At 66.9% G+C, this 57,671-nt stretch carries 45 protein-coding genes and 2 pseudogenes (1 of these 47 running past the window's edge); 24 read left to right on the top strand and 23 right to left on the bottom strand.

Annotation, left to right across the window (positions count from 1 at the left end; translation table 11 throughout):
• Positions 1-37, top strand: the final stretch of a protein-coding gene (locus tag FJU31_RS12670; RefSeq protein ID WP_150455064.1) for an acyltransferase family protein. The gene continues 2,036 nt to the left of window position 1, outside the view; 37 of the gene's 2,073 nt are visible here — the last part of the coding sequence; its start codon lies beyond the left edge, outside the window; its stop codon occupies positions 35-37.
• 14 nt (positions 38-51) lie between these two features.
• Here the strand turns inward: FJU31_RS12670 and FJU31_RS12665 are convergent, their stop codons facing one another.
• The 4 genes from FJU31_RS12665 to FJU31_RS12650 all read right to left on the bottom strand — a co-directional run bounded on the left by FJU31_RS12665 (position 52) and on the right by FJU31_RS12650 (position 6,031).
• Positions 52-1,239 carry an MFS transporter gene (locus FJU31_RS12665; RefSeq protein ID WP_150455063.1) on the bottom strand — a complete coding sequence of 396 codons (1,188 nt, stop codon included), beginning with the start codon at positions 1,237-1,239 and terminating at the stop codon, positions 52-54.
• Positions 1,240-1,318: 79 nt separating this feature from the next.
• A complete protein-coding gene (gene metH, locus FJU31_RS12660; protein WP_150455062.1) occupies positions 1,319-4,003 on the bottom strand; it encodes a methionine synthase in 2,685 nt (894 codons plus the stop codon).
• Positions 4,000-5,094: a homocysteine S-methyltransferase family protein gene (locus FJU31_RS12655; protein ID WP_150455061.1), complete on the bottom strand. Its 1,095-nt coding sequence runs from the start codon at positions 5,092-5,094 to the stop codon at positions 4,000-4,002. Before FJU31_RS12655 ends, metH begins: the two co-directional genes overlap by 4 nt.
• Before the next feature lie 7 nt (positions 5,095-5,101).
• Complete coding sequence (locus FJU31_RS12650; protein ID WP_108769275.1) at positions 5,102-6,031, bottom strand: ArsR/SmtB family transcription factor; 930 nt, start codon at positions 6,029-6,031, stop codon at positions 5,102-5,104.
• Between the two features lie 163 nt (positions 6,032-6,194).
• On the opposite strand from FJU31_RS12650, the gene FJU31_RS12645 reads away from it, so the two are divergent.
• Both FJU31_RS12645 and FJU31_RS12640 read left to right on the top strand, forming a co-directional pair.
• Positions 6,195-7,343, top strand: a complete 1,149-nt coding sequence (locus tag FJU31_RS12645) for an acyl-CoA dehydrogenase family protein (RefSeq protein ID WP_150455060.1) — start codon at positions 6,195-6,197, stop codon at positions 7,341-7,343.
• A gap of 171 nt (positions 7,344-7,514) precedes the next feature.
• Entirely contained in the window at positions 7,515-7,802 is a 288-nt protein-coding gene (locus FJU31_RS12640; protein ID WP_150455059.1) for a hypothetical protein, read from the top strand.
• Positions 7,803-7,941: 139 nt separating this feature from the next.
• On the opposite strand, the gene FJU31_RS12635 is transcribed toward FJU31_RS12640, so the two are convergent.
• From FJU31_RS12635 to FJU31_RS12625, 3 genes are read right to left on the bottom strand one after another with little or no spacing between them, the layout of a single operon-like run.
• Positions 7,942-11,112, bottom strand: a complete 3,171-nt coding sequence (locus tag FJU31_RS12635) for a multidrug efflux RND transporter permease subunit (protein ID WP_150455058.1) — start codon at positions 11,110-11,112, stop codon at positions 7,942-7,944.
• Between the two features lie 15 nt (positions 11,113-11,127).
• Positions 11,128-12,390 carry an efflux RND transporter periplasmic adaptor subunit gene (locus FJU31_RS12630; RefSeq protein WP_150455057.1) on the bottom strand — a complete coding sequence of 421 codons (1,263 nt, stop codon included), beginning with the start codon at positions 12,388-12,390 and terminating at the stop codon, positions 11,128-11,130.
• The gene (locus FJU31_RS12625; protein WP_150455056.1) at positions 12,390-13,046 is read right to left on the bottom strand and encodes a TetR/AcrR family transcriptional regulator; all 657 of its coding nucleotides are present in this window, start codon (positions 13,044-13,046) and stop codon (positions 12,390-12,392) included. Before FJU31_RS12625 ends, FJU31_RS12630 begins: the two co-directional genes overlap by 1 nt.
• A gap of 275 nt (positions 13,047-13,321) precedes the next feature.
• Between FJU31_RS12625 and FJU31_RS12620 the strand changes: the two genes are divergently transcribed.
• The 3 genes from FJU31_RS12620 (at position 13,322) to FJU31_RS12610 (ending at position 20,270) form a co-directional block, all read left to right on the top strand.
• On the top strand, positions 13,322-18,298 hold the full coding sequence (locus FJU31_RS12620; protein WP_150455055.1) for an NAD-glutamate dehydrogenase: 4,977 nt from the start codon (positions 13,322-13,324) through the stop codon (positions 18,296-18,298).
• Between the two features lie 205 nt (positions 18,299-18,503).
• A complete protein-coding gene (locus FJU31_RS12615; protein WP_150455054.1) occupies positions 18,504-19,277 on the top strand; it encodes an NAD kinase in 774 nt (257 codons plus the stop codon).
• Between the two features lie 48 nt (positions 19,278-19,325).
• Positions 19,326-20,270, top strand: coding sequence for a 5'-nucleotidase (locus tag FJU31_RS12610; RefSeq protein ID WP_150455053.1), 945 nt, complete (start codon positions 19,326-19,328; stop codon positions 20,268-20,270).
• A 454-nt stretch (positions 20,271-20,724) separates the two neighbouring features.
• On the opposite strand, the gene FJU31_RS12605 is transcribed toward FJU31_RS12610, so the two are convergent.
• From FJU31_RS12605 to asnS, 12 genes are all read right to left on the bottom strand, one after another.
• Complete coding sequence (locus FJU31_RS12605) at positions 20,725-21,276, bottom strand: DUF2939 domain-containing protein (protein WP_150455052.1); 552 nt, start codon at positions 21,274-21,276, stop codon at positions 20,725-20,727.
• Positions 21,277-21,318: 42 nt separating this feature from the next.
• Positions 21,319-22,311: an aldo/keto reductase gene (locus tag FJU31_RS12600; RefSeq protein WP_150455051.1), complete on the bottom strand. Its 993-nt coding sequence runs from the start codon at positions 22,309-22,311 to the stop codon at positions 21,319-21,321.
• Positions 22,311-22,997 carry a DUF2461 domain-containing protein gene (locus FJU31_RS12595; RefSeq protein WP_150455050.1) on the bottom strand — a complete coding sequence of 229 codons (687 nt, stop codon included), beginning with the start codon at positions 22,995-22,997 and terminating at the stop codon, positions 22,311-22,313. Before FJU31_RS12595 ends, FJU31_RS12600 begins: the two co-directional genes overlap by 1 nt.
• A complete protein-coding gene (sbcB, locus tag FJU31_RS12590; RefSeq protein WP_150455049.1) occupies positions 22,994-24,433 on the bottom strand; it encodes an exodeoxyribonuclease I in 1,440 nt (479 codons plus the stop codon). The genes FJU31_RS12595 and sbcB overlap by 4 nt, the downstream gene beginning before the upstream one ends.
• The gene (locus FJU31_RS12585; protein ID WP_150455048.1) at positions 24,433-25,800 is read right to left on the bottom strand and encodes an FAD-dependent oxidoreductase; all 1,368 of its coding nucleotides are present in this window, start codon (positions 25,798-25,800) and stop codon (positions 24,433-24,435) included. Before FJU31_RS12585 ends, sbcB begins: the two co-directional genes overlap by 1 nt.
• Positions 25,801-25,831: 31 nt before the next feature.
• Positions 25,832-27,106 carry a kynureninase gene (gene kynU / locus FJU31_RS12580; protein WP_150455047.1) on the bottom strand — a complete coding sequence of 425 codons (1,275 nt, stop codon included), beginning with the start codon at positions 27,104-27,106 and terminating at the stop codon, positions 25,832-25,834.
• 423 nt (positions 27,107-27,529) lie between these two features.
• Positions 27,530-28,051, bottom strand: coding sequence for a 3-hydroxyanthranilate 3,4-dioxygenase (locus tag FJU31_RS12575; RefSeq protein ID WP_108758446.1), 522 nt, complete (start codon positions 28,049-28,051; stop codon positions 27,530-27,532).
• A gap of 19 nt (positions 28,052-28,070) precedes the next feature.
• Positions 28,071-28,733 (bottom strand): carbonate dehydratase, encoded by a 663-nt coding sequence (gene can, locus FJU31_RS12570; RefSeq protein ID WP_150455046.1) that lies wholly within the window; start codon positions 28,731-28,733, stop codon positions 28,071-28,073.
• Between the two features lie 71 nt (positions 28,734-28,804).
• Positions 28,805-29,443 (bottom strand): FMN-binding negative transcriptional regulator, encoded by a 639-nt coding sequence (locus FJU31_RS12565; protein ID WP_150455045.1) that lies wholly within the window; start codon positions 29,441-29,443, stop codon positions 28,805-28,807.
• Positions 29,444-29,452: 9 nt separating this feature from the next.
• Complete coding sequence (locus tag FJU31_RS12560) at positions 29,453-29,767, bottom strand: hypothetical protein (RefSeq protein WP_108769257.1); 315 nt, start codon at positions 29,765-29,767, stop codon at positions 29,453-29,455.
• A gap of 7 nt (positions 29,768-29,774) precedes the next feature.
• Positions 29,775-30,074, bottom strand: a complete 300-nt coding sequence (locus FJU31_RS12555) for a hypothetical protein (RefSeq protein ID WP_108769256.1) — start codon at positions 30,072-30,074, stop codon at positions 29,775-29,777.
• 34 nt (positions 30,075-30,108) lie between these two features.
• Positions 30,109-31,503 (bottom strand): asparagine--tRNA ligase, encoded by a 1,395-nt coding sequence (gene asnS, locus FJU31_RS12550; protein WP_150455044.1) that lies wholly within the window; start codon positions 31,501-31,503, stop codon positions 30,109-30,111.
• Between the two features lie 129 nt (positions 31,504-31,632).
• Here asnS and FJU31_RS12545 point away from each other — a divergent pair, with 129 nt between their 5' ends.
• The 6 genes from FJU31_RS12545 to zipA all read left to right on the top strand — a co-directional run bounded on the left by FJU31_RS12545 (position 31,633) and on the right by zipA (position 37,941).
• Positions 31,633-31,971 (top strand): HesB/IscA family protein, encoded by a 339-nt coding sequence (locus FJU31_RS12545; protein ID WP_150455043.1) that lies wholly within the window; start codon positions 31,633-31,635, stop codon positions 31,969-31,971.
• A gap of 198 nt (positions 31,972-32,169) precedes the next feature.
• The gene (rpsF, locus tag FJU31_RS12540; RefSeq protein WP_049445625.1) at positions 32,170-32,607 is read left to right on the top strand and encodes a 30S ribosomal protein S6; all 438 of its coding nucleotides are present in this window, start codon (positions 32,170-32,172) and stop codon (positions 32,605-32,607) included.
• An 11-nt stretch (positions 32,608-32,618) separates the two neighbouring features.
• A complete protein-coding gene (rpsR, locus tag FJU31_RS12535; protein ID WP_002804494.1) occupies positions 32,619-32,849 on the top strand; it encodes a 30S ribosomal protein S18 in 231 nt (76 codons plus the stop codon).
• A gap of 105 nt (positions 32,850-32,954) precedes the next feature.
• Positions 32,955-33,407, top strand: coding sequence for a 50S ribosomal protein L9 (gene rplI / locus FJU31_RS12530; protein ID WP_079222386.1), 453 nt, complete (start codon positions 32,955-32,957; stop codon positions 33,405-33,407).
• 246 nt (positions 33,408-33,653) lie between these two features.
• The gene (gene smc / locus FJU31_RS12525) at positions 33,654-37,157 is read left to right on the top strand and encodes a chromosome segregation protein SMC (protein WP_150455042.1); all 3,504 of its coding nucleotides are present in this window, start codon (positions 33,654-33,656) and stop codon (positions 37,155-37,157) included.
• A gap of 46 nt (positions 37,158-37,203) precedes the next feature.
• The gene (gene zipA / locus FJU31_RS12520; protein ID WP_150455041.1) at positions 37,204-37,941 is read left to right on the top strand and encodes a cell division protein ZipA; all 738 of its coding nucleotides are present in this window, start codon (positions 37,204-37,206) and stop codon (positions 37,939-37,941) included.
• 88 nt (positions 37,942-38,029) lie between these two features.
• Here the strand turns inward: zipA and FJU31_RS19650 are convergent.
• Positions 38,030-38,465, bottom strand: a pseudogene (locus FJU31_RS19650) (REP-associated tyrosine transposase).
• A gap of 101 nt (positions 38,466-38,566) precedes the next feature.
• Positions 38,567-39,682, bottom strand: a complete 1,116-nt coding sequence (locus FJU31_RS12510) for a pyridoxal phosphate-dependent aminotransferase (protein WP_150455040.1) — start codon at positions 39,680-39,682, stop codon at positions 38,567-38,569.
• A 238-nt stretch (positions 39,683-39,920) separates the two neighbouring features.
• Between FJU31_RS12510 and ligA the strand changes: the two genes are divergently transcribed.
• The 10 genes and pseudogenes from ligA to FJU31_RS19300 all read left to right on the top strand — a co-directional run bounded on the left by ligA (position 39,921) and on the right by FJU31_RS19300 (position 53,214).
• Positions 39,921-42,386 (top strand): NAD-dependent DNA ligase LigA, encoded by a 2,466-nt coding sequence (ligA, locus tag FJU31_RS12505; protein WP_150455039.1) that lies wholly within the window; start codon positions 39,921-39,923, stop codon positions 42,384-42,386.
• Between the two features lie 52 nt (positions 42,387-42,438).
• On the top strand, positions 42,439-42,924 hold the full coding sequence (locus FJU31_RS12500) for a GNAT family N-acetyltransferase (RefSeq protein WP_150455038.1): 486 nt from the start codon (positions 42,439-42,441) through the stop codon (positions 42,922-42,924).
• Positions 42,921-43,877: an EF-P lysine aminoacylase EpmA gene (epmA, locus tag FJU31_RS12495; protein WP_150455037.1), complete on the top strand. Its 957-nt coding sequence runs from the start codon at positions 42,921-42,923 to the stop codon at positions 43,875-43,877. The genes FJU31_RS12500 and epmA overlap by 4 nt, the downstream gene beginning before the upstream one ends.
• Positions 43,878-44,009: 132 nt before the next feature.
• Positions 44,010-44,750 carry a DUF3011 domain-containing protein gene (locus FJU31_RS12490; RefSeq protein ID WP_150455036.1) on the top strand — a complete coding sequence of 247 codons (741 nt, stop codon included), beginning with the start codon at positions 44,010-44,012 and terminating at the stop codon, positions 44,748-44,750.
• 47 nt (positions 44,751-44,797) lie between these two features.
• Positions 44,798-45,862: an S-methyl-5-thioribose-1-phosphate isomerase gene (mtnA, locus tag FJU31_RS12485; protein ID WP_150455035.1), complete on the top strand. Its 1,065-nt coding sequence runs from the start codon at positions 44,798-44,800 to the stop codon at positions 45,860-45,862.
• Positions 45,863-46,124: 262 nt separating this feature from the next.
• Positions 46,125-48,839, top strand: a complete 2,715-nt coding sequence (gene gyrA / locus FJU31_RS12480) for a DNA gyrase subunit A (RefSeq protein ID WP_150455034.1) — start codon at positions 46,125-46,127, stop codon at positions 48,837-48,839.
• Positions 48,840-49,054: 215 nt separating this feature from the next.
• Positions 49,055-51,595, top strand: coding sequence for a membrane-bound PQQ-dependent dehydrogenase, glucose/quinate/shikimate family (locus FJU31_RS12475; protein WP_150455033.1), 2,541 nt, complete (start codon positions 49,055-49,057; stop codon positions 51,593-51,595).
• Between the two features lie 293 nt (positions 51,596-51,888).
• Positions 51,889-52,356 (top strand): REP-associated tyrosine transposase, encoded by a 468-nt coding sequence (locus FJU31_RS12470; protein WP_150455082.1) that lies wholly within the window; start codon positions 51,889-51,891, stop codon positions 52,354-52,356.
• A 146-nt stretch (positions 52,357-52,502) separates the two neighbouring features.
• Positions 52,503-52,610: pseudogene (locus FJU31_RS19645) on the top strand (REP-associated tyrosine transposase); the annotation flags it as partial.
• 433 nt (positions 52,611-53,043) lie between these two features.
• The gene (locus tag FJU31_RS19300; protein WP_188115497.1) at positions 53,044-53,214 is read left to right on the top strand and encodes a hypothetical protein; all 171 of its coding nucleotides are present in this window, start codon (positions 53,044-53,046) and stop codon (positions 53,212-53,214) included.
• 126 nt (positions 53,215-53,340) lie between these two features.
• Here FJU31_RS19300 and FJU31_RS12465 read toward each other — a convergent pair whose 3' ends face one another.
• Positions 53,341-53,733: a DUF3037 domain-containing protein gene (locus FJU31_RS12465; RefSeq protein ID WP_150455032.1), complete on the bottom strand. Its 393-nt coding sequence runs from the start codon at positions 53,731-53,733 to the stop codon at positions 53,341-53,343.
• Positions 53,711-54,487 (bottom strand): HipA family kinase, encoded by a 777-nt coding sequence (locus FJU31_RS12460; RefSeq protein WP_150455031.1) that lies wholly within the window; start codon positions 54,485-54,487, stop codon positions 53,711-53,713. Before FJU31_RS12460 ends, FJU31_RS12465 begins: the two co-directional genes overlap by 23 nt.
• A gap of 153 nt (positions 54,488-54,640) precedes the next feature.
• Between FJU31_RS12460 and FJU31_RS12455 the strand changes: the two genes are divergently transcribed.
• Positions 54,641-54,970, top strand: coding sequence for a hypothetical protein (locus FJU31_RS12455; RefSeq protein ID WP_150455030.1), 330 nt, complete (start codon positions 54,641-54,643; stop codon positions 54,968-54,970).
• 132 nt (positions 54,971-55,102) lie between these two features.
• A complete protein-coding gene (locus FJU31_RS12450; RefSeq protein ID WP_150455029.1) occupies positions 55,103-57,565 on the top strand; it encodes a S9 family peptidase in 2,463 nt (820 codons plus the stop codon).
• Positions 57,566-57,671: the final 106 nt, after the last annotated feature.

Genomic DNA, 57,671 nt, shown 5'->3' with positions numbered 1-57,671 from the left:
GCTGCCGTCACTGCAGAAAGTCCTGCGCCAGCCCTGAAACGGGCATGGGGTTCACTCCGCGCGGGCGACGCGGCGTCGCGCGCGGATCAACGGCAGGCTCAGCGCGAAGAAGCACAACAGGGCGCCGATCAGGGCGAAGCCGCTGCCGGCCAGGAACGCGGTGCGGCCGTTGTCGATGGTCCACAGCTGGCCGGCGATGAGGGCACCCAGCACGCCGCCGACACCGGACGAGAAGCCGTACAGCAGGCCCTGGCCATGGCCGTTGAGGCGGCCGGGGAAGTAAGTTGCCAGCATCTGCATGGCCGCGGCGAAGAACGCGGCGAAGCCCAGCGCGTGTGCGGTCTGCGCCACCAGCATCACCGGCAGGTTTTCCGGGAACAGCGCGGTGACCGCCCAGCGCAGGCAGGAACTGACCAGCGCGATCAGCAGCATCCAGCTGGCGTCGTAGCGGCGGAAGAAGCGGCCGATGGTGAAGAACACGCCCACCTCGAACACCACGCCGATGGTCCACAGCAGGCCGAGGGTGGAAGTGCGGTAGCCGTGGTGGTCCATGTAGACCGAGAAGAACGTGTAGTACGGCCCGAATGACAGTTGTTCCATGAAGGCGGCCAGGAAGAACGCCAGCACCGGCGGGCGGCGCACGATCTGCCAGAAGCCGCTGGCATCGCCCTCGGCCTTGCCGATATCGCGCGCGTACTGGTTGTTGAAGGCCGAGACCACCAGCAGGGCGAACAGCGGCAGCATCATCGATGGCAGCAGCCCGGCGCGGTTGCCGCTGCCATCGCCTTCGATCAGCCAGCCGAACAGCGTGACGATGGCGATGAAGCCCAGCGAACCCCAGACACGGATCAGCCCATAGCGGTGGCTGTCGCTGCCCAGGTGGGTGAGGGTGATCGACTCGAACTGCGGCATCACCGCGTTGTAGAAGAAGCAGAACACCACCATCGCCGGGTACATCCACGGCTGCGGCAGCGGCAGCAGGAACACGGCGAAACTGAGCAGCGTCAGCACGCAGCCGAGCCGCAGCAGGCGGATCGGGCGCGGCGAGGCGGCGGCCAGCGTGGTCCAGGTGCTGGGCGCGATCACGCGGGTGGCGTACCACAGGCCCATCATCACGCTGATGGCGGTGACGCTCATCCCGCGCGCGGTCAGGAACAGGCTCCAGTACGGCGTGAAGGCGCCCAGCGCCGCGTAATAGAACAGGTAGAAGCTGGACAGGCGGGCAGCGGGAACGGTCATCGCGGGAATCATGCACGATAGCGCCGGGCCATGCCCGGCGGAGGTTGAGATACGCCGGGCGTGGCCCGGCGCCACCGCCTCATTCGGGGTCGTAGTCGAGGTTGGAGGCCAGCCAGCGCTCGGCCTGGGCGCGGTCGACGCCCTTGCGGCGCGCGTAGTCGCTCACCTGTTCGCGGCTGAGGCGGCCGACCACGAAGTACTGGCTCTGCGGGTGGCTGAAGTAGTAGCCCGACACCGCAGCGGTAGGCAGCATCGCGAAGCTCTCGGTGAGCTCCATGCTGGCGTTCGCTTCGGCCTGCAGCAGATCGAACAGGCGGCGTTTCTCGCTGTGCTCGGGGCAGGCCGGGTAGCCCGGGGCCGGGCGGATGCCGCGGTACTGCTCGTCGATCAGTGCCTCGTTGTCCAGCGTCTCGGCGTGGTCGTAACCCCAGAATTCCGTGCGTACGCGCTGGTGCAGGCGCTCGGCCAGTGCTTCGGCGAAACGATCGGCCAAGGCCTTCAGCAGGATCGCGTTATAGTCGTCATGGTCGGCCTCGAAGCGCGCGACGTGGGCGTCGATGCCGATGCCGGCGGTCACCGCGAAGGCGCCGATCCAGTCCTGTTGGCCACTGTCGGCCGGGGCGATGAAGTCGGCCAGGCAGAAGTCGGGGCGCTCGGCCGGCTTGTCCACCTGCTGGCGGAGGAAGTGCAGGGTCGTCTCGCCGTCCGGGTGCTGCACGCGCACGTCGTCGCCGACGCTGTTGGCCGGCCACAGGCCGAACACGGCCTTGGCCTGCAGCCACTTCTCGCCGACGATGCGGTCGAGCATCGCGCGGGCGTCGCGGTACAGCTCGCTGGCCTGGCTGCCGACGATCTCATCGGTGAGGATCGCCGGGTACTTGCCGGCCAGTTCCCAGGCCTGGAAGAACGGCGTCCAGTCGATGTAGTCGACCAGTTCAGCCAGCGGGTAATCATCGAACACGTGCAGGCCTGGCTGCTTCGGCGCCGGCGGGGTGTAGTTCGCCCACTCGCCCTGGAACTTCTGCCCGCGTGCGTGTTCCAGCGAGACCAGGCGCTTGGCATCGCCACGGTTGCGGTGGCGCGCGCGGATCTCGGCGTAGTCGGCTTCGTTGGCGGCGACGAAGGCCTCGCGCAGGTCGCGCGAGATCAATGACTGGGCCACGCCGACCGCGCGCGAGGCATCCTTCACCCACACCGTGGGCGCCTTGTAATGCGGGTCGATCTTCAGCGCGGTATGCGCGCGCGAGGTGGTCGCACCGCCGATCAGCAGCGGCAGGTCGAAACCCTGGCGCTCCATCTCGCGGGCGACGTGGCTCATTTCCTCCAGCGAGGGGGTGATCAGCCCGGACAGGCCGATCAGGTCCGCATTGTGTTCGCGCGCCGCATCGAGGATCTTCTGCGCCGGCACCATCACGCCGAGGTCGACCACCGCGAAGTTGTTACAGGCCAGGACCACGCCGACGATGTTCTTGCCGATGTCGTGCACATCGCCTTTCACCGTGGCCATGATGATCTTGCCGTTGCTGCGGGCGGTGTCGCCGCTGCGCGCCTTCTCGGCTTCAATGTAGGGCAGCAGGTAGGCCACGGCCTTCTTCATCACGCGCGCGGATTTCACCACCTGCGGCAGGAACATCTTGCCGGCACCGAACAGGTCGCCGACCACGTTCATGCCGTCCATCAGCGGCCCTTCGATCACGTCCAGCGGGCGGCTGGACGCCTGTCGGGCCAGCTCGGTGTCCTCTTCCACGAAGGCATCCAGGCCGTGCACCAGCGCATGCGCCAGGCGCTGCGCCACCGGCTTTTCGCGCCAGGCCAGGTCTTCGGTCCTGGCAGCGCCTTTCTTGCCCTTGTAGCGCTCGGCGATCTCCAGCAGGCGCTCGGTCGAATCGCTGCGGCGGTTGAGGATCACGTCCTCCACGCGCTCGCGCAGTTCCGGCTCCAGCTCGTCGTAGATCGGCATTGCGCCGGCGTTGACGATGCCCATGTCCATGCCGGCGGCGATGGCGTGGTACAGGAACACCGAATGGATGGCCTGGCGCACCGTTTCATTGCCGCGGAACGAGAACGAGACGTTGGAGACGCCGCCGGACACGTGGCAGTGCGGCAGGGTCTGCTTGATGATGCGGGTCGCTTCGATGAAATCGACCGCGTAGTTGTCGTGTTCTTCGATGCCGGTGGCGACGGCGAAGATGTTCGGATCGAAGATGATGTCCTGCGGCGGGAAGCCGATCTCATCGACCAGGATGCGGTAGGCGCGCGTGCATATCTCGACCTTGCGCGCGCAGGTATCCGCCTGGCCGGCCTCGTCGAAGGCCATCACCACGGCTGCCGCGCCATAGCGCAGCACCTTCCGCGCGTGTTCGCGGAACAGCGCCTCGCCTTCCTTCAGCGAGATCGAATTGACCACGCTCTTGCCCTGCAGGCACTTCAGGCCGGCCTCGATCACGCTCCACTTGGAGGAATCGACCATCACCGGGATGCGCGCGATGTCCGGCTCGGACATGATCAGGTTGAGGTAACGGGTCATCGCCGCTTCCGAATCGATCAGGCCCTCGTCCATGTTGACGTCGAGGATCTGCGCACCGCTGGCCACCTGCTGGCGCGCGACGTCCACCGCTTCCTCGTAGCGGCCTTCCTTGATGAGCTTGCGGAACTGCGCGCTGCCGGTGACGTTGGTGCGTTCACCGACGTTGACGAACAGCAGGTCCGGGGTGATGACCAGCGGTTCCAGGCCGGACAGGCGGGTATAGGGCGAAGTGCTCATGCGGCCTGCTGCTCCTGTGCGCCGGGCAGGGCGCGCGGCGGCAGGCCGGCCACGGCCTCGGCGATGGCGCGGATGTGGTCCGGCGTGGAGCCGCAGCAGCCACCCACCAGGTTCAGCAGGCCATCCTCGGCAAAGCCGCGCAGGGTGGCGGCCATTTCCCCGGGCGTCTCGTCGTACTCGCCGAAGGCATTGGGCAGGCCGGCATTGGGGTGCGCGCTGACATGGCAGTCGGCCACCTGGGACAGGGTTTCCACGTGCGGGCGCATGGCATCGGCGCCCAGCGCGCAGTTCAGGCCGATCGACAGCGGGCGCGCGTGGGCCAGCGAGGCATGGAAGGCATCGGCGGTCTGCCCCGACAGGGTGCGGCCGGAGGCGTCGGTGATGGTGCCGGAGATCATCACCGGCAGGCGCGCGCCGCGCGCATCGAAGGCCTCTTCCAGCGCATACAGCGCGGCCTTGGCGTTGAGCGTGTCGAAGATGGTCTCGACCATCAGGGTGTCGGCGCCACCATCGATCAGGCCTTCGATGGCTTCGCGGTAGGTGTCGCGCAACTCGTCGAAACTGGTGTTGCGGAAGCCGGGATCGTTCACGTCGGGGCTGATCGAGGCGGTGCGGCTGGTCGGCCCGATCACGCCGATGACGAAGCGCGGCTTGTCCGGCGTGGTCGCTTGGACGGCATCGCAGCAGGCACGGGCAACGGCGGCGCCGGCCTTGTTCAGCTCGTACACCAGGTGTTCGAGGTGGTAGTCGGCCTGGCTGACCGAGGTCGCGTTGAACGTGTTGGTTTCCACCAAGTCCGCGCCGGCCTGCAGGTAGGCGGTGTGGATGTCACCAATGACCTGCGGCCGGGTGAGGAGCAGCAGGTCGTTGTTGCCCTTCAGGTCGTAGCCTCCCGGCGCGGCATGGTCGCAACCGGGGCCATGGTCGTGGTCGTAGCCGCCGGCGAAACGCTGGCCGCGGTAATCGTCTTCCTGCAGGTCATGGCGCTGGATCATCGTGCCCATCGCACCGTCGATGATCAGGATGCGCTCGCGCAGTGCGGCAAGCAGGGCATGGGCACGTTCGGGATGCAGCCAGGGCAGGGCGGACACGGCGACCTCAGGGCTTGTTGGCGATCAGCGAGATGACTTCGAAATGCGGCGGGCGTTTTTCGCGGGTCACGGTTTCCAGGCTGGAGACCTGCAGGCCGGCCTTGTCGACGAACCTGCGCAGCTCCTTGTCGCTGAAGCCGAGGTTGACGTGGCCATAGGCTTCCACCGCGGCCTTGTGCTCGTGGCGGGCCAGGCTGCACAGCAGCAGGCGGCCGCCCGGGCGCAGCACGCGCGCAGATTCGGCCACGGCCTGCGCCGGCTTGCTGGCGTAGGTCAGGGCGTGCATCAGCACCACCAGGTCGAAGCTGCCGTCCTTGAAGGGCAGGGCGTGCATGTCGCCCTCGCGCACCTCCACGTTGGGCAGGCGGCGCAGGCGCTCGCTGGCGGCGGCCACCACGCGCGCGCTGGTGTCGATGCAGACGTAGCGGCTGGCGTGCGGTGCCACCAGTTCGGCCAGCACGCCGTCACCGGAGGCGATGTCGAGCACGTCGCCGGTTTCCAGCAGCGGCAGCGCGGTGCGCGCCAGGGCTTCCCAGGTGCGTCCCGGCGAGTAGTGGCGCTCCATGTCGCCGGCGACGCTGTCGGCCCAGTTCTGGTCGGCGGCGCGGCTGGCCATCACCGCAGCGACGCGTTCAGCATCCTGGCGCAGCAGCGGGTCATCGCTTCCGTTGCTCAAGGCATGCCACAATGCGCGCTGCGCCGGGTCCAGCTGGGCATCGTCGAAGCGGTAATAGGCCGACACGCCGGCACGGCGGTCGCGGACCAGGCCAGCTTCCTTCAGGCGCGCCAGGTGGGTCGACACCCGCGGCTGCGCCAACCGGGTGATCGCCGACAGCTCGGCCACGGTCAGCTCTTCCTGTTCCAGCAGCGCCAGCAGGCGCACGCGGGTGGCGTCGGCGAACACCTTCAGGCGGGTCGACCAGTCTTCCAGATCCATAAATATCTACCTATCGCGATATAGAGATATATTCGCCGACGGCAGCGGTTCCGGTCAAGCCGCAACACCCTCCAAGTCAGCCGCCGTTGCCCGGCCCCGGTACAATCGAGCCACTTGGTCGCGCTGTGCGTGGCCCCTATCATCATGTACCTGGGAGGGTGTTGTGGATTTCAGCTTTACTGAAGAGCAGTTGATGCTGCAGGACGTGGCGCGGCGCATCGCGCAGGAGAAGATCGCCCCGAGCGCGGAGCACCATGACCGCACCGGCGAATTCCCGCTTGAAAACATCCGGCTGCTGGGCGAAAACGGCCTGATGGGCATCGAAGTGCCGACCGAATACGGCGGCGCGGGCATGGACCCGGTGGCCTACGTGCTGGCGATGGTGGAAGTCGCCGCCGGTGACGCGGCGCACTCGACCATCATGTCGGTCAACAATTCGCTGTTCTGCAACGGCATCCTGACCCATGGCAGCGAGGCGCAGAAGCAGAAGTACGTGCGCGCGATCGCCGAAGGCGAGGCCATCGGTGCGTTCGCCCTGACCGAGCCGCAGTCCGGTTCGGATGCCACGGCCATGCGCTGCCGCGCGGTCAAGCAGGCCGACGGCACCTATGTCATCAACGGCAAGAAGAGCTGGATCACCTCCGGCCCGGTGGCCAGGTACATCGTGCTGTTCGCGATGAGCGAGCCGGACAAGGGCGCGCGCGGCATCACCGCCTTCCTGATCGACACCGACAACGCCGGCTTCGGCCGCGGCAAGACCGAGCCGAAGCTGGGCATTCGTGCCTCGGCCACCTGCGAGATCGAGTTCAACGACTACGTGGCCCAGGCCGACGACGTGCTTGGCCAGGAAGGCGAGGGCTTCAAGATCGCCATGGGCGTGCTTGACGCCGGCCGCATCGGCATCGCCTCGCAGGCCATCGGCATCGCCCGTGCCGCCTATGAAGCGACCCTGGAATACGTGAAAGACCGCAAGGCCTTCGGCGCCGCCATCGGCACCTTCCAAATGACCCAGGCGAAGATTGCCGACATGAAGTGCAAGCTGGATGCAGCGCTGCTGCTGACCCTGCGCGCGGCGTGGGTGAAGGGCGAAGGCAAGCGCTTCAGCAACGAAGCGGCCATTGCCAAGCTGACTGCCTCGGAAGCCGCGATGTGGATCACCCATCAGGCCGTGCAGATCCACGGTGGCATGGGCTATTCCAAGGAAATGCCGCTGGAGCGTTACTTCCGTGATGCCAAGATCACCGAGATCTACGAAGGCACCTCGGAAATCCAGCGCCTGGTGATTGCCCGCAACGAGACGGGCCTGCGCTGAGTTCAAGCGGACGCGCCGCCGCATGTGGATGCGCAGTGGCATTGGATCTCTGTAGAGCCGAGCCCATGCTCGGCTCCGGTACAAGAGCCGAGCATGGGCTCGGCTCTACAGAAAGCGATCGCGCGCAAAAGCCCCGCTACAATGCAGCCCCTCTTTGCACGGAGCTGCACGATGATCTATCGCGGTTGGGGATTCATGACGCTGGTGACACCGATCGCGGTGATCCTGCTGCTGGCGTACTTCTTCCCGCACGAAGGCCCGAAGGGCAACATCCCGCTGCAGCAGGTGCTGCTGGGTGGTGGAATCGGTGCCGGCGTGAACGTGCTGATGGGCCTGTGGCTGAACCGCACGCCGCGACAGAAGGGCGAAGCGGCGCCGCATCATTTCTTCTTCGTGCCGATGCAGTGGGTTGCGCTGGTGATCGTGGTGGTGTGCGCGGTGATCGCGCTGCTGCGCTGAGGAGTTTGAGCTTCCTGTAGAGCCGAGCCGATGCTCGGCTCGGTTAAAAGCAACCGAGCGTGGGCTCGGCTCTACAGAAACCTGCAACAAAAAAGGCCCCGAATCGCTCCGGGGCCTTTCATTTCAGCCTACCGCCGGATCAACGATCCGGACGGTGTGCGGCTTCCGCGTCGCGCTGGCGTTCCATGAACTCCTTGGAGGGTTCATCCAGCTTGTCGCCCAGCATGCGGCGTACGACCACGAAGAACACGGGGATCATCAGCAGGCCCAGCAGGGTGGCGAACAGCATGCCGCCGATCACGCCGGTACCGATGGCGTGGCGGGAGTTGGCGCCGGCGCCGGTGGAGATGGCCATCGGGATCACGCCCATGATGAACGCGAACGAGGTCATCAGGATCGGGCGGAAACGCAGGCGGGCCGCTTCGATGGTGGCATCGCGCAGGGTCTTGCCTGCGGCACGCTGTTCAACCGCGAACTCCACGATCAGGATCGCGTTCTTCGCGGCCAGACCGATCACCGTGATCATGCCGATCTTGAAGAAGATGTCGTTGGGCAGGCCACGCATCATCGACAGGCCGATGGCACCCAGCACGCCCAGCGGCACCACCAGCAGCACCGCCACCGGGATCGACCAGCTTTCATAAAGTGCGGCCAGGCAGAGGAACACCACTACCACCGACAGCACCAGCAGCAGCGTCGCGGCGTTGCCTGCCAGGATTTCCTGGTAGGACATGCCCGACCAGTCATAGCCGTAGCCGGCCGGCAGGTCGTTGGTGACGATGTCTTCCATCGCCGTCATCGCTTCACCCGAGCTCTTGCCCGGTGCCTGCGAGCCGACGATGTTGATGGCCGAGTAGCCGTTGTAGCGGCTCAGCGACGGCGGTGCCGACACCCATTCCGATTTGACCACCGTGCTCAATGGGATCATGGCATTGGTGCCATCAGCATTGGTGGTCAGGCTGGAGGGGCTGTAGAAGCTCTTCAGCGATTCCTGGCCAGTGCGGTACGGTGCGTCGGCCTGCATGGTCACGCGCTTGATGCGGCCCTGGTAGAAGAAGTCGTTGACGTACACCGGGGCCAGCATCAGCTGGATGGTGCTGTACACGTCTGATACCGACATGCCCATCGACTGCGCCTGCACGCGGTCGACATGCAGCGCCAGCTGCGGAGCGTTTTCCAGGCCGTTCGGGCGGACACCGGCCAGTTTGTCGCTTTCCTGCGCGGCCCTGCCCAGCAGGGTGTTGCGCGCCTGCGTCAGCTGTTCGTAGCCCTGGCCACCACGGTCCTGCAGCCACATGTCGAAGCCGCCGAACTGGCCCAGGCCCTGCACGGTCGGCAGGTTGACCACGAAGATCTGTGCTTCCTTGATGCCGTAGAACGCGCCGTTCATGTTCTGGATGAACTCGGGCACGGTGACCTTGCGGTCGGCCCACGGCTTGAGGCGGATGAAGCCCATGCCGACGTTCTCGCCCGAACCGACGAAGCTGAAGCCAGCGATCTGCATCAGGCCTTCATAGCCTTCCTGGTTCTTCAGGATGCCGCGCATCTGCGAGAAGACTTCGTTGGTCTGGCCCTTGGTCGAACCCGGCGGCAGCTGCACGATGGCCAGTGCGTAGCCCTGGTCTTCTTCAGGCAGGAAGCTGCCCGGCATGCGGGTGAACAGGAAGCCGCACAGCGCGGTCAGCACCACCGCCAGGATCATCCAGCGCGGCGCATGCTTCACCGCCGAGGTGATGTGGCCGACGTAGGTCCCGCTGATCTTGTCGTAGTACTTGTTGAAGGTACGGTAGACGATGTTCGGGTTGTCGTTGTGGGTCGGCTTCAGGAACGTCGCGCACAGGGCCGGGGTGAAGCCCAGCGCCAGGAACGCGGAGAACGCCATCGAGATGGCGATGGTCAGCGCGAACTGCTTGTAGATCTCACCGGCCGCACCGCCCTGCAGGGCCGAGGGGATGAACACCGCGGCCAGCACGACGGTGATCGCCACCACCGCGCCGGTGATCTGGGTCATCGCCTTCTGCGTGGCCGGCTTCGGCGCCAGGCCTTCCTCGGTCATGATGCGTTCGACGTTCTCGATCACCACGATCGCGTCATCGACCACGATGCCGATCGCCAGCACCATCGCGAACAGGGTCAGCTGGTTGATGGTGAAGCCGATCAGCCACATGCCCAGGAAGGTACCGAGCAGGGCCACCGGAATGACCAGGGTGGGGATGATCGTCGCGCGGAAGTTCTGCAGGAAGATCAGCATCACCAGGAACACCAGCAACACCGCTTCGAACAGCGTCTTGACCACTTCCTCGATGGAGATCTTGACGAAGGTGGTGCTGTCGTACGGCGAGAACCAGCTGACGCCGGCCGGGAAGCTCGGCTGCAGCTCGTCCATCTTGGCGCGCACGGCATCGGCCACGTTCAGGGCGTTGGCGCCCGGCAGCAGCTGGATGGCGAAGGCACCGGCGGCCTGGCCGTTGTACTGGGTATCGAAGCCGTAGTTGTTGGCACCGAAGGCGACGCGGGCGATGTCCTTGAGCAGCACGCGCGAGCCGTTGGCATTGGCCCGCAGGATGATGTTCTCGAACTCTTCAGGCGAGCTGAAGCGGCCTTCGGCCGAGACGGTGGCGGTGAAGTGGCCGTCCGGCGAGGGATCCGAACCCAGCGAACCGGCGGCGAACTGCACGTTCTGCGCGCGCACGGCAGCCAGCACTTCGCTGGCCGACAGGCCGTAGCCCTGCATCTTTTCCGGGTTCAGCCAGATGTTCATGGCGTACTCGGAACCGAACTGCTGGGTGCTGCCGACGCCGGGGATACGCGAGACCTGATCGAGCACGCGCGAACCGACGATGTCGTTCAGGGCGTCACGGCTGATCGTGCCGGTATCCGAACGCAGGCCCACCACCATCAGGAAGCCGGCGTTGGCCTTGGCCACCACCACGCCCTGCTGGGTCACTTCCGAAGGCAGTCGCGGCGTGGCCAGCGACACCTTGTTCTGCACCTGCACCTGGGCGATGTCCGGATCGGTACCGGTCTCGAAGGTCAGGGTGATCTGCGCGCGGCCGTTGGAAGACGAGGACGAGCTGAAGTACAGCAGGTGATCGATACCGGTCAGCTGCTGCTCGATCACCTGGGTAACCGATTTTTCAGTGGTGTCCGCGCTGGCGCCGGGGTAGGTGGCCGAGACGGTCACCTGCGGCGGGGCAATGTTGGGATAGGACTCGACGCCGAGGTTGAGGATCGCGATCACGCCGCTGAGCGAGATCAGGATCGCAACCACCCAGGCGAAGACTGGATGTTCGATGAAAAATTTAGGCATGACGGAAGGTTCCCGTTACTGCTTGTTCGATTCAGTGGCGGCCGGCTCGGCCTTGTCGGCCGCCTCGGGCGTGGCCGGCGCCTTGTCGGCACCGCCCGCAGCGGCGGCAGCCGGGGCTGCACCGCCGGCGGCGGGCTGGCCGTTGGCATCCTGGCCCGGGGTCCAGGGCTTGGCCGTGGCCGGCGCCCCTTCCTTGACCTTCTGCACGCCGGCCACCACGACCTTGTCACCGGCGGCCAGGCCATCGCTGACCATCCAGTTGCCACCCTGCGCGCCTTCGGTCTTCACGTTCTTGCGCACGACCTTGCCGTCGGCGCCGACCACCATCACGAAGCCGCCGGCGCTGTCACGCTGCAGGGCCTGCTGCGGAATCAGGAAGGCGTTGTTGCGCTCGCCCAGGTTGGCCTGGAAGCTGACGAAGGCACCCGGCAGCAGGATCTTCTGCGGGTTCGGCAGCACCGCGCGCAGCGAGACCGCGCCGGTTGCCGGGTCGACCGTGGTCGAGGAAAAGTCCAGCGTGCCGGCTTCGCCGTAGGCGGTGCCGTCGGACAGCTTGACGTTGACGGTGGCCTTGCCGTCGCCGGACAGGGCCAGGGCGCCACGCGCCTGCTGCGCACGCAGCTGGCTCAGTTCGTCCACGCTCAGCGAGAAGTTCACGTACAGCGGGTCCAGCTGGTCCACGGTGGTCAGCAGGGTCACGTCACCCTGGCCGACCAGGGCACCTTCGGTGACCTGCTGCTTGTTGGCCACGCCACTGATCGGCGAGGTCACTTCGGCATAGCCGAGGCTGATGCGCGAGGAGGTGACCGAGGCTTCGGCCTGCTTCACCGCGGCCAGCGCGGTGCGCTCGGCGGCTTCGGCGCTGTCCAGGTCGGACTTGGACACGTACTGCTGCGGCGCCAGCGAGCGGGCACGGTCGGCGGCGACCTTGGCGTTGGCATAGGTCGCGCGGGCCGAGGCCAGCTGCGCTTCGGACGCGTTGAGGCTGGCGCGCAGCGGCGCCGGATCGATCAGGAACAGGGTCTGGCCCTGCTTGACCTCGCTGCCTTCCTGGTAGACGCGCTTGAGCAGCACGCCCGGCACGCGCGCGCGCACGTCGGCGCTGCGGAACGGCGACAGGCGGCCGACCAGCTCACGCTGCAGCGGCAGGGTCTGCGGCTTGGCGTCGATCACGCCCACCTCCGGCGGCGGGGGCGTCTGCTGTTCCGGCTTCTTGCAGGCGGCCAGCGCGACAGCAACGGCGCACGTCAAGGCAAGGGTGCGGAGTGGGGCGGTCATCAGGAGGAACTCCGGGGTTGGTTTGTAGTGGGGGCCGGCGACGGCGTTGGCGCGAACGCGCGCAGGAAGCTGTCGACCGAGAATTCTGCCCAGCGCCGACGCAGCTGCGCGTCATCGCGATGGGACGTATGGAAACGCTGTTTGTCGAAATCCTGACCGGCGATCATGCTCAGCAGCAGTTCGGCCATGAAGTGCGGGTCGTCATGCCGGAGCTGGCCATGCATGCAAACGGTTTCAAGCCATTCAGCAAGATGAAGCGTCAATGCGCCGGCACCATGCCGGTACAGCGTACGGGCCTCTTCGGGAAACTGCGCCGCATCCGCGGCAATCACCCGGCAGGCCTGTCCCACGTGCGGCTGGTTGAAATGCTCCAGGAAGTCGGTGGCGAACTGCAGCAGGCTGGCACGCAGGTCGTCAGTGCGGAGTGCACGGACCATGGCCCCGGTGGCGTGGCCGACGTGGCGCTGCATCACCCGCCGCAGCAGATCCTGCTTGCTGCCGTAGCGCGAATAGAGCGTCTGCTTGGAGCAGCCGGCATGCTGGGCCACCGCATCCATGCTGATCTGCATGCCCTGATGGGCCAGCAGTTCGCGCACGGCATCGAACACACGCTGATCGCGCGCATCCAGGGCAGCGGGGAGGTAGGCCGGGTTCACGCGGTGGACTATACCGTCCAGTTCAGGATTGTGGAATCGTGCCGATAGTCCTGTCCGTCCTGATACCGGGCGCTACACGTGCTTGTTCCGGTAACACGGTTTGCCGATCCTGTCGGTAACGCTATGCCGGTGGTGGACGCCATACCCGTGCGAACTGAATAGGCGTCTAAACCGCAGCAAACCCGGCATTTCATTATTCCGTCCTGCAGCAAGGCCTTTTCCTGCAACAGGGCTACAATTTCATTTTCCCAACTGAGCAAGCGCCTCGCTCTGCCATGAAACCGCAAAAAACCGCAGCCAAGACCGTGAAAAACAAAACCAAGCCAGCTGAGTCGGAGGTCGCAGTGACCGCTGGTTTCTCCCTGGAGCCGGTGTACACGGCCTTGCGCAAGCGTTACCCCGCGGCCGCGCAGGCCGAGGCAGTGGCATTCGCCGCCGCGTTCTACAAGCGCATGGAGTCGGACGAGTTCCCGCACCACACCGCTGAAGAGTGGGCGGCGCTGGCGGCAGACACCTTGGAGTTCGCCCGTGCACGCAAGGCCGGCAAGGCCAACGTGCGCGTGTTCAACCCCACCGCCAAGGCCAATGGCTGGGAATCGCCGCACACCGTGCTGCAGATCATCAACGACGACATGCCGTTCCTGGTCGACACCGTGACCATGTCGCTGGCCGAGCAGGGCGTGGGCGTGCACGTGCTGGGCCACCCGGTGCTGCGCTTCACCCGCGACAAGGCCGGCAAGCTGGCCAAGGTCGGCGAGGGCGATGCCGAGTCGGTGATGTTGATGGAGATCGACCGCCAGCCGGCCGAAGCCATGGCCGCCATCGAGCAGGCCATCAACAAGGCGCTGGATGAAGTGCGCGCCATCGTGCGTGACTGGCAGCCAATGAAGGACAAGGCACTGGCGCTGGCCGACGACCTGGGCAGCCGCACGCTGCCGGTCGACGATGCCTCGCGTGCCGAAGCGCAGCAGTTCCTGCGCTGGGCCGCCGACAACCACTTCACCTTCTTCGGCTACCGCGAATACCGCGTGGAGAAGCAGGGCAAGGAAGATGTGCTGGCGCCGCTGAACGACACCGGCCTGGGCCTGATGCGCGGCAAGGACAAGTCCGCCGCACGTCCGGTCAAGACCCTGGCCGCGCAGGGCCTGAACACCACGTCCGGGCTGAAGGACGCGCTGATCCTGACCAAGACCAATGCCCGCTCGCGCGTGCACCGCGCCGGCTACATGGACTACATCGGCGTGCTGGAATTCGACGCCAAGGGCAGGATCATCGGCGAACAGCGCTTCCTGGGCCTGTTCACCTCCAGCGCCTACAACCGTCGCCCGTGGGAAATCCCGCTGGTGCGCCAGCGCCACGAATACGTGATGAAGCAGTCCGGCCTGGCCCCGGCCAGCCACAGCGGCAAGGCCCTGCGCCACATCCTGGAAACCCTGCCGCGCGAAGAACTGTTCCAGTCCAGCGAGGACGAACTGTTCCGCACCGCCATGGGCGTGCTGGGCCTGCAGGAGCGCGTGCGCAGCCGCCTGTTCCTGCGCCGCGACAAGTACAGCCGCTTCATTTCCGCGCTGGTCTACCTGCCGCGCGAGCGCTTCAACACCGACGTGCGCCTGCGCATCGAGGCGATGCTGAAGGAAGCGCTGCACGGTGAGTACGTGGACAGCTCGGTGGTGCTGGGCGAATCGCCGCTGGCCCAGGTGCACCTGATCGTGCGCCCGAAGCCGGGCGAAATGCTCGACGTTGATACCGCCGAACTGGAGCAGAAGCTGGCCCAGGTGCTGCGCAACTGGCAGGACGACCTGCGCGAAGCGCTGGTCACCCGCCATGGCGAGACCGAAGGCCTGCGCATCGCTGCCCGCATCGGCAAGGCGCTGCCGGCCGGCTACATCGAAGACAACAGCACCGCCGTTGCCGCCAACGATGTCAGCCAGCTTGATGCCCTGACCGGTCCGGACGACCTGCGCCTGAGCCTGCAGGCCGTGCCCCGCGAAAGCGGCGATGGCCTGCGCCTGAAGCTGTACCGCCAGCTGGATGACATCCCGCTGTCGGACGCTCTGCCGATGATGGAAAACATGGGCCTTCGCGTGATCGCCGAGCGTCCGTACCGCCTGTCGGTCGACAACGCCCCGGTGTACGTGCAGGACTTCGAGGTCGAATCGACCGCCGGTGCCATCGACGCCGGCCGCGTCGATGAAGCCTTCGGCGAGACCTTCGCCCGCGTGTGGCACGGCGATGCCGAGAACGATGGCTTCAACCGCCTGGTGCTGGCCGCCGGCCTGCACTGGCGCCAGGTCGCCATGCTGCGTGGCTACTGCAAGTACCTGCTGCAGACCGGCGTGCCGTTCTCGCAGGCGTACGTGGAAGGCACCTTCTCGCGCTACCCGCTGCTGGCCCGCCTGCTGGTGGAACTGTTCGAAGCCCGCTTCGATCCGGCCACCGGCCATGAGAGCAAGGACGACATCGCGGCCGGCCAGGCCCAGCTGAAGGCCCACTTCGATGTGCTGGCTGCCGCCGACGATGCCACCCTGAAGGTGCTCAAGACCGTGGTCGATGCGCGCAAGGGCGACCGCGATGCGCAGATGCAGGCCGCGCGCGAAGCGCTGCTGAAGCTGATGGACCGCGTGTCCAGCCTGGACGAGGACCGCATCCTGCGCTCGTTCATGGGCGTGATCGACGCGACCCTGCGTACCAGCTACTACCAGACCGATGCCAACGGCCAGCATGGCCATGTCATCAGCTTCAAGTTCGATTCGGCCCTGGTGCCGGACCTGCCGAAGCCGCGTCCGTACCGCGAAATCTTCGTCTACGGCCCGCGCGTGGAAGGTACCCACCTGCGCTTCGGTGCAGTCGCCCGTGGTGGCCTGCGCTGGTCGGACCGCCGCGAAGACTTCCGCACCGAGGTGCTGGGCCTGGTCAAGGCGCAGATGGTCAAGAACACCGTCATCGTGCCGGTCGGCGCGAAGGGCGGCTTCTTCGCCAAGACCCCGCCGGTGAACGGTGACCGCGATGCGGTGTTCGCCAACGGCGTGGCCTGCTACAAGCTGTTCATCCAGGGCCTGCTGGACATCACCGACAACATCGTCAACAACAAGATCGTGCCGCCGGTGGATGTCGTGCGCCACGACATGGACGACCCGTACCTGGTGGTGGCGGCCGACAAGGGCACCGCGACCTTCTCCGACATCGCCAATGGCCTGGCCATCGCGCACGGCTTCTGGATGGGCGATGCGTTCGCTTCCGGTGGCTCGGTCGGTTACGACCACAAGGGCATGGGCATCACCGCCCGTGGTGCGTGGGAATCGGTCAAGCGCCACTTCCGTGCGCTGGGCCGTGACAGCCAGAGCCAGGACTTCACCGCGGTTGGCGTCGGCGACATGTCCGGCGACGTGTTCGGCAACGGCATGCTGCTGTCGCGCCACATCCGCCTGGTTGCTGCGTTCGACCACCGCCACATCTTCCTGGATCCGAACCCGGATGCGGCCACCTCGTTCGTCGAGCGTGAGCGCATGTTCACCGTGCCGCGTTCGAGCTGGGCGGACTACGATGCCAAGCTGATCAGCAAGGGCGGCGGCATCTTCCCGCGCACCCTGAAGTCGATCGAGATCACCCCGCAGGTGCGTGAAGCGCTGGGCCTGGACGAGAACGTCAAGGCACTCTCGCCGAACGACCTGATGAGCGCGATCCTGAAGGCGCCGGTCGACCTGCTGTGGAACGGTGGCATCGGTACCTACGTCAAGGCCGCCAGCGAGCAGCACAGCGATGTCGGCGACCGCGCCAACAACGCCCTGCGCGTGAACGGTGGCGAGCTGCGCTGCAAGGTGGTGGGCGAGGGCGGCAACCTGGGCATGACCCAGCTGGGCCGCATCGAAGCCGCCCAGGCCGGCGTGCTGCTCAACACCGACTTCATCGACAACTCGGCCGGTGTGGACACCTCCGACCACGAAGTCAACATCAAGATCCTGCTCAACGATGTGGTGCGCGCCAAGAAGCTGACTGTCGAGCAGCGCAACACGCTGCTCGCGTCGATGACCGACGAGGTCGCCGACCTGGTGCTCAATGACAACTACCGCCAGAACCAGGCCCTGAGCCTGATGGAGCGGATGGCGGTCAAGCGCCTGGGTTCCAAGCAGCACTTCATCCGCACCCTGGAACAGCAGGGCCTGCTCGACCGCCAGATCGAGTTCCTGCCGTCCGATGCCGAGCTGTCGCAGCGCAAGGCACGTGGCCAGGGCCTGACCCGTCCGGAACTGTCGGTGCTGCTGTCCTATTCCAAGCTGGTGGCGTTCGCCCAGCTGCTGGAGTCGGACATCCCGGAAGATCCGTACCTGTCCAAGGAACTGCAGCGCTACTTCCCGACGCCGCTGCAGAAGAAGTACGCCGACGCGATGGAGCGTCACCGCCTGAAGCGCGAAATCATCGCCACGGCCGTGACCAACCAGACCATCAACCGCATGGGCGCCACCTTCCTGATGCGCATGCAGGAAGACACCGGCCGCACCATCGCCGAGGTCGCCAAGGCGTACACCATCAGCCGTGAAACGCTGGATGCCCGCGCGCTGTGGGCACAGATCGACGCCCTCGACGGCACCCTGCCGGAGTCGGTGCAGATCGACGCACTGGAAGTGATCTGGAAGCTGCAGCGTTCGTTCGTGCGCTGGCTGCTGTCGCGCCCGGGCCCGATGCCGGGCATCACCGAGGCGGTCAACCGCTACCAGGGCCCGTTCAACGACATCCGCGTTGCTTCGGGCGTGCTGCCGGATTCGCAGCGTCCGACCTACGAGGCCCTGGTGGCCGAGTGGAAGGAAAAGGGCCTGCCGTCCGCGCTGGCCCAGCAGCTGGCCGAACTGCACTTCCTGGAGCCTGCGTTCGACATCATCGAACTGGCCCGCACCCGCAAGCTGAAGCCGGTGGACGTGTCCAAGATCCACTTCCGCCTGGGCGATGCCCTGCAGCTGCCGTGGCTGTTCGAGCAGATCGACGCGCTGGAGGTCAACGGCCGCTGGCACGCGGTGGCTCGTGGCGTGCTGCGTGACGAACTGGCCGCGCACCACCGCAACCTGGCCGGCCAGGTGCTGGGCACCAAGGGCAACAGCGCTGAAGCCAAGGTCGCCAGCTGGATCGGTCGTGACGACAGCAGCCTGCGCTTCACCCTGTCGATGCTGGCCGAACTGGCCGAGCAGAAGACCCTGGACTACCCGACCGTTTCGGTCGCGGTGCAGCGCCTGGGCCAGCTGGCCGCGCATGGTGCGTAACTGATGTAACGCCGGGCCTCGACCGGTAAGCGTGAATCGGAGCGGCCCCGCGAAAGCGGGGCCGTTCTGCGTTGGGGGTCTGCCGTTCGCCGGGCATGGCCCGGCGCTACCGGGGCGCGGGGTTCCAGGCAGCGCCGGGCCACGCTCGGCGAGCGCAACGGCGCTCGGTTATGCTCTCCCTCATGCCTTCCCCCCGGATCCACCGATGAGCGACACCCCCCGCATCGCTTTCCTGGCCAGTACCACCGAAGCGGCACAGATGGCCCGCGCGGCGATGGTTTCCCGCTACGGCGACCACGCGCCCGACCAGGCCGACGTGTTGTGCCCGCTGGGCGGCGACGGCTTCATGCTGCAGACGCTGCACCGGCACGGCCGGCTGGGCAAGCCGGTGTTCGGCATGAAACTGGGCACCGTCGGCTTCCTGATGAACCAGTACCGCGCCGACGATGACGTGGTCGCGCGCATCGCCCGTGCCGAGCCGGCCAACCTGCGGCCGCTGGAAATGGTGGCGCTGACCGAATCTGGTGCGAGCACCGGTTCGTTGGCCTACAACGATGTTTCGCTGCTGCGGCAGACCCGCCAGGCGGCGCACATCGGCATTGATCTCAACGGCCAGGAGCGGGTGGCCGAGCTGATCGGCGATGGCGTGCTGGTGGCCACCCCGGCCGGCAGCACCGCCTACAACTATTCGGCGCACGGGCCCGTGCTGCCGCTGGGCTCGCACACCATCGCGCTGACGCCGTTGGCCCCGTACCGGCCGCGGCGCTGGCGTGGTGCCATCCTCAAGGCCGACACGGAAGTGCGCTTCCGCGTGCTCGACCCCTACAAGCGCCCGCTCAGCGTCACCGCCGATTCGCACGAGACCCGCGACGTGGTGGAAGTGACCATCCGCGAGTCGAAGGAGCACCGGGTCACCCTGCTGTTTGACCCGGAGCACAACCTGGAAGACCGGATCCTGAGCGAACAGTTCGTTTTTTGACGACAATACGCTGCCGGCCCCCGCCGATCGCTTGAAGGACCTCCACCGATGGGCGACAACTCCCCTCGTCTGCTGACCGTCGCGGTGACCTCGCGCGCGCTGTTCGATCTGGAAGAAAGCCATGCGCTGTTCGAGAGCGATGGCGTGGCGGCGTACGCCGAGTACCAGCGCCAGCATGAGGACGACATCCTCGGCCCGGGCGTGGCGTTCCCGGTGGTGCGCAAGCTGCTGGCGCTGAACCAGGGTGCCAGCCCGGAGGACCCGCGGGTCGAGGTGATCCTGCTGTCGCGAAACTCGGCCGACACCGGCCTGCGCATTTTCAACTCCATCCAGCATTACGGACTGGGCATCATCCGCGCGACCTTCACCGCCGGTGAGCCGACCTGGCCCTACGTGAAGCCGTTCGGCACCGACCTGTTCCTGTCGGCCAACCCCGAATCGGTGCGCAGTGCGCTGCGCCATGGCATCGCGGCGGCGACCATCCTGCCCAAGCCGCCGGGTGAAACCGCGGCGGCTGCCGCCGACCAGATCGATATCACGCGCCCGGCCGGACAGCTGCGCATCGCCTTCGATGGCGACGCGGTGATCTTCGGTGACGAGAGCGAGCGGATTTCGCGCGAGCAGGGGGTTGAAGCCTTCGGCCGCCACGAACGTGAGCGCGCTCGCGAGCCGCTCAGTGGCGGTCCGTTCCGCGGCTTCCTGTCGGCCCTGCATACGTTGCAGGAAGTGTTCCCGGTCGGCGACAGCGCACCGATCCGCACCGCGCTGGTGACCGCGCGGTCGGCGCCGGCGCACGAGCGGGTGATCCGTACCCTGCGCGAGTGGGGCGTACGCCTGGACGAGGCTCTGTTCCTCGGTGGGCGGCACAAGGGCCCGTTCCTGCAGGCTTTCGGCGCGGATATCTTCTTCGACGATTCGCAGCACAACATCGACAGCGCCCGCGAACACGTGGCCGCCGGCCACGTCCCGCACGGCGTCGCCAACGAGGGCTGAGCCCGGTAGGTGCCAACCTTGGTTGGCATCGCGGCGCAGCCGCGCCCACCAAGGTGGGCGTCTACCAGAGCGGGGCACGAAGCTTAGGTAGTTGCCGACCTTGGTTGGCATCGCGGCGCAGCCGCGCCCACCAAGGTGGGCGTCTACAAGAGCGGGGCATGAAGCTTCGGTAGTTGCCGACCTTGGTTGGCATCGCGGCGCAGCCGCGCCCACCAAGGTGGGCGTCTACCAGAGCGGGGCACGAAGCTTAGGTAGTTGCCAACCTTGGTTGGCATCGCGGTGCAGCCGCGCCCACCAAGGTGGGCGTCTACCAGAGCGGGGCACGAAGCTTCGGTAGTTGCCAACCTTGGTTGGCATCGCGGCGCAGCCGCGCCCACCAAGGTGGGCGTCTACCAGAGCGGGGCACGAGGCGGCGGTAGCGCCGGGCCATGCCCGGCGAGCGCAGCGGCATGGGTTACGGGCTGCCCGACATCCCCAGCTGCAGGTCCACCACCTTCCAGCGCAGGCCCTGCGGTTCCAGCACCACCCTCATCGGCGGCTCGCCGGGGCCGCGCTCGACGTCCACCACGAAACGGTCCAGCGCTTCGAAATGATGCCCGGCGTTCTTCAACGGCCGTGCCGGTTCAGTCGCGCCGAACGCATCGCCGCCCTGCAGTTCATTTCGGCCACGCTTCCACAGTACGTGGCCCTGCAGCATCGCGCCGATGCCGGTCGGCGTGACCATGGTGTCCACCGCCGCGCTGCCCAGCTGGTCACCCAGCCCGTACAGCAGCGCGCCAAACGGGCTGGCCGCCACGTCCGGCCCGGCCTGCCGCACCAGATAGTCGTTGAGCTGGGCGCGCAGGCTGCTGCGCACGCGTGGGAAGTCGACGTAGCGATCGAGCTTGGCGGTATCGCGCTGTTCGATCGCCTTGGACAGGCCGTGCACGGTCAGATACGGGCCGCCGAACCACCAGGCCGCGACGGCCAGGACGAGGGCAAGCAGGATGCCGATGAGCTTCTTCATGGCACCCAGACTGCCGCAACTGCGGGCGCCGCGGGTTAAGCGTCAGTGACTGGGCGAGCCGCTGCCATCGCCGAAGGCCGCCACCAGCCGCTGCCGCTCGGCGCCCTGCAGCGCCTGCACGTGGGTCCGCAGCACCTGATCCAGGCTGGACACGCGGGTGGTGCCAAGGATGCCGCTGGCCACGCCGGGGTGCTGCAGCACATAGGCAAAGGCGGTCTGGGCCGGGTGCTGGCTGTGTACCGAGGCCACCGCGCGGCGCATCGCGCGGGCGCTGTGCATCAGGGCACGGCTGCTCGGCTTCAGCCAGGTGCGCGCGAGATACCAGGCGTCGGCCAGCCGTGGCAGGCGCGGACGGGCGGGCAGCAGGTGGCCCTGTGCGAGCACGGTCCCGGCCAGCACGCCGATGCCCGCCGCCTGCAGCTGGTCGATCAGCGGCTCGCGGTCCTGCTGCAGGGCGTTGTAGTCCAGCAGCACCACGTCGAAGGCCTCGGGGTGCTCGATCATCCAGCGCAGCGTGCTGGCCGAATGGGTATTGATGCCCGTGTGGCGGATCAGCCCGCGCTCGCGCAGGCGCTGCAGCGCGGCCAGCAGCTCATCGTTGATGTCGTGCTCGCTGGCGCCATGCAGCTGGTAGATGTCCAGGTAATCCAGCCCGAGGTTGCGCAGCGATGCCTCGCAGCTGGCGGTGATCGCCGCCGCGGAGAAATCACGCTGTTCGGCACCGCTGATGCCGGCCTGGCCGGTCAGCGTGCCGCCCTTGCTGGACACCACCAGGGACTCACGCGGAAAGCGCGCCAGCAGCGGGCGCAGGATGCGGCCCAGGCGCGGCTCGGCATGGAAGCCGGAATAGTTGTGGCCGGTGTCGAGCAGGTTCACGCCCTGTGCCAGGGCATGCTCGACCACGGCGGCCGCAGCACCTTCTGCGAAGCGGCGGTGGCCCCAGAAGCCGGAACAACCCAGGCCGATCGGCGACACCTGCAGGCCGGTGCGGCCGAGCACGCGCCGCTGCCGGGCCAGGGGCAGTGCCTGCACCATCAGAATTCCAGGTCCAGGGCGGCGCAGAGGTAATCGACGAACGGGCCCAGTGCGGCAAGATCCTTGCCCAGGGTGGACAGCAGCCGGGGGCCTGTCATGGTGTTGTCGTCCAGCGAGCGCCACATCACCCAGTTGCGGTGCTTGAGGTCGTCGATGAACTCGAAGTCGGCGGGGAAGCCGCGCGGCGGCCGCACCAGTTTCTCGGTCTGCTCGAAATCAAAGCGCTTGCGCAGGGCCGGCGCGTGCGCGGCCGCCTTCCAGCTGCCCGGGTTGTCGAGGATGAAGTGGCGGATGCGCCGTTGCGTGTCCGGCTCCGGATGCCACAGGCCGGCGCCAACGAAACTCTCGCCCGGCTGCAGATGGATGTAGAACGAGGGCGCAGCCACTTCGCGGCGGCGCTCATGGAACAGGCGCGCACCCTGCCAGGTCTTGTACGGCGACTTGTCGTGGGAAAAACGCGCATCGCGGTGGATGCGGAACAGCGAGCCGCCGACGCCGCGCGTGTCTGAACGGAAATGGTCGCTGACTTCGGTCAGCGCCGGCTGCAGGTCGCCCAGCAGGCGCAGGAACGGCTGCCGTACATGGTCTTCGTACTGCTGGCGATGGTCATTGAACCAGGTCTTGTCGTTATGCCGCGCCAGGCTGCGCAGGAACTTGAAACTGGCGTCGGAGAAATACGTGCTCACAGCGTCTCCTGCAGGTGATGGCCCCAGTCGCGCAGCGACTGCAGCAGGCCCGTCCGGCGCGCGTCATCGGGCGCTTCGGCGGCCAGCGCCTCGATCTGCTGCTGGTATTGGGGCAGGTTCAGTTCGCCCAGGCCGCTCTCGCCGAGCAGGCGCTGGCGGCGGTAATCCTGCCAGCGCTCGCGTTCAGCCGGTGCGAGGCTGTCGGGATGGTTGCGTGCGCGGTAGCGGAACAGCAGCTCGGGCAGGCGCGCGTCGCGGAAGCGGCCCTCCAGCGCGGCCAGCTGCTGCGGCGCACTGGTGCGGACCAGGGCAAGCAGCGGCTTGTCGCCGGCGCCGAGGAAACCGTCATACAGCGAGGCATCCACGTCGGACACCGTGGCCGGCCGCGGCTGGTTGAAGACCTGCCGGGCCTTCTCGGCCAGCTGCGCGGCAACCTCGCGCAGGCGCTCGGCCTTGGCCTCGATCGCCGCCACGTCCAGGCCCAGGCGGGCGTGGTCGTCGGCGCGCAGGTGGTTCCAGGCCACCAGCGCCGGCACCTTGTTCAGATGCACTTCCTTCAGCGGCACGCGTGCCACACCCTCGGGCAGTTCGCTGGCGCGCATGTACAGGCGCTGCGCGATCACGTCGGCCGGCAGCTCCAGCAGGTCGTCGATCTCGCCTTCCAGATCGAACACGATCACCCGATTGTTGATGGTCGGGTGGATGGCCAGCGGCAGCACCGGCGCCGCGCACAGGCGGCTGGCCGGGTAGCGCATGGAAATGTGCAGCACCGGCTTCATCGCTGCCACGTCCAACAGGCTGCCGACGAAGCGCTTGTCGCGCAGCTTCAGCGCGTACTCCCACAGCCGCGGCTGCGACTGCTTGAACAGCCGCGCCATGCCGATGGTGGCGCGCACGTCCGACAGCGCTTCGTGGGCATCGCCTTCGCGCACGCCGTTGGCCTCGGCCAGGTGCTCCAGCTTGAACGAGGTGGCGCCATCCTCGCGCAGCGGCCACTGGATGCCGTCCGGGCGCAGGGCGCGCATCATCCGCAGCATGTCCAGCAGGTCCCAGCGCGAGTTGCCGTTGCGCCACTCGCGCTCGTAGGGATCGTGGAAGTTGCGGAACAGTCCGTAGCGGATGAACTCGTCGTCGAAGCGCAGGGTGTTGTAGCCCAGCGCGCAGGTGCCGGGCCGCGACAGCTGTTCGTTGATGCGGTCGAAGGCGTCGGCTTCGCTGATGCCTTCGGCCATGGCCTGCTGCGGGGTGATGCCGGTCACCAGGGTCGCCATCGGCGAAGGCACCAGGTCATCGGCCGGGCGCACGAAGAAACTGACCGGGGTGTCGATCACGTTGAGATCGGCATCGGTGCGCATTGCCGCGAACTGGGCGATGCGGGTGCGGCGCGGGTCCTGGCCGAAGGTTTCGAGGTCGTAGAACAGGAAGCTGTCGGCCATCAGTGTGCGCCCTCCAGGACCGGCAGCTGCGCGTGGATCTGCGCTTCCAGCGTGGCCCAGTCGATGTTGTCCAGTGAATCATGGCCGGCGGTGGCCGCCACCAGCAGGTCGCGCTGGATGTCCGTGCGGCGCAACGCTTCGGCATACGGCGTGTGCAGGAACGTGACCATGGTGTAGTGCGGCACGAAGCGCGTCGGCCAGCGCCGCTGCAGTTCCTGTTCCAGCTTGCGCTGCAGCAGGAAGGACGGGTCGGCCACGCGGTCGCGCATTTCCAGGTAGTTCTCCAGCGCCATCTGCTGGATCGCGCGCGCGTTCGGCTTGCGCTCGGCCTCGAAGGCGGCGAAGGCGCCTTCCAGGTCGTCGGCCTCCTGCAGGTGGCGGGCCAGTGCCACGCAGTCCTCGAAGGCGCAGTTCATGCCCTGGCCGTGGAAGGGCACCATCGCGTGCGCGGCATCGCCGATCAGCACGGCGCGGCCGGCCTGGTGCCAGCGCTCCAGGGTGAGGGTGCCGAGCAGGCCGGGCGGATGCTGTTCCCAGTCCGCGCGCAGGTCCGGGATCAGCGGCAATGTGTCGGCGAACTCGCGGGCGAACAGTGCCTCGGCCTGCGCACCGGTGTTGACCGTGGCAAAACTCGGATCGCCCTTGTTCGGCAGGAACAACGTGACGGTGAAGGTGCCTTCGTAGTTGGGCAGGGCGATGCACATGTAGTGGCCGCGTGGCCAGATGTGCAGCGCATTGCGCTCGATGCGGAAGCTGCCATCGGCCGCAGGCGGGATTTCCAGTTCCTTGTAGGAATGGTCGAGGAAGGCGATGTCCTCGCCCAGCGGCGCACGCCGGTTCATCGCACCGCGTAGTGCCGAGCCGGCACCGTCGGCGCCGATCAACGTGTCGAAACGGATATCGTGCGGGCTGTCGTCGCGGTCATCGATGAAGCGCGCGTAGCCGGCATCGAAATCGACGGTGTGCAGGCGGCGGTGGAAGTGCACGGTGGCGCCAGCCTGTTCGGCCAGTTCCAGCAGCGTGGTGTTCAGGCCGCTGCGGTGGATCGACCAGATCACTTCGCTGTCGTCGCGCCCGTAGCGCTGCAGCTGCGGTTCGCCCTCGCGCGGGTGCACCATGCGCCCGCGCATCATCACCGCGCGGGCCATCACCTCGTCTTCGACGCCGGCCTGGCGCAGCGCATTGCGGCCGCGTTCGGCCAGTGCCAGGTTGATCGAGCGGCCGCTTTCGTAGTCGGCCACGCGCGGGTCGCCGCGGCGTTCGTACAGAGTGATCCGCCAGCCCTGGCGGGACAGCAGGATGGCCAGCAGGGAGCCGGCCAGGCCGGCACCGATGATGCTCAACGAGCGGGATGCGTGTGCGATCAACGAACTGTCCAGAAGCAGGGGAGGGGGCGGCTTACAGGCCGGCCCAGGCTTCCACTTCCTCGACGAAGTGATGCACGTCCAGGTAGCGGTTGTAGAGCGGGGTGGGCGAGATGCGGATTACGTCCGGTTCGCGCCAGTCACCGAGCACGCCGATGGCGCGCAGGTGTTCGAACAGGGCGCGGCCACGTTCGCGGCCGGCGAGCACGCGCAAGGAGAGCTGGCAGCCGCGGCGTTCCGGTTCGGACGGAGTGACGATGTCCAGCACCTGCGGCAGGCGCGCGCGTACCAGTGCATCGAGCAGGCCGGTCAGGGCCAGCGACTTGCGGCGCAGCGCTTCCATCCCGGCACGCTCGAACAGGTCCAGCGATGCGCGCAGCGGGGCCAGGCCAAGGATCGGCGGGTTGCTCAGCTGCCAGCCTTCGGCACCGATGGCCGGGGTGAACTGCGGCGCCATCTGGAAGCGGGTCGCTTCATCGTGGCCCCACCAGCCGGCAAAACGCGGCAGGGTGGTGTCGCGGTGGTGGCGTTCGTGCACGAAGGCACCGGCCACGGCACCCGGGCCGCTGTTGAGGTACTTGTAGTGGCACCACACCGCGAAATCCGGCGCGACATCGTGCAGGTGCAGCGGCAGGTTGCCGACCGAATGGGCCAGGTCGAAGCCGATGCGGGCGCCGTGCAGGCGCGCGAGGCGGGTGATCGCATCGAGGTCGAAGGCCTGGCCGGTGCGGTACTGCACGCCCGGCCACAGCACCAGCGCCAGGCGGGCGCCGTGCTCGCCGATGGCGCGTTCGATGGCGGCCATCGAGATCGTGCCGTTGGCTTGGTCCGGCTGCACTTCCACCAGGCAGTCCGCCGGGTCGAAACCGTGGAAGCGGATCTGCGCTTCCACCGCATGGCGGTCGGTCGGGAACGCGCCAGCTTCCATCAGGATGACCGGGCGCTCGGTGGTGGGGCGGTAGAAGCTGACCATCATCAGGTGCAGGTTCACGCTCAGCGTGTTCATCGCCACCACTTCGCTGGGCAGCGCACCGACCACGCGGGCCAGCTGTGCGCTGACCAGGCGGTGGTAGGACAGCCACTGGGTGGGGCCGGTGAAGTGGCCTTCCACGGCCAGCTCGCCCCACTGCTTCATCACTTCCTGCACGGCGGCCTGCGCGCCACGCGGCTGCAGGCCCAGCGAGTTGCCGACGAAGTAGGTCTGTTCACCGCCGCCATGGCGCGGAATCAGGAATTCGTTACGCAGCGGCCGCAGCGGATCGGCGGCGTCCAGGGCGATGGCGTGGGTGCGGCTGAGCAGGTCGGACATGGTCGGGCAACAGGCTGCAACGGGGCTGCCAGTGTAGCGCCTGGGGCCTGCGTGATGCCGCGCGGCGCGCTCGCCGGGCATGGCCCGGCGCTACCTGGGAATCACGCGCACCGGTAGCGCCGGGCCATGCCCGGCGAATGCATCAGGCGTCGCGATGTTGGTAGCGCCGGGCCATGCCCGGCGAATGCATCAGGCATCACGATGCCGGTAGCGCCGGGCCATGCCCGGCGAATGCATCAGGCGTCGCGATGTTGGTAGCGCCGGGCCATGCCCGGCGAATGCATCAGGCATCACGATGCCGGTAGCGCCGGGCGATGCCCGGCGACTGCATCAGGCATCACGATGCCGGTAGCGCCGGGCCATGCCCGGCGAATGCATCAGGCGTCGCGATGCCGGTAGCGCCGGGCCATGCCCGGCGACGGTTCAGCCCGCCGCCGGAGCCGGCAACGGATCCACGTGACCGCACTCGCTGCAGGTGCGCAGTTCCAGGCTGGCCTGGTAGCGCGCGAACACCTTGGGCAGGTCGGTCTCGATGTTCTGCAGCGGGAAATACTCTTCGTGCAACTTGTGGTTGCAGCGTTCGCAATGCCAGATCACGCCATCCTTCTCGTGCGGCAGGCGCTTGCGCTCGACCACCAGGCCGATGCCACCGGGCGGGCGCCGCGGCGAATGCGGCACCTTCGCCGGCAGCAGGAAGATCTCGCCAGCCCGGATCGGGATGTCACGCACCGCGCCGTCTTCCTGCACCTTCAGCACCATCTCGCCTTCAAGCTGGTAGAACCACTCCGGACCTTCGTCGTAGTGGTAGTCGGTGCGCGAGTTCGGCCCGCCCACCACCATCACGATGAAGTCGCCGTTGTCGATCATCTTGTTGCCCACCGGCGGCTTCAGCAGGTGGCGGTGTTCTTCGATCCAGGCGTGCAGGTTGATCGGCGAGGCGAGCATGGTCGGTTTCCCCGGAAGGTCAGTCGCGCTTGCCTTGGCGCGGCACGTAGGACAGGGCCTTTTCGTAGGCCGGCTGCAGTTCCTCCTGCGAACCCACGTCGATGCCCATCTCACGCACGCGGCCGTCCTTCAGGCTGTACACCCAGCCATGCACCATCAGCTTCTGGCCGCGGGCCCAGGCGTCCTGCACGATGGTCGAGCGGCACAGGTTGGCGACCTGCTCGATCACATTCAGTTCGCACAGGCGGGCGTGCTTGAGCTCGTCGGTCTCGATCGCATCGATGATCGCGGTGTGCTTCTGCATCACATCGCCCACATGGCGCAGCCAGTTGTCTGCGAGGCCGACGCGGGTGTTGTGCAGGCAGGCGTGCACGCCGCCGCAGCCGTAGTGGCCGACGATCAGGATGTGCTTCACCTTCAGCTGGTCCACCGCGTACTGCACCACGCTCAGGCAGTTCAGATCGGTGTGGGCCACGACATTGGCCACGTTGCGGTGCACGAACACTTCACCCGGCGCCATGCCGATGATCTGGTTGGCCGGCACGCGCGAATCGGAACAGCCGATCCACAGGTATTCCGGGTGCTGCTGCTTGGACAGCTGCTGGAAGAATTCAGGGTCTTCCTTCTCGATGCGGTCGGCCCAGTCGCGGTTGTTCTGCAGCAGCTTGTGGATGTCTTTCATGTTCGGGTGCCTGGCGTCGGGTGGGCGAGGAGCGTGGCCATCCGGCCGCGCCGTCGCGGGAGACAATGCGCTCAGTCGCTGGCGGCGGTCTGCGCGCGATGCCAGCGCATCCACTGCGCCAGCTCGGTGAAATGCGGGGTGTCGAGCTTTTTCAGCTCGGCGATCACCGCCTGCTGGTTGGCCTCGGGGTGGTTCTGGCTCAGTTTCAGCTTCAGCTGCACATGTTCGGCCTGGAAGCGGAAGCCGATGATGCCGCGCAGCTGGCGACGGTGGTCGTCACGCTGCGGTTCGAACTGCCAGTCCTGGCCGACGCTGGCTTCGAAGTGGTCGCCGATGTCGAAGACCAGCTGGGCCAGTTCGTCGGCGTCGTCGAAGCGCTGCAGCTGGCCGCGCAGTTCGGCGGCGGCGTAGTTCCAGGTCGGCACGCGCGAGGCGGCTTCCTTGTCCGGGTACCAGCTGGCCGACACATAGCCGTGCGGGCCGTCGACCAGTACCTTGGCCGCGCCGTCGTGGCGCGACTGCGGGTTGGCGCGGGCCCAGTGACCGCGCAGTTCAACCTGGCTGCCCTCGCGCCGGTACAGCACCGGCACCCGGGTCAGTTCAGGCAGGCCGTCGGCGCCGGTGGTCAGCACGGTGACGAACGGATCACGCGCCAGCAGGCGATCGAGCCAGAGCAGGTCGGTCTCGGCGAAGTCGCGTGGGGTGAACATGGTTGCGCCTCAGGCGCGCGCGCCCAGCGACTGGATCATGCGTCCGCGCAGTCCTTCATCACTGCCCGCCTGCGGTGGCTGCACTTCGTGCAGGCTGAAGCCACGCACCAGCGCATCTTCCTCGTCCAGGCCGTCGTACTCGACGAACTCGGCGTCGAACAGCTGCGAACGCGCGGTGTCTTCGCTGTCATAGCTCAGCGTGTTGCCGTCGCTGTCGAGCACTTCGGCAGTGCCGGCCGGGCGCACGCGCAGGCGGGCCCAGATCAGGGTGTTGCCGAGGCTGGCCAGCCACCAGCTGTCACGTGCGTCGTTGTTGTCGTTCATGTGTGTGTTACCAGAGCGAGACCAGCCAGAGCAGGGCGGCCATGCCCAGTCCGGCCAGCAGGGTCAGCAGCGATACCCAGGCCGGCGTCGCCAGCCCGGACAGCGAACGGTCCGGCTGCTGGCGGTAATCGCGGCGCAGCAGCCAGGCCAGGGCATCGGGCTTGAGGAAGGCGCCATTGCCGAAGCGCGCAGCGAGCGCCGGATGGCGGTCGCGCACGTGCACCAGGGTCAATGGCCAGAAGATCACGAAGGCACTGAACCCGGCCACTGCGACGCCGACGAAACAGAGGGCGAAGAACAGGGTCATGGGGGCAGTACCTCCGTGGTCGTTGGGGGTGGGCTTAGAAGTCCGCGCTGCCCGGGGCGCGCGGGTAGGGGATCGCATCGCGGATGTTGGACAGGCCGCAGACGTAGACCACCAGGCGCTCGAAGCCCAGGCCGAAGCCGGCGTGCGGCACCGAACCGTAGCGGCGGAAATCGCGGTACCAGCTGTAATGCTCGCGATCCAGGCCGAACTGGGCCATGCGCGCATCCAGCACGTCCAGGCGCTCTTCGCGCTGGCTGCCACCGATGATCTCGCCGATGCCCGGAGCCAGCACGTCCATCGCGGCCACGGTCCTGCCGTCATCGTTCAGGCGCATGTAGAAGGCCTTGATGTGCTCGGGGTAGTTGGTCACCACCACCGGGCGGCCGACGTGTTCCTCGGTCAGCCAGCGCTCGTGCTCGGTCTGCAGGTCCAGGCCCCATTCGACCGGGAAGTCGAACTTCCTGCCCGACTTCTGCAGCAGGCTGACCGCATCGGTGTAGTCGATGCGCTCGAACGGTGCGTTGATGAAGTCTTCCAGCTTGGTGATCGCGTTCTTGTCCACGCGCTCGGCGATGAAGGCCAGGTCGTCGCCGCGCTCGTTCAGCACGGCACGGAACAGGTACTTCAGGAACTCTTCGGCCAGGCGTGCGTCTTCGGCCAGGTCGGCGAAGGCGATTTCCGGCTCGATCATCCAGAACTCCGCCAGGTGGCGGGTGGTATGGCTGTTTTCGGCGCGGAAGGTCGGGCCGAAGGTGTAGACCTTGCTCAGCGCCAGGCAGTAGGCCTCGACGTTCAGCTGGCCGGACACGGTCAGGAAGGTTTCCTTGCCGAAGAAATCGCGGCTGAAATCGATCGCGCCCTTCTCGTCGCGCGGCAGGTTCACCATGTCCAGGGTGGACACGCGGAACATCTGGCCGGCGCCTTCGGCGTCGGAGGTGGTGATGATCGGGGTGCTGATCCAGTTGAAGCCGTTCTCGTGGAAGAAACGGTGCACGGCCTGGGCCAGGCAGTTGCGGATGCGGGTGACTGCGCCGAACAGGTTGGTGCGCGGGCGCAGGTGCGCCACTTCACGCAAAAACTCCGGCGACATCGGCTTGGGCTGGATCGGGTAGGTGAGCGGGTCTTCGACCCAGCCGACCACTTCCAGCGCGCTGGCTTGGATCTCGAACGACTGGCCCTTGCCCTGCGACTTCACCAGGGTCCCGGTGGCGATGACCGAGCAGCCGCTGGTCAGGCGCTTGATCTCGTCGAAATTGGCCAGGGTGTCGTTGGCCACGACCTGGATCGGCGCGAAGCAGGAACCGTCGCTCACATTGACGAAGGCCAGATTCGCTGAACCGCGCACCGTGCGCACCCATCCGCGTACCGTGACTTCGCCGCCTTCCGGGATCTTCCCGGCAAGCGCATGTTCAACGCTGACCACCGTCATGACTTGAATCCTCTGCTGATCGACTCGATCTGTGAACACGGGAGTTTACCGGTTGCAGCGTTCTGCTTGCGAGGCATTTTTCGCGACCCTGGCTCCTTATAATGTCCCCGTACCCCTGGAGTGAGCCTCATGGCCATCAGCCTGACCCCCATCGCCTTCGAGCGCGTGCAGCGCTTTGTCGCCCAGACCCCCGGCGCCCTGGGCCTGCGCTTCGGCGTGACCAAGACCGGCTGCTCCGGTTGGGGCCACGTGACCGACCTGGCCCGTGACGAGCGCGAGGGTGACACCGTGTTCGACCAGGAGGGCGTGAAGATCTACGTCGACGCCAAGAGCCTGGCCCTGGTGGACGGCACCGTGATCGACTTCGGCAAGCACGGCCTGAGCGAGACCTTCACGTTCAGCAACCCGAACGCCACTGCTGAATGTGGCTGCGGCGAGAGCTTCACCACCGACGCCGACAAGGCCTGAGCCTGGTCCACGCGTCCGCCGGGCATGGCCCGGCGCTACCGGGTTCAGGTTCGCCCGCCGCGGCCCGGTTGCCCGGCACCCCCATCTGCGCCATAATGCGCGGCTTCCTGCCTTCCTGGCGGGAACCCTTGCCCCACCGCGGTATCCACGGCGGGGGGCTGTCCGGCCGCAAGGCCACATCCGAAAGGTAGAAAAAACATGAGTCGTCATTACGAAATCGTGTTCATGGTCCACCCGGACCAGAGCGAGCAGGTCCCGGCCATGATCGAGCGCTACAAGTCGCTGGTCGAGAACGGCAACGGCACCATCCACCGTCTGGAAGACTGGGGCCGCCGCCAGCTGGCGTACCCGATCCAGAACCTGGTGAAGGCGCACTACGTGCTGCTGAACATCGAAGCCGACCAGGCCGTTCTGAACGAACTGACCGAAAGCTTCCGCTTCAACGACGCCGTGCTGCGCAACCTGGTCATCAAGCGTGACGAGGCTGACACCGAGCAGTCGCTGATCATGAAGAGCAAGGACGAGAAGGGTGACAAGCCGGAGCGCGGTGAGCGCCGTCGTCGTGACGACGAAGAAGGCGAGTCCACCACCACCGCTGACAACGAAGCCGGCGACGACGCCGCTTCTGCCGCCTAAGGAGCCTTCCCATGTCCAAGTTCTTCCGTCGTCGCAAGTTCTGCAAGTTCACCGCTGAAGGTGTCAAGGAGATCGATTACAAGGATCTCAACACCCTGCGCCAGTACCTGACCGAGAACGGCAAGATCGTGCCGAGCCGCGTCACCGGTACCAAGTCGAAGTACCAGCGCCAGCTGGCGACCGCCGTCAAGCGCGCTCGCTTCCTGGCCCTGATCCCGTACACCGACAACCACGACGTCTGATGCCCGGCGGGGCGGCCCGGTGCCGCCCCCGCTGTGCCAGCTATTCGGACAGCCTTTGTTGCGGGGCATCGCCTCGCTAACGAATAACTTATCTGGAGCAATACCATGCAGCTGATCCTCCTGCAGAAAGTCACCAACCTCGGCAACCTGGGCGACCTGGTCGACGTGAAGCCGGGCTACGGCCGTAACTTCCTCGTGCCGCAGGGCAAGGCCGTTCCGGCCACCGAGAGCAACAAGGCCGAGTTCGAAGCCAAGCGCGCCGAATACGAAGCCAAGGCCCAGGCCATCCACGCCGACGCTGACGCCCGCAAGGCCAAGCTGGAAGGCGCGAGCGTGACCATCGCCGCCAATGCTTCGACCGAAGGCAAGCTGTACGGCTCGGTCGGCGCCCGCGAAATCGCTGATGCCTTCACCGCTGCCGGCTTCGAGCTGAACAAGAGCGAAGTCATCCTGGGCGAAGGCGCCTTCCGCAACATCGGTGAGTACGACGTCCTGGTGCACCTGCACGCCGACGTCGAAACCACCGTCAAGGTTGTGGTTGAAGCCGAAAAGGCCTGATCCCAAGCCGAAAGGCCTGGTGTCACCAGAACGGGCGCCCGCAAGGGTGCCCGTTTTGTTTTTGCGGGCCCCTGACCGCGCGGCCGGGCCCGGGGAATGTTCCACGCCCCCGTAGAACATGGCTCGTAGAACCGGCCCACATCGGTATACTCAGGGCGTCACACCCGTTCCACGGCCAGCGATCCCAGCAGGATCAATGACTTGGAGGGTAAGCAGGCCGCTCGCCGGCCCCAGTCCGGAACCTCTATGCGTCTTTCCACGATCAAGCTGTCCGGCTTCAAGTCGTTCGTCGATCCGACCACCCTGCACCTGCCGACCAACATGACCGGCGTGGTGGGGCCCAATGGCTGCGGCAAGTCGAACATCATCGACGCCGTGCGCTGGGTCATGGGCGAAAGCTCGGCCAGCCGCCTGCGCGGCGATTCGCTGACCGACGTGATCTTCTCCGGTTCCAACGCCCGCAAGCCGGTGTCGCAGGCCACCGTCGAGCTGATCTTCGATAATTCGGACCACACGATTTCCGGCGAGTACGCCTCGTTCAACGAAATCTCCGTCAAACGCACCGTCAGCCGCGACGGCAGCAGCAACTACTATCTCAACGGCACCAAGTGCCGCCGCCGCGATATCACCGATCTGTTCCTGGGCACCGGCCTGGGGCCGCGCAGTTACTCGATCATCGAGCAGGGCATGATCAGCCAGATCATCGAGGCGCGCCCGGAAGACCTGCGCGTGTACCTGGAAGAGGCCGCCGGCATCTCCAAGTACAAGGAGCGCCGCAAGGAAACCGAAACCCGCATCCGCCATACCCGCGAGAACCTCGACCGGCTGGGCGACCTGCGCGACGAGATCAGCAAGCAGCTTGAACACCTCAAGCGCCAGGCACGGCAGGCCGAACAGTACCAGGCGCTGCAGGAAGAGCGCAGGGTCAAGGATGCCGAGTGGAAGGCCCTGGAATTCCGAGGCCTGGATGGGCGCCTGTCCAAGCTGCGCGAAGGCCTGTCGCAGGAAGAAACCAAGCTGCAGCAGCTGATCGCCGACCAGCGTGAAGCCGAAGCGCGCATCGAGACCTCGCGCGTGCGCCGCGAAGAGGCCGCCGATGCGCTCAATGCCGCGCAGGCTGCCGTCTACCAGGTGGGCAGCACGCTGGCCCGCGTCGAGCAGCAGATCCAGCATCAGCGTGAACTGTCGCAGCGCCTGCACAAGGCGCGCGACGAGACGCGGCAGGCACTGTCCGAGCTCGGCCAGCACATCAGCGGCGACGAAGCCAAGCTGAGGGTGCTGCGCCAAGCGGTCGACGATGCCACTCCGCAGCTGGAAGCGCTGCAGGAAGAGAACGAAATCAAGCAGGAAAGCCTGCGCGAGGCCGAGGACCGTCTGGCCAGCTGGCAGCAGCGCTGGGAACAGCACACCTCGCAGAGCTCGGAAGCCTCGCGCGCCGGCGATGTCGAGCGCACCCGCGTGGACTACCTGGACAAGCAGATCCTCGATGCCGATCGCCGCCGCGAGGCGCTGGCCGGCGAGCGCGCCGGGCTGGACGTGGACGCACTGGAAGAAGCCTTCGAGCAGCTGTTCCTGCAGCATGAAACGCAGAAGACCGCGCTGGACGAACTCGGCGACGACGTCGAGCGCCGCAAGCAGGGCGTGGCCGCCGTGCAGGAGCAGCAGCGCACCGGTCAGAACGAACTGGCCGAGCTGCGCAAGCAGGCCAATGGCCTGCGCGGCCGCCTGGCATCGCTGGAAACCCTGCAGCAGGCCGCACTCGGCCAGGAGCAGGGCGCTGCCGCGGCGTGGCTGAAAGCCCATGGCCTGGATTCGGCGGCGCGCGTGGGCGAACGCCTGGACGTCGACGCGGGCTGGGAAAACGCAGTGGAAAGCGCGCTCGGTCAGTTGATCGAAGGCGTGCTGGTGGATGATCCGGCACGCCTGGTCGATGCACTTGGTGAATTGGGCGATGGCCGCATCGCGCTGGTGGCCGACGATGCAGGCGATCTGAAGGTGGCGCCGACCTCACTGGCCGCACGCGTGCGCGGTCCGGTGGCGATCCGCCGCCTGCTGACCCACCTGCACGGTGCCCGCGACCTGGCCGAAGCGAAGACGCTGCAGGGCAGCCTGCCGGACGGCGATTCGATCATCACCCAGGGCGGCGAGCGCCTCGGCCAGGGCTGGCTGCGCGTGTCGCGCTCCGGTGCGGCCGAGCAGGGCGCGCTGCTGCGCGAACGCGAGATCAACGAACTGCGCGAGCAGATCGAGCAGCTGCAGGACCGCGAGGCCGCGCTGGAAGAACAGCTCGCTGGTTTCCGTGACCAGCTGCTGGCAGCGGAGCAGCAGCGCGAAGACGCGCAGCGCTCGCTGTACCAGGCCCACCGCGCGGTGTCCGAGCTGGCAGGCCAGCTGCAGGGCCAGCAGGGCAAGGTGGAAGCGGCGCGCACGCGTATCGATCGCATCGAAGGCGAGCTGTCGCAGCTGCTGGAAACGCTGGACGTCAACCGCGAACAGGCGCGCGAGGCACGCTCGCGGCTGGAGAACGCGGTCAGCAGCATGGGCGACCTGGAGTCGACGCGGCAGGGACTGGAAGGCGAGCGCCGCCAGTTGACCGAGGCGCGAGACCTGGCCCGTGAAGCAGCGCGCGCCGTGCGCGAGCGTTCGCACGCATTGGCCCTTACCCTGGAGTCGCAGCGCGCCCAGGTGGCTTCGCTGAGCCAGGCGCTGGAGCGTATGAGCACCCAGCGCGGGCAGCTGGATTCGCGCCTGGGCGAGCTGCATTCGCAGCTGGACGAGGGCGATTCGCCGGTCGAGTCGCTGCAGGCCGAGCACCAGAACGCATTGGAAGAGCGCGTTCGCGCCGACCGCGTGCTGACCGAAGCGCGCACGCTGCTCGATGGCATCGACGCCGAGCTGCGCAACTACGAACAGACCCGCCACCAGCGCGACGAACAGGCGCTGGCCCAGCGCGAGCGTATTTCCCAGCGCAAGCTCGACCAGCAGGCCCTGGTGCTCAGCGCCGAGACCCTGCAGGGCGCGGTGGAGAAGGCAGGGTTCGTGCTGCAGGACATGCTCAACGCGCTGCCCGATGATGCGCGCCTGGGCGACTGGGAACAGGCGGTGCACCAGATCGATGGGCGCATGCGCCGGTTGGAGCCGGTCAACCTGGCGGCCATCCACGAGTACGGCGAGGCCTCGCAGCGTTCGGACTACCTGGATGCGCAGCACACCGACCTGACCACCGCGCTGGAGACCCTGGAAGACGCGATCCGCAAGATCGACCGCGAAACCCGCGGTCGCTTCAAGGACACCTTCGACCGTGTCAACGCCGGCGTGCAGGCGCTGTATCCGCGCCTGTTCGGTGGCGGCCATGCCTACCTGGAGTTGACCGGTGAAGACCTGCTCGACACCGGCGTAACTATCATGGCGCGGCCGCCGGGCAAGCGCGTTTCCAGTATCTCGCTCTTGTCCGGTGGCGAAAAGGCGATGACCGCGGTGGCGCTGGTGTTCGCCATCTTCCAGCTCAACCCTGCGCCGTTCTGCCTGCTGGACGAGGTGGACGCACCGCTGGATGAAGCCAATGTCGGCCGTCTGGCCAACATGGTCAAGGAGATGAGCGAGAAAGTGCAGTTCCTGTTCGTCAGCCACAACAAGGCAACGATGGAGGCGGCCCACCAGCTCTCGGGCGTGACCATGCGCGAGCCCGGCGTCAGTCGTCTGGTCAGCGTGGATCTTGAAGAAGCGGCGCGATTGGCTGGCGCTGCGTGACATGCGATTCTTACTACCTGAATGGATTTGCCGGAGAACCTACTGAATGACCGACACGGCACTGTTGCGCATCGGCATCCTGGCCGCCGGCCTGCTGCTGGTGGCTGCGATCTTCCTGTTTGGCCGCCCGAAGAAGAAGCCGCAGGGGCGCCGCGTGGAAAGCGCCGAACCGGGCAGCGGCGAGCGCCGCGAGCCGGTGCTGGGCGATGACGGCGTGGCCCTGGCCGAGAGCCGTGGCGAGCCGGGCCTGGGCGATGAAGGCCAGCAGGCCGAACTCGGCCTGGCCGATACCGATCCGGGCAGCAGCGATCTGGGCAAGCGTGCGACGCAGGACTTCGACAAGATCGTGTCGTTGTTCGTGGCCGCCCGCGCCGGTGAGCAGCTGCGTGGCGAGGACATCGTGGTGGCGGCCGAGAAGACCGGCCTGGTGTTTGGCCACATGAACGTGTTCCACCGCCTGGTGGAAGGCCATCCCGAGCGCGGCCCGATCTTCTCGATGGCCAGCATCATGAAGCCGGGCAGCTTCGACATGGCCAACATCCGCGCCATGGAAACCCCGGCCATTGCCTTCTTCCTGACCCTGCCGGCGCCGCTGACCGCGCTCGATGCCTGGGAAAAGATGCTGCCGACCGTGCAGCGCATGGCCGAGCTGCTCGATGGCGTGGTGCTGGATGACAGCCGCAACGCCCTGGGCCGCCAGCGCATCGCGCATATCCGCGACGAGCTGCGTGCCTATGACCGCCAGCACCAGGCCCCGCCGCTGACCAAGACCCCGCGCTGGTAGGGGTCTTTCTGTAGAGTCGAGCCATGCTCGACTTGTGGATTCCTGGCCTGCCTCAGTCGAGCATGGCTCGACTCTACAAAATCGACCATCAATCGAACCTCCTGCACCACGCAAACGGATGATCGCCGAGCTGAGCCGCCAGTCCAGCGCGGACAGGATTCGCCGCGATATACAGCTCCTGGTTCCTCAAGGATTCATCACCTCGCACGGCGTGATCATGGTAGCCACGCTGCCAGAGTGGCCCACCGATGCCGATCAGTCGGCTGCAGCGCGTTCATCATCTGCACTGCTGCGGCAAGGGTTCCTGGGCGCAGTTGCATCAACCAATGCACGTGATCCGGCATGACCGCCCACGCGAGGGTGAGACATCGGCCCTCCTGCCGGATCCACTGAAGTCCCGCAACGATGACGGCTGCGTAGGCTGGATCCTCAAAGTGGCGATGGCGTTGGTAAGTGACTGTGGTGTTCGCGTACACGTTCTGCAGTTGCGACCAATGGCCTTTCAGGAGACGTGGACTGGGCATGCCTCAGCATTGGCTGGCTGAGGCAGCTTGGGTATCGCTTGAATGCGGTCAGGCGTGTAGGGAAGGCCCCTGTCGAGCATGGCTCGACTCTACGAAGCTCTCTACGCCGGTACGCCGGCGACCTTCGCGAACGCTTGGCGGAACGCCGCCATTTCCTCTTCGGTACCGACGGTCACCCGCACGCGCTGCGGCCAGATCGGCCAGCTGCGGCCGATCACCACGCCGTTGTCGGCCATCGCCCTGGCGAACGCGTTGCCGTCGCGCTGCACATCCACCACGAAGCAGTTTGCTTCGGACGGCACACAGCTGAAGCCGCGCTTGCCCAGCCAGGCGATGGTGGCCTGGCGCACTTTCCCATTCTGCAACCGGCGCTGCGCGATCAACTGCGGGTCCTGCAGGCTGGCCAGCGCTGCCGCCAGCGCCGGCACCGACAGCGGGTTCTCACCCAGGCTGGCCAGTTCGCGCAGGCGGTCGGGGTGGGCTGTCGCCACGCCCAGCCGCAGGCCAGCCATGCCGTACAGCTTGGAGAACGTCCGCAGCACGACCAGGTCATCGCGCTGGGCAACCTGTGCGATCAGGCTGGGCTGATCGCTGTACTGCAGGTAGGCCTCGTCCACCAGTACGCGGGTGGCAGACGGCTTGTTGGCCAGCAGCCAGGCCAGCTCGGCCGACGGGCTGATCGAGCCGGTCGGGTTGTTCGGATTGCAGACATAGATCAGCCCCGTTGCTTGCGAATGCGCGGCCGCCGCCATCGCGCGAAGGTCGTGCGCGCCGTCATTGCGCAGCGGTACTTTCTGCACGTGGGCGCCACGCGCAGCAGCCATGTCACCCAGGGTTTCGAAGGTGGGGTCGGCCACCACCAGCGCGGCCTCCGGGCCGGTCCAAAGTGTGGCGGCGCGGTTCAACGGCTCGCTGGAACTTGGGTAGAGGCGCACATGATCGACCGGGATGCCGGCCTGGGCGACGAAGGCATCGCGCACGTGCCCCGCCAGGGCGAACTGATACCGGCCGCTGCCGGCGATGCTGTCGCGTGCCGCCTGCTGGGCGGCGGGCGAGGGGCCATACGGGCACTCGTTGAAGTTGAGCAGGACCGGACCGGTGGCAGCGGGTGCCGCGACGGGCTGGGCCTGGCCGAGGCGGGGCAGGCCGCTGCCAGCGGCGACGAGGCCGACCCCGGCCAGTTGCAGGAAGTGGCGGCGGGAAGCGGGCAGGGACACGGGCAGGATTCCGGAAGGCAACCGCAGCACGCTAACGCTGGTGGGGGCGGGCGGCAAGCGGGGGGGGTGTAGAGTCGAGCTTGCTCGACTCTACAAGGGCGGCAGTCGAGCAAGCTCGACTCTACAAGGGCGGGTTCGGAGCCCCTTTGGGGATCCGACACCTGGCGGAGCGGGCATGACGAGGCCTGACACCCGGGCGCGGTAGAATTCCCTGCCATCCCAGAAGTATCGGATCCCGATGAGCTCCCGCCCCGCCGAACGCGCCGAAGACCTTCGCCGGCAGATCGCCCAGGCCAACCGCGCCTACCACGAGCTGGACGCGCCGGAGATCCCCGACGTCGACTACGACCGGCTGGTGCGCGAGCTGGAAGCGCTGGAGCAGGAGTACCCGGAACTGGCCCGCGCCGACAGCCCCACCCAGCAGGTGGGTGCGCGTCCGTCCGGCCGCTTCGCCGAGGTGCGCCACGCGGTGCCGATGCTGTCGCTGTCCAATGCCTTCAGCGATGAGGAAGTGGCCGATTTCGTGCGCCGCATCGACGAGCGCCTGGGACGCCGCAGCCTGCAGTTCTCGGCCGAACCGAAGATGGACGGCCTGGCCATCAGCCTGCGCTATGAAGGCGGCCAGTTCGTGCTGGGCGCCACCCGCGGCGATGGCAGCACCGGCGAGGACGTGACCGCCAACCTGCGCGAGATCGGCGACATCCCCAAGCGGCTGCACGGCCAGGACTGGCCGGACGTGCTGGAAGTGCGCGGCGAGGTCTACATGGCGCGTGCCGATTTCGAGGCCTACAACGATCGCGCGCGCCAGCACGGCGGCAAGGTGCTGGCCAACCCGCGCAATGCCGCGGCCGGTTCGCTGCGCCAGCTGGATGCAAAGATCAGCGCGCAGCGCAGGCTGAGCTTCTTCGCCTACGGCACCGGCGAAGTGCAGGGCGGCGAACTGCCTGATACCCATTCGGGCACGCTGGCGCAGCTGGGTGCCTGGGGCTTCCCGGTGAGCGAGCTGTGCAAGGTGGTCGACGGCACCGACGGCCTGCTCGGCTATTACCGTGACATCGGCGAGCGCCGCGACGGGCTGCCGTTCGATATCGATGGCGTGGTCTACAAGCTGGATGACCGCGCCGGCCAGCAGGCGATGGGCTTCGTTTCGCGCGCACCGCGCTGGGCCATCGCGCACAAGTTCCCGGCACAGGAACAGAGCACCACCGTGGAAGCGATCGAGATCCAGATCGGCCGCACCGGTGCCGCAACGCCGGTCGCGCGCCTGGCGCCGGTCGCCGTGGCCGGGGTGATCGTATCCAACGCCACCCTGCATAATGCCGATCAGATCGCGCGCCTGGACGTGCGCGTGGGCGACAGCGTGATCGTGCGCCGCGCCGGCGATGTCATCCCCGAAGTGGTCAGCGTCATCCTCGACCGTCGTCCGCAGGGCACCACCCCGTGGCAGATGCCCACCCGCTGCCCGGTGTGCGGCTCTGAGATCGTGCGCGAGGAAGGTGCCGCCGCGTGGCGCTGCTCGGGCGAACTGTCCTGCCCGGCGCAGCGCAAGGAAGCCATCGCGCACTTCGCTTCGCGCCGCGCGATGGATATCGACGGCCTGGGTGACAAGTACATCGAAACCCTGGTCGACGCCGGCATCGTCAAGCGCGTCGCCGACCTGTACCGGCTCAGCCGCGACCAGCTGCTGCACTTGAAGCTGGTGCTTGATGCCGAAGATCCCTCGGCGCTGGCCAACAACCTGAAGCCGCATCTGCCGGCCGAAGGCAGTGGCGACGTGCTGAAGGCGGTGCTCAAGCTCGACGGCCAGGACCCGGCATGGCGCGCGCAGGCGCTGGTGCAGCCGGTCGCCTTCGAATGGAACAGCAGGAAGATCGCGACCAAGTGGGCGGACAACCTGATCGCTGCGATCGATGCCAGCCGCGAGGCCAGCCTGGAAAGGCTGTTGTTCGCGCTCGGCATCGAGCACGTGGGCGAGAGCACCGCCAAGGCGCTGGCGCTGTGGTTTGGTGATCTGGCGCTGATCCGCCGCCTGCCGTGGCCGCTGTTCAAGCGTGTGCCGGATATCGGTGGCGAAGTGGCGCGCTCGCTGGGCCACTTCTTCGAGCAGCAAGGCAACCAGGACGCCATCGACGCGCTGCTTCAGGTCGGCCAGGTTCGCATCCGCGATGCCCATCCGCCGAGCGCGAAGCTGCGTGAGGGCCTGGACCTGGCCCAGCTGCTGGTGGAGGCCGAGATTCCCGGCATCACCCGTCTGCGCGCGGAGAAGCTGGTGGCGGTGCTGACCAGCGCGCAGGCCGTACTCGACGCCGAGCATGGCCAGTTCGTCAATGCCGGCCTGCCCGATGACACCGCGCGTGGCGTCGCCCAGTGGCTGGAAACCGATGGCCATAGCGCGATGCTGCTGGCGGCGGACACCGAGATGCAGCACATCCTGGCCAAGGCGCCGGCGCTGGCCGAGGTTGTGGCCGGTCCGCTGGATGGGCAGACGGTGGTGCTCACCGGCACGCTGTCCCAGCTCACCCGCGATGCCGCCAAGGACCGCCTGGAGGCGCTGGGCGCCAAGGTGTCCGGCAGTGTCTCCAGGAAGACCAGTTTCCTGGTGGCGGGCAGCGAGGCCGGCTCCAAGCTGGACAAGGCGCAGTCGCTGGGCGTGCCGGTGTGGGATGAAGACCGCCTGCTGGCCTACCTGGCCGAACACGAATGATGAACCCGCCGGGCGCCACGCGCGCCTGGCCTGATGCACGAGAGGACACCCGATGCAGACCGCCCCGCTGGATTTCCGCCTGGCCACCCGCGCCGATGAGGACGTGCTGATCGCGTTGATGCGCGAGTTCTACGCCGAGGACAAGATCGAATTCGATGACGCACGCGTACGCCGCGGCGTCGATGCGCTGCTGGCCGACCCGCGCAACGGCGAAGTGCTGCTTTGGCTGGATGAGGCGCGCGAGGTCTGCGGCTACGCGGTGATCGCGATGGGCTTCAGCCTGGAGCAGGGCGGTCACTTCGTGCTGCTGGACGAGCTGTACCTGGCGCACCGCGCGCGCGGCCGCGGCCGTGGCAAGCAGGCGCTGGCCACCTGCGAACAGCGTGCGCGCGGGCGCGGCGTCAGCCGCATGCGCCTGGAGGTGAATCACCACAACGAGCTGGCACGGCGCCTGTATCTGGCCAGCGGCTATATCGATGACACACGCGATCTGCTGACCCTGCCGCTGGATCATCGGCGCCCGGAGGGCATTCTGTGAGCGAGGCCCTCATGCGCGCGCTGCAGCAGCGTGCCGCGCTCAACGCGCTGCTGCGCCGCTTCTTTGCCGAGCGTGACGTGCTGGAAGTGGAGACGCCGATCCTCTCGGTGGCTGGCAACACCGAGCCGAACATCGACAGTTTCCATACCGATTTCAGTGGCCACGTCGATGCCGGTGGCCGCCGCCGCTGGTTGCGTACCTCGCCGGAATTCCCGCTCAAGCGCCTGCTCGCTGCCGGCGTGGGTGACTGCTACGAGCTTGGCCGGGTGTTCCGCAACGGTGAGGCCGGTGGTCGCCACAATCCCGAGTTCACCATGCTGGAGTGGTACCGCGTGGGCTGGGATCACCATCGGCTGATGCAGGAAACCGCCGAGCTGGTGCGCGAAGCGCTGGTGCTGGTCGGGCGCACGGCGACCCTGCGCGTGCTCAGCTACCGCGAGCTGTTCCAGCAGCACGCGGGTGTCGATCCGTTCAACGCGGACGAAGGGGCGTTGCGCAAGGCGCTGGGTGAGGTGCACATCGACCCGGTCGGCCTGACCCGCGACGACTGGCTGGACCTGCTGATGACCCATCGCATCCAACCGCACTTCGATGACGCGGTCATGACCGTGGTCCACGACTGGCCGGCTAGCCAGGCCGCGCTCGCGCGCATCCGCGCGGGCACGCCGCCGCTGGCCGAGCGCTTCGAGCTGTACCTGGGTGCGGTCGAGCTTGCCAACGGCTATCACGAGCTGAACGATGCCGGCGAACAGCGTGCGCGCTTCGAGCTGGACCAGCAGCGTCGGCACGAACGCGGCCAGGTGCAGCCTGCGCTGGATGAGGCACTGCTGTCCGCGTTGCCTGCGATGCCGGCCTGTGCAGGCGTGGCGGTCGGCGTGGACCGCCTGCTGATGGCGATGAACCGCACGCCGCGCATCGCCGATGTCCTTGCATTTGATTTCGCCCGCGCCTGAACGACCGCGCGAACGCTGCGCCTGAACAACAACGACGGATTTCGCGCTTGATTCAGCAAGCACGATGATGCTCTTATCACGCCTGATGCAGGACACTGGCATCGTGGTTCATCCGCTCCGTTGGGGAATGCTTTGGTCAAGTGGTTTGCGGTCGTCGCGGCACCGGTGTACTCCATGGCGATATGGGGCGGCCTGCTGCCGTCGTCGGCGTCTGCCCAGGCGGCGGGCTACGACGGCGAAGTGGTGACCTGCCAATCGCGCGACATGGGCTGGGTGCACTGCGACATGGACGTCAGCAACGGCGTCGACCTGGTGCGCCAGCTGTCGAGCAACAGTTGTATCCGTGGCAGCGAGTGGGGTACCGACCGCAGTGGCGTGTGGGTGACCCTGGGCTGCCGTGCCGAGTTCCGAGCGCGCGGCGCTGAAGGGTCTGCCAGCTCCGCCGCTGCTGGCGAGGGCAGGAGCAGGCACCTGGTGCGTCGCGTGGTGCGCTGCGAATCCAATGGCCGCCCGCAGAGCTGTCCGGTGCGGCTGGATGGCGCGCCGGTGCGACTGCTGCGCCAGCTCTCGGTGCTGCCGTGCCGCGAAGGGCAGGGCTGGGGCTACAAGCGCAATGAAGTCTGGACTAGCCGCGGCTGCCAGGGCGATTTCGAAGTGGCTGACGATGCGGGTCGCTTCGTCGACGTGGCCCGCAAGCTGACCTGCGAATCCAAGTCCAAGCGGCGGCGCTTCTGCGGCGCCACCATTTCCACCGAGGCCAAGGTCATCAAGCAGCTGTCCGGCACCCCCTGTGAGCAAGGCAGGACCTGGGGCTGGAGCCGCAACGGCATCTGGGTGGACGGCGGCTGCCGCGCCGATTTCTCCGTGAATTGAGCACCGGCAGGCTCCAACCACGCGGGGCGTGGCCCTACAATGGGCCCATGAACACTGCCACCGACCTCGACTACGCCCGCTACGACCACATCCGCCCGATCCTGTGGACCGGCGATGCCCTGCAACTGCTCGACCAGCGCAAGCTGCCGTTCGTGGTCGAACACGTGGTCTGCCATGACAGCGACGATGTCGCCACCGCCATCCACGCGCTGACCGTGCGCGGTGCACCGGCCATCGGCATTGCCGCCGCCTGGGGCGTGGTGCTGGCCGCACGCGAGGTGCAGGCCGCCGACGGCGCGCATGCGCTGCAGCAGCTGGAGCCGGCCCTGCAGCGGCTGAACGCCTCGCGCCCGACCGCAGTGAACCTGGCCTGGGCACTGGCACGCATGCGCCGTTGCCTGACCGCCGCCGGCGCCGACTGGAAGGCGCTGCTGGAAGCCGAGGCCCAGGCGATCGCCGAGGAAGACCTGGCCGCCAACCGCCACATGGGCGCGTTGGGTGCGGGCCTGATCGATGCCGGCAGCGGCGTGCTGACCCATTGCAATACCGGCTCGCTGGCCACCGCCGGTTTCGGGACCGCGCTGGGCGTGATCCGCGCCGGCATGGCCCAGCACCGCATCGCCCGCGTCTTTGCCGGTGAAACCCGGCCGTGGCTGCAGGGCGCGCGCCTGACCGTGTGGGAGCTGCAGCAGGATGGCATCGACGCCACCCTGATCGCCGATTCCGCCGCCTCGCACCTGATGAAGACCGGCGCGGTGCAGTGGGTGATCGTCGGTGCCGACCGCATCTGCGCCAACGGCGATACCGCCAACAAGATCGGCACCTACCAACTGGCCATCGCCGCCCGCCACCACGGGGTGAAGTTCATGGTCGTGGCCCCGTCCTCGACGGTGGACATGGACACCGTGGACGGCAGCCAGATCGAGATCGAGCAGCGCGACCCGGGCGAGCTGTACGGCGTGGGCGGTACCCGCACCGTGGCCGAGGGCATTGCTGCCTGGAACCCGGTGTTCGACGTCACCCCGGGCGAGCTGATCGACGCCATCGTGACCGAGCGCGGGGTCATCCTGAACCCGACCGCCGGGAACATGCGCGCCGCCTTCGGCGCCTGAGGCGGGACAGGATCGAGGATGTCTGTAGAGCCGAGCCCATGCTCGGCTCCGCAGGGGAATCCGCCGCAGCCGGGCATGGGTTCCGCTCTACAGGGTCTGCGGTATCCCCTAAGTTCCTGATTTGTGCCGGTAAAATCCCCGTAAAAGGAGGCGGAAAACGGCCTGTTGTGGTAGTATCCACAGGTTGAATCGAGGTTCCGGCACGACCCCCTCCTGCAGAGGGCTGCGCCGGACTGGACCGCTACCAGACAACGGAACCCGAATGGCAGAAACCGCCAAGGAAATCATCCAGGTCAACCTGGAAGACGAGATGCGCAAGAGCTACCTCGATTACGCCATGAGCGTGATCGTGGGCCGCGCGCTCCCGGATGCGCGCGACGGCCTCAAGCCGGTGCATCGCCGCGTGCTGTTCGCGATGAACGAGTTGAACGCGCACAGCAACAAGCCCTACTTCAAGTCGGCGCGTATCGTCGGTGACGTCATCGGTAAGTACCACCCGCATGGCGATCAGTCGGTGTACGACACGCTGGTGCGTCTGGCACAGCCGTTCTCGCTGCGTTACATGCTGGTCGATGGCCAGGGTAACTTCGGCTCGATCGATGGCGACTCCGCCGCAGCGATGCGATACACCGAAGCGCGCATGTCGCGCCTCGCGCATGAGCTGATGGCCGACATCGACAAGGAAACCGTCGATTTCCAGCCGAACTACGACGAAAAGGAACTGGAGCCGACGGTCATGCCGACCCGGTTCCCGAACCTGCTGGTCAACGGTTCGGCCGGTATCGCGGTGGGCATGGCCACCAACATCCCGCCGCACAACCTGAGCGAGTCGATCAACGCCTGCATCGCGCTGATCGACAACCCGGAGATCGACGTCGACGGCCTCATGGAGTACATCCCAGGCCCCGATTTCCCGACCGCCGGCATCATCAACGGCACCGCCGGCATCGTCGCCGGCTACCGCACCGGCCGTGGCCGCGTGCGCATCCGTGCCCGTGCCGATATCGAAGTGGCCGACAACGGCCGCGAATCGATCATCGTCACTGAAATTCCTTACCAGGTGAACAAGGCGCGTCTGATCGAAAAGATCGCCGAGCTGGTCAAGGAAAAGAAGATCGAAGGCATCAGCGAGCTGCGCGATGAGTCCGACAAGGACGGCATGCGCATCTACATCGAGATCAAGCGCGGTGAATCTGCCGAGGTTGTGCTGAACAACCTGTACCAGCAGACGCAGATGGAATCGGTGTTCGGCATCAACATGGTGGCGCTGGTCGACGGCCGCCCGCAGTTGATGAACCTCAAGCAGATGCTCGAGGCCTTCGTCCGCCACCGTCGCGAAGTGGTCACCCGCCGCACCGTGTTCGAGCTGCGCAAGGCGCGCGCCCGTGCCCACGTGCTGGAAGGCCTGACCGTCGCGCTGGCCAACATCGACGAGATGATCGAACTGATCAAGACCTCGCCGAACCCCAACGAAGCGCGCGAACGCATGCTCGCCCGCCTGTGGGAGCCGGGTCTGGTCGGTTCGATGCTCGGCGCCGCCGGTGCCGAAGCCTCGCGTCCGGACGACCTGCCCAAGGGCGTGGGCCTGATCGAGGGCGGCTACCAGCTGACCGAGATCCAGGCCACCCAGATCCTGGAAATGCGCCTGCATCGCCTGACCGGGCTGGAGCAGGACCGCCTGACCGAAGAGTACAAGCAGCTGCTGGAAGTGATCGCCGGGCTGATCCACATCCTGGAAGATCCCGACCGCCTGCGCCAGGTCATCCGTGAGGAACTGGTCAACGTCAAGGCAGAATTCGGCGACGAGCGTCGCACCGAGATCCGCCACAGCGAAGAAGACCTGGACATTCTTGACCTGATCGCGCCGGAAGACGTGGTGGTCACCGTGTCGCACGCCGGCTACGTCAAGCGCCAGCCGGTGAGCGTGTACCGCGCGCAGCGCCGCGGTGGCCGTGGCCGCAGTGCCGCGTCGACCAAGGAAGAGGATTTCATCGAACAGCTGTGGCTGGTCAACACGCACGACACGCTGCTGACCTTCACCAGTTCGGGCAAGGTGTTCTGGCTGCCGGTGTACCAGCTGCCCGAAGCCGGTTCCAACGCCCGCGGCCGTCCGATCATCAACTGGATCCCGCTGGAACCGGGCGAACGCGTGCAGGCCGTGCTGCCGGTGCGCGAGTACGCCGATGGCCAGTTCGTGTTCTTTGCTACGAAGAACGGTACGGTCAAGAAGACCCCGCTGGGCGAGTTCGCCTTCCGTCTGGCCCGCGGCAAGATCGCGATCAATCTGGACGAGGGCGATGCCTTGGTCGGCGTCGGCCTGACCGACGGCGAGCGTGACATCCTGCTGTTCGCCTCGAATGGCAAGACCGTGCGCTTCGGCGAGGACAAGGTCCGCTCGATGGGCCGTACCGCCACCGGCGTGCGCGGTATCAAGATGCCGGCCGGCGAGGAAGTGGTCAGCCTGATCGTGGCCGAGAGTGCCGGCGGCAGCGAGGACGAGAACGAGGACGACAACGGTGTCGAGGAGACCGCAGCCAATGGCGATGCGGTGATCGACGGCGCCGATGACGCCAGCCTGCGTTACATCCTCACCGCCACCGAGAACGGCTACGGCAAGCGCACCCCGCTGCCGGACTACCCGCGCAAGGGTCGTGGCACGCAGGGCGTGATCGGCATCCAGACCACCGAGCGCAACGGCAAGCTGGTCGCCGCGGTGCTGATGGGCTCGGATGACGAAGTCCTGCTGATCTCCGATGGCGGCACCCTGGTGCGTACCCGTGGTTCTGAAATCAGCCGCGTCGGCCGCAACACCCAGGGCGTCACCTTGATCCGCCTGTCCAAGGACGAGAAGCTGCAGGCGGTGGAGCGCATGGATGCCTCGATCGACGAGGACGAGGACGAGGGGGCAGCCGCCGCCCCGGCCGCGACCGACGGCGCACCGGCTGCTGCCAGCAGCGAGGATGCCGGGCAGGAGTGATCCTGCCGCGATGAGCGGTACCCGACGACGCCGGCCTTGTGCCGGCGTCGTTGTTTGCGGGATCTGGCCAAAACGCGCCGCGGGCGTCGCCGCCCGCAAAAAACGCATTCATTTCACAGGCAGGGGCGGATAACGGTGGGTGAACCAGCGGACGATGGCGTCCGCGGTGGAATCCCCCGTCCAACCGACCCTATGGTCGCGCCCTGGAGCCAGAAATGCCTGCCGCCCCCACCGCTGTCCCACCCGATGGCCAGACCCTCCAGCCGCGTCGCCGGCACCCGGTAGCTACCGTTCTCTCCCTGCTGCTGATCCTGCTCGGCGCGGTCATCGGTGGCCTCGGCGTCTGGCTGCTCACCCTGGGCGGTTCCTGGTACTACGCCATCGCCGGCATCGCCATGCTGGTCAGCGGCGTGCTGCTGTGGGGCAACCGCCGCAGCGCTGCGCTGCTGTTCGCCGTCATCTTCATCGGCACCCTGCTGTGGACGTGGTGGGAATCGGGAAGCACCTACTGGCGTTGGGTGCCACGGCTGGGCCTGGTGACCGCGCTGGCAATCGTGATGGCGCTGCTGGCGCCGACGCTGCAGCAGCCTTTTTCGCGTCGTGCATCGCGTTGTGTCGCAGGCCTGTTGATGCTGGTCTTCGTGGCGGCGTTCGCGCTGGCCTTCGTGCCACACGGCGAAGTGCGCGGCGATCAGCCGTTCCCGGACGTGCCTGCCTCGACCGGCATCGATCCCACCGAGGACACCACGGGCCTGCAGCCCTCAGACCGCCCGGCCGACGGTGACTGGGCCGCGTGGGGCCGCAACAACGCTGCGACGCGTTTCTCGCCGCTGCAGCAGATCACCCCGGACAACGTGGCCACGCTGCAGCCGGCCTGGCAGTTCCGCACCGGCGACCTGCCTGAAAACCGCTGGGGCGCGGAAACCACGCCGCTGAAGATCGGTAACCGCCTGTATCTTTGCACCGCGCGCAATCAGCTGATCGCGCTCGACGCCAGCACCGGCAAGGAGATCTGGCGCTTCAATCCGAAGGTGAAGGACGATTCGATTCCGTACACTGCCGCTTGCCGCGGGGTGTCCTATTACGAGCAGCCCAGTGGCGCCGCTGCGGTCGATGCCGCACTGGCTGACGCGGCCGCAGACCTGGCGCTGCCGGCGCCGCCGCCGACGCCGCGCGCGGCCAGCGTGCCCGGCAACCGTCCGGCCTGCACCGCGCGTATCATCGAAGGCACCCTGGACGGCCGCATCATCGCGGTGGACGCGGACAGCGGAAAGCCGTGCGCCAACTTCGGCAACAACGGCCAGGTCGACATCACCCTGGGCATGGGCAAGACGCCGCCGGGCTATGTCTCCATCACCTCGCCGCCGGCCATCGTGCGCGGCGTCATCGTCACCGGCCACCAGGTGCTGGACGGCCAGCGCCGCGATGCACCCTCGGGCGTCATCCAGGCCTACGACGCGGTGACCGGCAAACTGCGCTGGGCCTGGGACATGGACCAGCCGGAACTGACCGGCCTGCCAGCACAGGGCAAGGAGTACACGCGTGGTACGCCGAACATGTGGACCGCCGCCACCGGCGATGAAACGCTGGGCCTGGTCTACCTGCCCATGGGCAATTCCGCAGGCGATTACTGGAGCGGCTCCCGCAGCGAGAACCAGAACAAATACGCTACCTCGCTGGTGGCCATCGACGTGACCACCGGCAAGCCGGCCTGGCATTTCCAGGCTGTGCGCAAGGATGTCTGGGACTACGACATGGGTTCGCAGGCCAGCCTGATCGACTACCCGACCGCGCAGGGCAAGGTGCCGGCCATCCTGCTGCCGACCAAGCAGGGCGACATGTACATCCTCGACCGCCGCACCGGCCAGCTGCTGACCCCCGCCGAAGAGCGCAAGGTCCCCGGTGGGGGTGCCGAGCCGGAGCAGCGTTCGCCCACCCAGCTGTTCTCGCTCTACCACACGCTGCGCCGCGAGCACGATCTGACCGAGCAGGACATGTGGGGCATCACTCCGATTGATCAGCTGGTGTGCCGCATCCAGTTCCGCAAGGCGCACTACGAAGGCTTCTACACGCCGCCGAGCGCCGACCACCACTCGATTGAGTACCCCGGCTACAACGGCGGTTCGGACTGGGGCAGTGTGGCCATCGATACGCGTCGCGGCGTGATCGTGGCCAACTACAACGACATGCCCAACTACAACCGGCTGGTGCCGCGCGCCGAAGCCGATCGAAAGGGCTGGCTGCCGCGCGAGGAGATCACCCACGACAAGGGCGGTGCCGAAGGAGCGGGTGATCCGCAGGTCGGCACGCCGTACGCCATCGACGTCAACGCTGGCTGGCGCCTGCCGTTCACCGGCCTGCTGTGCAAGCAGCCGCCCTACGGTGGCATCCGCGCGGTCGATCTGCGCACCGGCAAGCTGCTGTGGGACCGCCCGTTCGGCAGCGCCCGTGGCAATGGCCCGTTCGGCATCCGCTCCGGCCTGCCGATCGAGATTGGCACGCCCAACAACGGTGGTGCGGTGGTGACCGCCAGCGGCCTGATCTTCATAGCCGCCGCCACCGATGACCTGCTGCGCGCGATCGACCTGAAGACCGGCAAGGAGCTGTGGCACGTCAAGCTGCCGGCCGGTGGCCAGGCCAACCCGATGGTGTACGAACAGGACGGCCGCCAGTACGTGGTGATCGTCGCGGCCGGGCACCACTTCATGGAAACCCCGAAGGGCGACTACGTGATGGCCTACGCGCTGCCGAAATGATGGGGAAGAGTCGACCGTTGGTCGACTGCCCTTCGCGAGGTGCCACGACCTGCGCTGCGCCGGGTAAAGTCGACCGTTGGTCGACTGCCCTTCGCGGCACGCCAGGACCTCGCGCTGCGCCAGGTAGAGTCGACCGTTGGTCGACTGCCCTTCGCGAGGTGCCAAGACCTGCGCTGCGCCGGGCAGTCGACCAACGGTCGACTCTACCCAGCCGGCGTCGGGTCTTTTCCCTATAGGCTGAACCGGCATCGCGCCGATGCCAGAAGGTGACCACAACGGGCATGTTCAACCACATGCCCAGTCCACAACTCCTCGTCGGTCGGCGCTCCATCGTCGGCAACGTGTACGCAATCACGATGGTCTGCAGGGATCGTTGTCGGATTTTCGACGATCCCGGTCACGCCCACATCCTCATGCAGGTGCTGGAAGCATTGGACGATCAAGGCCTGACCACCTCGTTCGCGTGGGTAATCATACCTGACCACCTGCATTGGTTGTTCCAGCTCCGTGAAAAGTCGCTCGGATACTGCGTGCAGCGCTTCAAGTCGCGCAGTGGCCTGCTCATCAACCAGCACCGCGGGAGCGCCGGCGCCGTCTGGCACGCGGGCTACTACGACCACGCGATCCGTACTGAAGAGTCGCTCCACAAACATGCGCGCTATATCCTGGCCAATCCCATAAGGGCAGGATTGGCAGTTACGCTGGGCGAGTACCCCTATGGGTGGTGTCGCTGGCCGCTGGATGACATCGAGGCGGGGTAGAGTCGACCGTTGGTCGACTATCGCGCGCAGCGCGGGGTTTCAGCGGGTCGCGAAGGACAGTTGCGAAGGGCAGTCGACCAACGGTCGACTGTACCCCATCGTAGCGTTGGGCTAGGATGGTCGCACACCTCGTCTGCGAAGGAATCGCCATATTCGTGCTGGCCAATCCCATCCGTGCAGGACTGGCAACCCGGCTGGGGGAATACCCGTACGGATGGTGTCGCTGGCTGCTGGATGACACCGAGGCGAGGTAGAGTCGACCGTTGGTCGACTATCGCGCGCAGCGCGGGGTTTCAGCGGGTCGCGAAGGGCAGTCGACCAACGGTCGACTCTACCCCGTCGTAGCGTTGGGCTAGGATGGTCGCACACCTCGTCTGCGAAGGAATCGCCATATTCGTGCTGGCCAATCCCATCCGTGCAGGACTGGCAACCCGGCTGGGGGAATGCCCGTACGGATGGTGTCGCTGGCCGCTGGATGACATCGAGGCGGGGTAGAGTCGACCGTTGGTCGACTATAGCGCGCAGCGCGGGGTTTCAGCGGGTCGCGAAGGGCAGTCGACCAACGGTCGACTCTACCCCGTCGTGGCGTTGGGCTAGGATGGCGTCACGCCTCGTCTGCGAACGAATCGCAATGTTCGTGCGCTGTCTTTCCGCCCGCCCCTTGCTGTGGGCGCTGTTGATGCTGCTGTGCATGGGCGCCGCGCACGCTGCGCCAAGAAGGACGGCAGCACCCCGCAGGATTACCTGGAGTTCCGCGAGTCCACCGGCCCACTGAAGCTGCTGGAGGTGCGTGAGAGCACGCCATTGCAGGCGAAGCTGCTGGTGCTGGCGCAGCAGACCGAGCGTGACCGGGGGTAGAGTCGACCGTTGGTCGACGGCAATTTACGATCCACCGAAGCCCCGCGCTGTGCGCGGTAGTCGACCAACGGTCGACTCTACCCTGTCGACGTCATCCAGTCGGCCGCACCCCGTCAGCCAACCCCGTCAGCGCGGCACCCGCACCATCTTCGTCATCAGGTGCTCGACCACGCCCGCCGGATCGGCGGTGCGGCCGACGTGCGTGCTGGACATCTGCACGATCGAGCTGCGCTTGGCCGTAAGGAAATGGAAGCGCGCACGCGCGGGCAGCTGTGCGATAGGGCCGGCGTTGGCGTCGCCGCGGCAGATCGCCACGATGGCATCCAGCCACGGCTGCAGCGCTTCCAGGTCGAGCGTCGGCGCGAACGCCCGCAGGCGCGCTGCATCGATCTCGATCGCGGCTTCCAGATGGCGTGCGCCGGGGCAGGAGACGATCACCCCGACGTTGATGAACTCTTCGCGTTCCACCCGCGGTACCACGCGGATGACCGCATAGTCATACGTGTGCAGCGTGGGCACGGACGGCCTCCTGCACGAACACCGCACGCACCTTCAGGCGGTGCTTGAGGTAGTTGATGTAGCCCTGGCGGTAGGCCTGCGGGCTGTCGAAGGCCGGTTCGTCCACCAGCCAGCTGTCCGGCACCAGGCCGACGATGCGCTCGATTTCCGCATCGGGCAGGCGCGCGGCCAGCTCGGCATCCACCTCGGCAATGCGGCTGGCAAACGGCAGCAGCACGTGGTCGCGGATCAGTACGAAGGGCTTTTCGCAGGCGTCGCCGGCGTTGGCCCAGTCGTGATGGAAGTACATCGCCGCACCGTGGTCGATCAGGTACAGCTTGCGGTGCCAGACCATCAGGTTGGGGTTGCGCGTGGTGCGATCGACATTGCTGGTGAACGCATCGAACCAGACCAGGCGCGAGGCCAGGTCCGCATCCACCGGCATCGCGGCCGGATCGTAGTTGATCGCGCCGGGCAGGTAATCCAGGCCCAGGTTCAGGCCCTCGCTGGCACGGATCAGGTCCTGGATTTCAGGGTCCGGTTCGGTGCGGGCGAACTCGCTGTCCAGCTCCACGAACAGGATTTCCGGAATCGGCAGGCCGACCGAGCGGGCCATTTCGCCGGCGATCAGCTCGGCGATCAGTGCCTTCGGACCCTGGCCAGCGCCACGGAACTTGAGCACGGCCATGCCGTCGTCGTCGGTCTCGACCACGGCGGGCAGCGAGCCCCCTTCGCGGAGCGGGGTGATGTAGCGGAGGGCATGAACGGCGCGCATGAACGAATTCTACAGTCTTCACTCCACCCTGCCGCCTGCGGTGGCAGCATCCAGCCTTGGGGAGCATGAACCGGCCAGGATGGCCGTGGTGTACGAGAGCTGCCATCCTTCAAGCGTTTCCACGATGTACTTGCAGGCATTGGAGGTGCACCCATGAATGACGAATCCATTCCCCTGCTGCCGACCCTGGACGACGCCAAGGTCGAACAGATGATCGGCAAAGTGGTACTGGTGGGCATTACCCGCTACGGCGGCGATGGCCAGATGCGGGACCAGCAGCAGTATTCGGGCACGGTGCTGCGCATCAGTGCCGAGGAAGGCGTGGTGCTGGCCGACGAGGCCGATGGCCATGAACGTTACCTGCCGCCGATGCTCGACCAGTACCGGCCCGCGGAACCGGGTGAGTACCGGCTGCGCTCGGGCGGCGAGATCGTGGTCGACCCCGATTACCTGACCACGTGGGACCTGCACGCGCAGCAGTAAGGCGAGGGCCGGTGGGGTTTGCAGCATCCGGCCACTAGTCCTTCCGGCCCATTCACAACCCACCCCGGGGTGCTAGATTCGGCCGATGCCCGCTGTCTGGCGGGTGCCCAATCACACCCCAGGGGATCAAGGATGCTCATCCATCGCACCTCTCTGGCGGCGGCCATTGCCGTTGCCACCGTCGGCCTCTTGGCCGCTGGCCCGGCGCTTGCCGACTACGCAAAGCCGCCGGAGCACCTGCTCAAGGTGCTGAAGGCTCCGCCGCCGCCGGCGCCGAATGTCGATCCGAGCGGGCAGCGCCTGCTGCTGACCACCGCGCAGACCTATCCATCCATCGCCCGTGTGGCACAGCCCTACCTGAAGCTGGCCGGCGTGCGCCTGGAACCGAAGAACCGCAGCCGCCACGACACCGCCGGTGGTTACGGCATTCCGGCCTGCGTCGCAGATTTCAGCCTGGTCGAAATTGCCAGCGGCAAGACCACCAAGGTCGATCTGCCGCAGGGCTGTGCCGGTGCGGCGCAGTGGTCGGCCGATGGCAGCCACTTCGCGTTCCAGAACGCGGTCGATAGCAGCGTGCAGTTGTGGGTGGGTGATGCAGCCACCGGCCAGGTCAAGCAGATGCCGGGCGTGCAGCTCAATCCGATTTTCGGCAGCACCGTGCAATGGCTGGGTGGCAGCCAGAACCTGCTGGTGAAGCTGGTGCCGGCCAACCAGGGCGCAGCCCCGTCCGACGGCGGCGTGCCGACCGGTCCGGACGCGCAGGAATCGCTGGGCAGCAGCGGCGAAAGCAGCACCTACGAAGCCCGCGACACGCTGGCCAGCGCGCATGACGAAAAGCTGTTCGCCTACTACGGCGCCTCGCAGCTGGCCGTGGTCGACACCACCAGTGGCAAGATGCGCCCGGTCGGCAGCGCCGCCATCTTCAATGACGTCAGCGCCGCGCCTGATGGCGTGCACGTGCTGACCGAATCGATCAAACCGCCGTTCTCGCACGCGGTGACCTACCAGCGCTTCGCCAACGATGTTGCGGTGCTGGACATCGCCAGTGGCAAGACCACCGCCATCGCCAGCCTGCCGCTGGCCGACCGCGTGCCCGTGCACGGCGTGCCGGAAGGCCCGCGTGGTTTCGACTGGCGCTCCACCGATCCGGCCACCCTGGTCTATGCCGAAGCGCTCGACAAGGGCGACTGGAAGGTAAGCGTGCCGCACCGTGACCGCGTGCTGATGCTGAAGGCCCCGTTCAACGGCAAGCCGGTGGAAATCGCCCGCACCGCACAGCGTTTCGAAGGCCTGGCCTGGTCGGCGGATCCGGCGGTGTCCTTCATGTTCGAGAACGACGAGAACCGCCACTGGGTGCAGACCCGCATCGTCGATGTCGACCAGCCGAAGAAGGAAGGCCGCCTGCTGTGGGACATGTCCAGCGATGAGCTGTACGGCGATCCGGGCAAGCTGGTGTTCAAGCGCCTGCCCAACGGCGCCGCGGTCGTTCGCCAGGAAGGCAATTTCGTGTTCCTGCGCGGGCAGGGCGCTTCGCCGCAGGGCGATCGTCCGTTCCTCGACCGTCTGGACCTGGGTTCGCTGAAGAGCGAGCGCCTGTTCCGCAGCGATGCCGATGCCTACGAGCAGTTCCTCGGTTTCAGCAACACCCCGGGCCGTTACCTGACCTGGCACCAGTCGGTGATGGACGCGCCGAACGCGTTCGTGCGCCAGCAGGGCGAGGCGGTTGCCGCAGCAAAGGACGGCGAGGCGCAGTTCGCATCCACCGCCACCGCGCTGACCAAGCTGGTCGACCCGACCCCGGAAGTGCGCCAGATCAAGAAGCAGCTGGTGACCTACAAGCGCGCCGACGGCGTGGATCTGTCCTTCACCCTGTACACCCCGCCGGGCTACAAGGAGGGCCAGCGCGTGCCGGCGATCCTGTATGCGTACCCGGCCGACTTCGCCAACGCCGCCCAGGCCGGCCAAGTGTCCGGTTCGCAGCAGACCTTCACCCGTCTGCAGCCGTACCGCCTGATGCTGCTGGCCGGCTACGCGATCATCGACAACGCCTCGTTCCCGATCGTCGGCGACCCGAAGACCGCCTATGACACCTACCTGGAGCAGCTGGAAGCCGACGCCAAGGCGGCGGTGGACAAGGCCGTGGACATGGGCGTGGTCGACCGCAACCGCATCGGTGTCACCGGCCACAGCCACGGTGGCCTGATGACTGCCAACCTGATCGCCCACACCGACCTGTTCAAGGCCGGCGTGGCGACCAGCGGCTCGTACAACAAGACGTTCACCCCGTTCGGCTTCCAGAACGAGCGTCGCTCGGTGTGGCAGGCGCAGGACGTGTACCTGAAGGCCTCGCCGTTCTTCTACGCCGACAGGATCAAGCTGCCGCTGCTGCTGGTCCATGGCGAAGACGATGCCAACCCGGGTACCGAGCCGTTCCAGTCGCGCAAGCTGTACCAGGCCATCCGTGGCAACGGCGGCACCACCCGCCTGGTGATGCTGCCGAACGAACCGCACTGGTACACCGCGCTGGAATCGAACGAGCAGCTGGTGTCGGAAATGTTGAACTGGTTCGACACCTACGTCAAAAACGCACGGTAGAGTCGAGCCATGCTCGACTGCCTTTGTAGAGTCGAGGGGGGGGGGGGGGGGGGGGGGGGGGGCGGGGGCCACGGGCGGCAAAACCGAGCACGATGGGGGGGGGTAA

Source organism: Stenotrophomonas cyclobalanopsidis (assembly GCF_008710035.1).
GTDB classification, from domain to species: Bacteria; Pseudomonadota; Gammaproteobacteria; order Xanthomonadales; family Xanthomonadaceae; genus Stenotrophomonas; species Stenotrophomonas cyclobalanopsidis.
Note: the sequence above shows the minus strand (reverse complement) of the source record. Positions and strands in the feature narration are given on the sequence as shown.

Excerpts from the sequence above, each read along its gene's own strand:
- FJU31_RS12455 (WP_150455030.1), top strand. The coding sequence starts at position 54,641 with ATGAATGACGAATCCATTCCCCTGCTGCCGACCCTGGACGACGCCAAG.
- mtnA (WP_150455035.1), top strand. The coding sequence starts at position 44,798 with ATGAACACTGCCACCGACCTCGACTACGCCCGCTACGACCACATCCGC.
- sbcB (WP_150455049.1), bottom strand. The coding sequence starts at position 24,433 with ATGGCCGACAGCTTCCTGTTCTACGACCTCGAAACCTTCGGCCAGGAC.
- asnS (WP_150455044.1), bottom strand. The coding sequence starts at position 31,503 with ATGACGGTGGTCAGCGTTGAACATGCGCTTGCCGGGAAGATCCCGGAA.
- FJU31_RS12450 (WP_150455029.1), top strand. The coding sequence starts at position 55,103 with ATGCTCATCCATCGCACCTCTCTGGCGGCGGCCATTGCCGTTGCCACC.
- FJU31_RS12565 (WP_150455045.1), bottom strand. The coding sequence starts at position 29,443 with ATGTTCACCCCACGCGACTTCGCCGAGACCGACCTGCTCTGGCTCGAT.
- FJU31_RS12610 (WP_150455053.1), top strand. The coding sequence starts at position 19,326 with ATGGGCGACAACTCCCCTCGTCTGCTGACCGTCGCGGTGACCTCGCGC.
- gyrA (WP_150455034.1), top strand. The coding sequence starts at position 46,125 with ATGGCAGAAACCGCCAAGGAAATCATCCAGGTCAACCTGGAAGACGAG.
- FJU31_RS12640 (WP_150455059.1), top strand. The coding sequence starts at position 7,515 with ATGATCTATCGCGGTTGGGGATTCATGACGCTGGTGACACCGATCGCG.
- FJU31_RS12635 (WP_150455058.1), bottom strand. The coding sequence starts at position 11,112 with ATGCCTAAATTTTTCATCGAACATCCAGTCTTCGCCTGGGTGGTTGCG.
- kynU (WP_150455047.1), bottom strand. The coding sequence starts at position 27,106 with ATGTCCGACCTGCTCAGCCGCACCCACGCCATCGCCCTGGACGCCGCC.
- FJU31_RS12500 (WP_150455038.1), top strand. The coding sequence starts at position 42,439 with ATGCAGACCGCCCCGCTGGATTTCCGCCTGGCCACCCGCGCCGATGAG.
- ligA (WP_150455039.1), top strand. The coding sequence starts at position 39,921 with ATGAGCTCCCGCCCCGCCGAACGCGCCGAAGACCTTCGCCGGCAGATC.
- FJU31_RS12665 (WP_150455063.1), bottom strand. The coding sequence starts at position 1,239 with ATGACCGTTCCCGCTGCCCGCCTGTCCAGCTTCTACCTGTTCTATTAC.
- rpsF (WP_049445625.1), top strand. The coding sequence starts at position 32,170 with ATGAGTCGTCATTACGAAATCGTGTTCATGGTCCACCCGGACCAGAGC.
- FJU31_RS12470 (WP_150455082.1), top strand. The coding sequence starts at position 51,889 with ATGCCCAGTCCACAACTCCTCGTCGGTCGGCGCTCCATCGTCGGCAAC.
- metH (WP_150455062.1), bottom strand. The coding sequence starts at position 4,003 with ATGAGCACTTCGCCCTATACCCGCCTGTCCGGCCTGGAACCGCTGGTC.
- rplI (WP_079222386.1), top strand. The coding sequence starts at position 32,955 with ATGCAGCTGATCCTCCTGCAGAAAGTCACCAACCTCGGCAACCTGGGC.
- FJU31_RS12615 (WP_150455054.1), top strand. The coding sequence starts at position 18,504 with ATGAGCGACACCCCCCGCATCGCTTTCCTGGCCAGTACCACCGAAGCG.
- FJU31_RS12650 (WP_108769275.1), bottom strand. The coding sequence starts at position 6,031 with ATGGATCTGGAAGACTGGTCGACCCGCCTGAAGGTGTTCGCCGACGCC.
- rpsR (WP_002804494.1), top strand. The coding sequence starts at position 32,619 with ATGTCCAAGTTCTTCCGTCGTCGCAAGTTCTGCAAGTTCACCGCTGAA.
- FJU31_RS12630 (WP_150455057.1), bottom strand. The coding sequence starts at position 12,390 with ATGACCGCCCCACTCCGCACCCTTGCCTTGACGTGCGCCGTTGCTGTC.
- smc (WP_150455042.1), top strand. The coding sequence starts at position 33,654 with ATGCGTCTTTCCACGATCAAGCTGTCCGGCTTCAAGTCGTTCGTCGAT.
- FJU31_RS12605 (WP_150455052.1), bottom strand. The coding sequence starts at position 21,276 with ATGAAGAAGCTCATCGGCATCCTGCTTGCCCTCGTCCTGGCCGTCGCG.
- FJU31_RS12460 (WP_150455031.1), bottom strand. The coding sequence starts at position 54,487 with ATGCGCGCCGTTCATGCCCTCCGCTACATCACCCCGCTCCGCGAAGGG.
- FJU31_RS12475 (WP_150455033.1), top strand. The coding sequence starts at position 49,055 with ATGCCTGCCGCCCCCACCGCTGTCCCACCCGATGGCCAGACCCTCCAG.
- FJU31_RS12575 (WP_108758446.1), bottom strand. The coding sequence starts at position 28,051 with ATGCTCGCCTCGCCGATCAACCTGCACGCCTGGATCGAAGAACACCGC.
- FJU31_RS12560 (WP_108769257.1), bottom strand. The coding sequence starts at position 29,767 with ATGAACGACAACAACGACGCACGTGACAGCTGGTGGCTGGCCAGCCTC.
- FJU31_RS12545 (WP_150455043.1), top strand. The coding sequence starts at position 31,633 with ATGGCCATCAGCCTGACCCCCATCGCCTTCGAGCGCGTGCAGCGCTTT.
- zipA (WP_150455041.1), top strand. The coding sequence starts at position 37,204 with ATGACCGACACGGCACTGTTGCGCATCGGCATCCTGGCCGCCGGCCTG.
- FJU31_RS12600 (WP_150455051.1), bottom strand. The coding sequence starts at position 22,311 with ATGGTGCAGGCACTGCCCCTGGCCCGGCAGCGGCGCGTGCTCGGCCGC.
- can (WP_150455046.1), bottom strand. The coding sequence starts at position 28,733 with ATGAAAGACATCCACAAGCTGCTGCAGAACAACCGCGACTGGGCCGAC.
- FJU31_RS12555 (WP_108769256.1), bottom strand. The coding sequence starts at position 30,074 with ATGACCCTGTTCTTCGCCCTCTGTTTCGTCGGCGTCGCAGTGGCCGGG.
- FJU31_RS12620 (WP_150455055.1), top strand. The coding sequence starts at position 13,322 with ATGAAACCGCAAAAAACCGCAGCCAAGACCGTGAAAAACAAAACCAAG.